Here is a 56,726-nt window from a genome sequence, read left to right as displayed (position 1 = left end):
AAAGATTGTGTCGCAATACCTAAGTAACTGGCTAAGTATTTTTGAGGGATTCTGTTAACTAAATCCGGAGTTTCTCTTTGCATGCGATAATAACGCACTTCAGCTGTTTCTGTCATGCTTTCTATAAGACGTTGTTCGATAAAATCCTGAGCTTCATTAAGCATTTTTCTGGTAAATAGGCGCCAGGAATCCAGTTTAATCAATTCGTTATACTCATCAAGGGTAATTTGCCAAATTACTGATCTTTCTATGGTTTGAGCATTGTCTTTTGTAGGCGTTTGGTTTATAAAACTCATTCGCGATGTCATGCAGTACGGAGCAGCAATAAAAAATTTGGTGATTTCTTGCTTGTTGTTGTTTACAAAATTACGCACCAAGCCTTCTTCTATAAAATAAAAATATTTACAAACTTCACCTTCAGTGACAATTGCTTCATTTTTTTTATAAACCACTCGCTTAAACATTGACTCAATAAGTTCCCAGTCTTCAGCAGGCATAGTCACATATTTTTCAATAAAGGATTTGATATTATTCATAGTGGGGTTGAGAGATGGGTTTGTAATTTGTTATAATTGAGGGTCTTGAGCGGGTGTAATTAAATTTAAATATAGAAATAAAAATTGAATCTAAGAATAATCACTGAGATTTTTCCTTTTTAAACACACCAATGATTTTACTAGAAATACTATAAACAAAATGATTGGTTTTGGCATAATGGAATGAGATAAAACAAACAACCAGTATAAAGGCCAGGGCTCCTAAAATAGCTTCTGTAGGTTCAAGCGATTTATTAAACCAACGTTTTAAACCATAACCGGTAAAGCTTCCGTATAGTATGATGAAATGAATGACATACATCGATAAGGTTTTCTCACCAATACGAGCAATAATAGATTGCTTTAAAAAGCGTTCCAGACTATAAAAAATTCCAAAAAGAATGAATACGTTTCCTAATCGAATGAATAAATAATTATAGTCGGCACTACGTTTAAGTAATTCAATATCGGTTAAAGTATGTAGTTTTAATAAAGCCCATGTGGAGTGGTACATAAGCAAGTATCCAACAACAAAAAATGTAATAATGGTGAATATTTTAAAGCGACTCCTGTGGGCATGTCTGAAAAATACTGTTGAAATAAATGCACCGAATGCCGAGTATCCGAACCAGGGTAAAATGGTAAATACAGAGCCGTTTATTTTGGTCATATAATTAGCAATGACTAACGGCAGGTTTTCAATAACCAGATTTCTGTAAAGAGGTTCAGAAACAAAACAAAGGCATCCTATAATAGCAAGAATGACTGAAAATAAATAACTGTATTGTTTAAATAGGACATGCAAACAAACCAGTATGATTAAAGATAAACCAATACATTGTAAAACATCAATAACTAAAAAGTAGGTGTTGAAATATCCGCTAAACCAACTTATTAAATTAATACGAAGACTATAACCAATTCCTAGTAGAAGCAGTCCACGAAAAAGGCCTTTTTTTATTCGGGGCTTATCATTTCCCTTTTCATTTGCTCGTAAAAGCAGGTAGGTAAATACCAGACCGGAAATCGTGAAAAAAGTAGGAGCTGTGATACCTCTAAAATAGGACCATATATTATAAGCTGTGTTGGTACTGTCTCTGTAAACCGGGTCCAAAAGCGTATCGATAAAATGACCTTGAAGCATCATTAAAATAGCAAATGCTCTAACGGCATCAATAAAATATAGACGATTAGCTTGCACTGGTATTTGTGATTTGGTTTCGATAAAGATAGCTTTTATTAATTAAATAGAAATAGGGAGCAAATGTATAGCAAAATATAATTATTTGTATGTTTTGGAAGCTTTTAATTAGAATAATGTATTTCATTTAATATATAAGCGTAAAAGGAACAAATATTAATTGCAATTTTCAATGTAAGTATTATATTAGCGGATGTGTGATTTTTTAAGAACTATATAATTTATTGTATTAAATCCTGCAGAATAACCAACTGTAATCTTAAAATGTTATGCATATAATCGTAATAAAATCATTTTTATTAATCTTATATCACCAAATAAACTAAATATAACAACATGTCAAAAAGCAAGGCTAAAGCTTATTGGAAGGAGAATTTAAAATACCTCTTCATCCTGTTAGCTATATGGTTTTTAGTGTCCTATGGGGCTGGAATTTTATTTAAAGATGCCCTTAATGAAATACGCTTGGGAGGCTTTAAATTAGGGTTCTGGTTCGCTCAGCAAGGCTCCATTTATGTATTTGTAATTCTTATTTTCGTTTATGTTCGCCTCATGAACAAACTTGATAAAAAGTATGGTTATGATGGTGAATAGTATCTTGTTGTTAGCGTCTATGGATGTGCAGACCTGGACGTATATTATTGTCGGACTTACTTTTACAATATATATCGGAATTGCTATTTGGACTCGTGCAGGCTCTACTAAAGATTTTTATGTTGCCGGTGGAGGGGTTTCCCCACTAGCCAATGGTATGGCTACTGCAGCAGACTGGATGAGTGCGGCCTCGTTTATTTCTATGGCTGGTATTATTTCTTTTGCAGGTTACGATGGGGCAGTTTACCTAATGGGGTGGACTGGAGGTTATGTGCTTCTGGCGTTATTATTAGCTCCTTATTTACGTAAATTCGGAAAGTTTACCGTACCAGATTTTATTGGCGATCGTTACTATTCAAATACGGCGCGATTGGTAGGCGTTATTTGTGCGTTATTAGTGTCGTTTACTTATGTCGCCGGGCAAATGCGTGGTGTCGGTTTAGTGTTTTCTCGATTCCTGGAAGTTGATATCAATACGGGGGTTATGATTGGGATGTTTATCGTTTTATTCTACGCTGTTCTTGGCGGAATGAAAGGGATCACCTATACGCAGGTGGCACAGTATTGCGTGCTTATTTTTGCGTTTATGGTACCGGCTATTTTTATATCTATTCAAATGACAGGGAATCCCATTCCGCAATTAGGTTTTGGAGGAACCTTAGCTGATGGTTCCGGAACGTATTTACTGGATAAATTAGATGGATTAAGCACCGAATTAGGTTTTTCTGAATATACCGAAGGTTCAAAATCTATGATCGATGTTTTTGCCATTACTTTGGCTCTAATGGTGGGGACAGCAGGTTTACCTCATGTTATTGTTCGTTTTTTTACAGTAAAGCGTGTTAGTGATGCCCGAAAATCAGCAGGATTAGCGTTATTACTAATTGCTATTTTGTACACCACAGCACCAGCGGTATCGGTATTTGCGAGAACAAATTTAATTGAAACCGTTTCAAACAAACCTTATGCAAGTGTGCCAGAATGGTTTAAAAAATGGGAGCTAACAGGATTGATAACGTTTACAGATAAAAATGAAGATGGCAATATTCAGTACCTAGCCAATAACGATAAAAATGAATTAGTAGTTGATAACGATATTATGGTGTTGGCCAACCCTGAAATTGCCAAGTTACCAAACTGGGTTATTGCTTTGGTTGCAGCCGGTTCGTTGGCAGCGGCATTATCGACTGCTGCCGGGTTGTTGTTAGTAATTTCAGCATCTGTATCTCACGATTTAATTAAGAAGATGGTCAACCCTAATATATCAGAGCAAGGTGAGTTGATAGCAGCTCGTTTATCGGCGATTGTAGCTGTTGGAATTGCTGCCTATTTCGGAATTCATCCACCAGGCTTTGTGGCAGCAACAGTGGCTTTGGCTTTTGGATTGGCAGCAGCATCATTTTTTCCGGCAATCATTCTTGGTATTTTCTATAAGCGTATGAATAAGGAGGGCGCTATTGCCGGAATGGTTGTGGGGATATCTTCTATGATTTTTTACATGCTGAAATTTAAATTCGGCTGGTTTGGCGGTGGCGGAAAGGACGACTGGTGGTTTGGCATTTCGCCGGAAGGTTTTGGAACCGTGGCTATGGCTTTAAATTTTGTGGTATCTATAATCATAATGAAATTTACACCGGCACCTCCCGAAGATGTTCAGGACATTGTAGAGAACATTAGAATACCAAGTGGGGCGGGAGAAGCAACACATTAAGAGGGAATCAGTTAATGTTTGTCTATAAATAGATGTTGTCTGTAGAAAAAAATAAGTTTAATCACATAAAATATATAATTTAGAGATTGCCTGAATTTTATAATGAGAGTTTAGGTTTTATTTAAAAATTGCAAAACAAAACATGAGTAATTATCACATAAAACATTTAGAAGAGTATTATCAAGTTTACAGAAAATCGATTAGAGAGCCAGAAAACTTCTGGGAAGAAGTTGCCGAAGAACATTTTATGTGGCGCAAGAAATGGGATAAGGTTTTAAGCTGGGATTTTTCAAAACCGGAAGTAAAATGGTTTGAAGGAGCTCAACTTAACATAACTGAAAACTGTATCGATCGTCACCTAACAACACGAGGAGATAAAACGGCGATTTTATTTGAACCTAATAGTCCTGATGAACCAGCAGAACATATCACCTATAATCAGCTTTATAAACGTGTAAACAAGTTTGCTAACGTATTAAAAGCCCAAGGAATTAAAAAAGGAGATCGTGTTTGCATCTATTTACCTATGATTCCTGAATTAGCTGTTTCTGTATTGGCTTGTGCCAGAATTGGAGCGATTCATTCTGTGGTATTTGCAGGATTTTCATCGACGGCTTTAGCAACCCGAATTAATGATAGTGATTGTAAAATGGTTATAACCAGTGATGGATCGTATCGAGGTGCTAAATCCATCGATTTAAAAGGTATCGTAGATGATGCTTTAGAAGATTGCCCGGGAGTGAAATCGGTTTTAGTGGCGAAGCGTATTCATTCTGAAATCAGTATGACTGAAGGACGTGATTTTTGGCTGCAACCACTTTTAGATGAAGCCTCAGACGAATGTCAGGCAGAAATCATGGATGCTGAAGATCCGTTGTTTATTTTGTATACATCGGGTTCTACAGGTAAACCAAAAGGGATGGTCCACACTACAGCGGGTTATATGGTCTATACGGCATATACATTCAAGAATGTGTTTCAATACAGAGAAGAAGATATTTATTGGTGTACAGCCGACGTGGGGTGGATTACCGGACATAGTTATATTGTTTACGGACCGTTAGCTAACGGTGCCACTTCAGTAATGTTTGAAGGGGTACCAAGTTACCCGGATTTTGGACGTTTTTGGGAAATTGTAGAAAAACATAAAGTCACGCAGTTTTACACGGCACCAACTGCTATTCGTGCGCTGGCAAAAGAGGGAGTTGGTCATTTAGAAAAATTCGATTTGTCGTCTGTAAAAGTGCTTGGAACAGTTGGTGAACCAATTAATGAGGAAGCATGGCACTGGTACGATGATAACGTAGGAAAGAAAAAAGCACCTATTGTCGATACCTGGTGGCAGACAGAAACCGGAGGTATTATGATTACACCAATTCCGTTTGTTACGCCAACTAAGCCAACGTATGCAACTTTACCTTTTATTGGTATTCAACCTGCATTAATGGATGAAAACGGACAAGAAATTAAAGGAAATCAGGTGGATGGTCGCTTGTGTATCAAATTCCCCTGGCCAAGTATGGCACGTACCATTTGGGGAAATCATCAGCGTTATAAGGAAACCTATTTTTCGGCTTACGATAATAAATACTTTACAGGTGACGGTGCTTTGCGTGATGAAGTAGGATATTATAGAATTACAGGTCGTGTAGATGATGTGATTATTGTATCAGGACATAACTTAGGAACGGCTCCTATTGAAGATGCCATTAATGAGCATCCAGCAGTATCAGAAAGTGCAATTGTTGGATTCCCGCATGATATTAAAGGAAATGCACTTTATGGTTATGTAACCTTGAAGGAATTTGGTGAAACCAGAGATCATACCAACCTGCGTAATGAGATTAATCAGTTAATTACTGAGCAAATCGGGCCTATTGCTAAGTTGGATAAAATTCAGTTTACAGCTGGGTTACCAAAAACGCGGTCTGGAAAAATCATGCGTCGTATCTTAAGGAAAATTGCAAGTAAAGACACTTCTAATTTAGGAGATACCAGTACGTTATTGAATCCTGAGGTGGTTCAGGATATTATTGATAATGCGTTATAGCAATTAGAAAATATTTGTAAATAAGGGCGGGTTCGATGAATTTTGAATCCGCTATTTTTATTTTATCGATTTAGTAAATACCCCCAGTTAAGGTGTTTTTTCTTATCTAAACGGCCTAAGATTTTTAAAAACACCAGTGCTGTTATGAGTGCATCTCCAGTAGCCGTGTGCCTGTCTACTGTTGGGACATTCAGTTCTTTGCACAAATAGTCTAAACTGTAAGGCTTAGTATTATCCTGATAAATAACATGAAGGGAGCGTTTGTACAAAACACCGGTATCGATAAATCGGTTTTTTAGTTTACCAAGTCCGTGCCTGTGTAGTATTTCGTTAATCATGCCTTTGTCAAAACCAGCGTGATGAGCTATCAGAATATCATCTTTTATATATTCTAAAAAGGCTTTTATAGCTTCAAGTTCTGATATTTTATCGACATTGTCCGAACGCATTAACTCATGAATAGCTACTGTTTCAGGCTTGAAAACGTCTTGTCTTAGGTAGAGTTCTAAAGCGTTATTTACATCTATCTTTTTTCCAACAAAAGAAACAGCACCAATTGATAATACACGATCTTCTTTCATATCGAAACCTGTAGTTTCGGTATCAAAAGCAATGAATCTGGTATTGGAAACAGAGGTGTCCTTTTTATTTTTAAAATGACTGAGGTATGTTTCCCAAAAGTCAGGATAGTTTTTCTTTCTTATAAATAAATTGAATAGCCCCATTACACAAAGTTTTTTAAATCGAACCTTAGTGTCAAGGTCTCCTGAATTTCATTAATAGGCTTAAAGCAACGGCGTAGTTTCAGCTGTTCTTCTTTTGTTAAAGTGCCTATTTCAATAAACTTTCCGGAGTTATTATGTAATAACCCTTGTTTGGTTTTAAACTTCGATAAAGCTTTAAAAGCGTAGGAACAGGATTCGTAAAGTTCTTTGTTGTTAGGTTCCAATTCAGCTAACTTTTCGTATCGCTCGTAAGTACTGTTTACGCCTTTTATTCTATTGCTAAGTGTTAGTAATCTGGCGGCATCAATAAGTGGCATTAAAGCACGACTTTTAATGTTGAATAGGTCTTTTTGGTCTCCATTTTTTTCAACCAAAAATTGTTTAAAGAAGCCCAAAGGTGATGGGTTTTTTAAAGCATCACGACCTAAAAATCTAAAGAAAAGCTGCGTTTTTTCTAAAGTTTCGTATATCGAATCTGATAGACGGCTGGTTAATGTTTCATCCCCATAAACCGGACTAAAATCGAAGAAAATAGAAGACAATAAAATAGCCTTTTCGTCGGGGTTTAATATCCAGTTAGTAAACTGATTTTTCCATTCGGTTAGCGATAAACACCATTCCGGATTTCGCGCCATCATATCGGCTTCACAGTATTCAAAACCAATTTTGTTAAGCGATTTGTTAACGTACTTGGCTAAATCTAAAAAGTAGCTTTTAGTTTCTTCGTATTTATCGGAAGGGACATCTTCGAAAATAATAGCGTTATCCTGATCGGTAAACAAGAGTTGTTCTTTTCTTCCTTGACTACCTAAAGCCATCCAGGCAAATTTAACAGGTGGTTTCGTGGGCATCTTTTTTAATGCAATTTGTACCGCACGATTGCTAACGGCATCATTTACCTGAGCCATTAATTTAATGATGTGTGATAAAGGAATGTTTTGTTCCAGATAACTCTTAATTAAAATCTCAGCTTTAAGTCGCGCCGTACGTAAGGTTTTGGTACGTTTCGCACGTTTTATTTCCTTTAAAATTACGGCAGGATTATTACCGAGGGTAACTAAAACATCATGATGCGTTAATACACCAATAAGCTTAGAGTTTACCGTACCGTCTTTTGTGATGCATAAATGACCAATACTGTGTTTAATCATTTGTAACTGTCCGTCAGCAACTGTAATATCTTTTTTACTGGTAATTACCGGAGAACTCATAATGTTGGTCACCTGAGTTTCGATAGGGAATCGGCCCGTTGCAATTTTGTTTTTAATATCGCTATTGGTAATGATTCCTACCGGATGATTTTCATCGTTAATCACAATAATACAGCCAATACGATGCTTGCTCATTGTAATCGCAGCTTCTTTAAGGCAGGAATTAACAGAACAGGTAATTGGGTTTTTAGAGAAATTAGCCGTTTGAAAATTCACCATATCCTGAGACGTATTGGGCAAATAATCGACAAATATTTTACCAGTTTCTTCTGCAGTATATGGGTCGTAGGTATTGGTTGCGAAAGCTGTAATTAAAAACTTTTGAACCTGAGCATTGTCCTGCGTTACCGACTGAAAAACATCAATCGGTATCGCATAAACAATAGATTCTTCGTTTGCAGTAGCGGTAAGTTTATAATTTTCTTTAGCAATAAGAGGTCTTAAACCAAACACATCGCCACCATCACTAATGTTAATAATTTCCTGAGTGTTATTATTTGTGGTGTGGAAAAGAGTAATGGCTCCGTTTCGAGTCATATAAAAATGCTCGTGAAACGAATCACCTTTTTTGAAAAGGCTATCGCCTTTGTCCAGATAAATTATGGAAACTTGTCCAGATATTTTTAATAAGTTATCCGGTTTAATACTATTAAACGGTGGATAGTTTTTAATAAAATCGTTAACGCGTTCTGCAATGGAATTTTTCAAAAGAAAAGGAAAATTTATTTAGTTAAGTTAGGGTTTTTCCGTGTCTATCTTAAAGATAATTGTCTAGATCATTTTAAAGTCCAGCAATAACTCACCTTCAATAGAAGCTTGTAAGTGGTCTCCTTTTTTAATTTCACCTGTTCCAGAAGCAGGTGTTCCTGTAAAAATTAAATCACCTGGTTCTAAAGTCATAAACTTAGATGTGAATGCAATAATATCACTAAAGTTGTAAATCATTAAACTGGTGTTTCCAACTTGTTTTTCTTCACCGTTAATTTTTAAATCGAAATTAATGTCGTCAAGTTTAGGGAAATTGGCAACGGGTTTAAAACCAGAAATAGGAGCAGCGCCATCAAATCCTTTTCCTAAGTCCCAAGGTCCTTTAGTTTCACGACAAGCGTTAAAAATATCTTTTGCGGTGTAGTCGATACCAACTCCTATTTCAGAGATATACGATGCAGCATCTTCTAAAGCAATGTCTTTACCTTTTTTACCAATTTTTATAACCAATTCAACTTCATAGTTTAACTGGTTTGTGAAACTAGGGTAAACTACATCGGCGTTATCTTTTACAAGGCTTGATTCTGGTTTAGAAAAAATAATCTGATTCCCAGTTTTAACAGCTGCAATTTCTTCTACAGAATTCACATAGTTTTTACCAATAGCTAGTATTTTCATTTTTAGTTTTTGTATTATAAGTTATGGTGTAAATTTAGTAAAATAAGTGTTGAAAAGCCCTTATTAATCTGCTAATAATTTGTTCAGAATGGGTTGTTGAAAGTATTTTTTTTGAAGCGTTTTTAAATGGTTAAAAGTTTTTCTAACTTTATGTAATACAATAAAAAAAAACAAAGTCAATGAAAATTTCGGACTTGCACGATACAGAGTACAATGCGTTTTATAGAACTTACATAGGAATGATTCCAAAAGACAGGACTTTGTTAGAAGGCTTTGAAAAGGGATTAGAGGAGATTGTGGCGTTTTTTAAAGCCATTCCTGAGGATAAGTTGAATTACGCTTATGCGGAAGATAAATGGAGTGTAAAGGATGTATTTCAGCATATTATAGACACCGAGCGCGTGTTTCAATACCGTTGTTTTTGTATAGCACGCCACGATAAAACCTTGTTGCCGGGTTATGATGAAAATCATTATGCCTTACCAGCTCAGGCGAGCGCAAAAACGCTTGATGCCTTGTTGGAAGAATTCACATCGGTACGACAAAGTTTTATAGTGTTACTAAAATCACTCAGTGTAGCGGATTTACAACAATTGGGAAATGCCAATAATTCTCCCATAACCGCACGAGCTGCCGCCTTTGTTGTGTTAGGACATGCCTTATGGCATATGGATGTGATTAAAAACCGATATCTTCAGTAAAGTATTAGTTTCTTGATAACGAATTTCTACGTCTAATAGAAAGGAAAACCAAAACAGACATTATACCGAAAACAGAAAATCCAATAAAAAGAGGAAGTACAGAAGTACTTATGAAATTTCCAATATAATTAGCGATAGGTACGGCTAAAACCGTTGAAATAAACCCATTAATAGCAGCGCCTATTCCTGCGATGTGACCAAGGGGTTGCATGGCTAAGGCTCTCAAGTTTCCGAATAGAAAACCAACCGCAAAAAACTGCATGGCAAAAAATCCGACCAGCACATAAACGCTTGGGTTTTTACCCGACCAGAATAACAGAACATATAGCAATGAAATAGCGGCATAAGCTATAGCAGAAGTAAATCCAATACGAAACATTCCATATTTAACTACTAAACGGCTATTGAAAAACGTAGCCAAACCAATAGAAATAGCAAGACTGGCGAAGATATACGGAAACATTTCTGCCAGATTATATTGTGTTTCAAAAATTTGTTGCGAGGTACTTAAATACACCATAAACGACCCTGTAATAAATCCGGAAACTAAAGTAAAAGCTACGGCGTCTTTGTGTTTAAAAAATTCAACAGCACCATTGATAAAAAGGTTTAATTTAAGTTTGATACGTTTTTCTTTAGGTAAGGTCTCAGGCTGGCGTTTATAAAGCCAGAACATAATACATATTCCAAATATAAGGTTGAAATAAAAGATAGATTTCCAGCTAAAAAAGTATGTTAAAAAAGTGCCCAAGGTAGGGGCAATAACAGGAACCAGAATGAAAAACATCACCACAATAGACATGATTTTAGCCATATAATTGCCACTGTAAGAATCGCGAATCATAGATAACGAAATGCTTCGTGGTGATGATAAGCCCACGCCTTGTAGTATGCGGCCAAGAATCATCATTTTAAAATTTTTGGTTGTTACGCAAATAATACTGGCAATAATAAATAGTGTAAAGCCAACATAAATTACAGGCTTGCGACCAAAGCTATCTGACAATGGTCCGAAAATAAGCTGACCGAAACCAATGCCTAAAAAAATCATGGTAATTAGCAACTGATTTTTGTGTGGGTCATCAACATTTAAAGAATGTCCAATTTCGGGTAAGGCGGGCAACAAGGCATCTATGGTTAAGGCGACGATAGACATTAACGAAGCCATTAAAGCCACAAATTCAAATTTGAAAGGTTGGTTGTTTTGCATTAAACAAAGGTATATCTATAAAATAAGTTAAAAATTAATTTAGGTTAATAAAGCTGATTTATATTGTTAAATTTGTATTGAAACCTACAGTAACCTATTGATGAATATAGAACCTCTACTAAATAGCATTAGTAAATACATAAGTTTAAACGATCAGGAAATTGAATATTTTAAGTCTAAAATCTTTATTAGAAAATATTTAAAAGGTCAATATATTGTTCAGCAGGGAGACGTGTGTAAGTATGAATGTTATGTGTTGTCGGGGTGTACAAAAACCTTCTATGTTGATCAGGAAGGACAGGAGCATATTATTATGTTTTCAATTGAAGACTGGTGGACTTCCGATATGGGAAGTTTTATTAGTCAGACACCTGCCGATTTTAATGTGCAGTGTTTAGAAAATTCTGAGCTCATCATGATTTCTCACGACGTGGTTGAAGATTTGTATCGAGAAATCCCGAAACTGGAGCGTTTTTTTAGAAAAATAGTGGAGCGTGCCTTTGTAGCTTCACAAAAACGCATCGTTAGAAACTTCAGTCTAACAGCTAAAGACCAATACCTGTATTTTAGAGAACAGTATCCGCTAATCGAGCAACGCATTCCGCAGTATATGATTGCTTCTTACCTGGGTATTACCAAAGAATTTTTAAGTAAAATTAAAAGTCAGCTTATCTTAGAGCAGTGATTCTTTGAGGAAAACCCCAGTGTTTTCAGGGGTTTTTGGTAATGTTAATCTAGTTTAACATCATTTGATAATCTACTTCATTTTTATTCCTGTAGATGTTTCTGAACTTTGTCTTGTTCAAAAAAAGGAAATATGCTTAGTTGCAAATTAATTGAAAAGATAAGTTCGGTAAACGATTTAATTCTACAAGGCAAAGCTCTCGAAGCCTTTGATGAATTTTATCATGACGATGTTGTTATGCAGGAAAATAACAACCCCGAATGCGTTGGGAAAGAATTGAATAGAAAAAGAGAAGAAGAATTTTTTAATGCCATTACAGAATTCAGGTCTGCTAAACCTTTAAAAGTAACGGTTGGAGAAAACATTACCATGGTAGAATGGCATTTTGATTATACTCATAAAGATTGGGGGATTAAAAATTATAATCAAATTGCTGTTCAGGAGTGGAAAGACGGAAAAATTATTAAAGAACGATTTTATTACGAATCATAAATCAAATCAAACATTAAATAAAAACAACAATGAAAAAGACAATTAAAAATTTAGCAGTAGTAGCTTTAGTAGCATTTACATCTTTTGCTTTCGCAAACAATGATGTTGAGAAAAAAGCGGTAAAAGTAGAGTCAAGCTCTGTGGTATGGAAAGGGTATAAAGTAACAGGATCTCACGAGGGAACTATTGCTTTACAATCTGGAACTTTATCTTTTGACGGAGATAAATTAGTAGGAGGAGAGTTTGTAATTGATATGGCAACTATTAATACTACAGATTTAGATGGTGAAATGAAAGGAAACTTAGACGGTCACTTAAAATCAGACGATTTCTTCGGTACTGAAAAATACCCAACCGCAAAATTAGTTTTCACTAAAGTAAAAGCTAAGGGTAAAAACTCTTATGCAGTAACAGGAGATTTAACTATTAAAGGAAAAACAGCTCCGGTAACCTTCGATATCTCTATCTACGGAAGCAAAGCAACAGCGTCTTTAAAAGTAGACAGAACTAAATACGATGTGCGTTACGGATCAGCTAGTTTCTTCGACGATTTAAAAGATAAAGCTATTTACGACGAGTTCGACTTAGTAACAGATTTACAGTTTTAATTAAAAAAGAATGCCTCGATGCGCATTGTGTCGGGGGATTTTTATCAGCTATACAGAGTGACTAATAGCAGAGGATTGGGTGTTCAGAGATGAACACCTTTTCTTTTTTATGAAAAAGCTATCTTTGCATCAAAATAAACAACATGTCTTTTAAAAAATTACTGGAACCTCTTAAGGAAAATTTAAAGCAAAACGAGATTGTAGAACCTAACAATCTGCAATCTAAAATTCTTTCAAAAATTAAAGGAGGAACAAGCATGTTGGTTATAGCGCCAGATAATGCAGGAAAAACAACCAGTATTGTAATAAGCGTTATTAATAAATTAAAGGCAGCTTTCGAAGATGCGCCACGCGCCTTAATTTTTGTAAAAGATAAGCAAGCCGCGTTAGACTTAGAAGCGCTTTTTAATACGTATAAGAAAGGAACCGATTTACGCGTGTATTGTGCTTACGACGAGCATGATCTTGAAACACAACGTGAAGATATTTACGTAGGCGTTGATGTAATTATCGGTACCCCAAAACGCATTAATAAACTCTTTTATTTGAATAGCATCAACTTAAAAAAACTACAAATGTTTATTGTTGAAGATGCTGATTTCGTGTTTAAAGGTAACTTAACTTCCGAAATAAATAGAACACCAGAAAGTATAGGAAGATGTCAGTATTTAGTGTTTACAGATCGCTACGATGCCCGTTTTGAGCGTTGGGAGGAAACCTTTATGTATAATGCCGAAACAGTGATTTTGAAGAAGTAGGAAGTTTTTAAGGCTGTTAAACCGAGATTGTATAATCCGAAATAATGAGCTTTATGTGTTGTTGGTAATTTGCATTTTTAATCTGCGTAGCCTTGATAATCAATTGTTTTCAAAGTGTCGTTTTCAAATATAAAAAGGAAGACAGAATTCCCTTCCAAATCTCCAATTTTTATAAAATCAGATTGCAATTCCGATTTTATAATATTTTTAAGTGTTCTTTTTTTTGCTCCAATTTTGATTGAGTCCAAAAACGCAAATTCAGAATTACCTATTTCTGCTTTACAAATCAATTCTCTTTTTAAGGATTTATAAGATTGTATTTTAGTTTTATCAAAAGTCAGTGTTTTAATTGTATCGGTTATTGTTTTGTTGTGAGTATTAATTATCGGTTTAATTTTTAAATTAAATTTTGGATTAAGAATTAATTCATTTAATTCAGATTCTAGTCTAGACCTTAAACTATCAATTTCAAAGTATTGTTCAGGGAGAGCAATTTCTTCAATCGGGATTTGGAGTTCAAGTTTTAATTTTGTTATTGGTTTTTGAGTAATTGATTCCGCTTTTTTAGTTTCTTTTTGACTACAAGAAACTAAAATAAGTAAGATTAAAATTAAAGTACTAAATTTTCTCATTAGGAATGTATTTACAATTTATACATTTTGATAAATATAAATAATATTCTTACAAAGCCCTAAATCCTAAAATGCGAATTCTTTTGGTGTGTTTTTATGGCATTTCTTGATAGAATGATACCAATAAACAGCGAGATAAAAGCACCTACCCAAATACCAGGCACAAAATTTATAAAAAGGAAAAAGTCGTAAGCCCCGTGAAATAGTATAGCCAATAGTAACCCTGCGATATTTAGGACTAAACGGTTTTTAGAAAATTTCGCTTTTCCCATATAGTAGCCCATCAAGATACCGAACGTCGCGTGTGCAGGCACAGCTGTAAACGCTCGAACTAAAGCGGTTTGTATACCACCATCCAAAACATATACGATATTTTCGGTAGCCGCAAATCCCATAGAAACCATCACTGCATAGACAATACCATCAAAAGGTTCGTTAAAATCGGCTTTGGTCTGGGCATAGTATTTTACAATAATGTATTTGCTGAATTCTTCGGTGAAGCCAACCACAAAAAAGGCTTTAATAAACTGTTGAAGAATACTGGTTTTATTGGGTAGAGGTAAAACAATATTAAATCCATAGTACATTATCGAAGTAATCACTATACTTACAATAGCCCCTAAGGCAAATGAAAGAAACAGGAGTTTTGGAGGTTCCTTTTCGTATTTATCTTTTGAATAAATGTAAAGTATGATGGCTAAAATAGGAGCTAGGGCAAATAATATTAAATTCATTTAATAGTGATTAATTGATTAGCAGGGGTGATTAAAATACTAAGCTTTGAGCGTGTCTTCTTGTCAAGAAACACATAAAATATATTAGTTATAAAATGACTTATTAAAACCGCAATCGCAGCTCCTGTTATTTGTAAAAAAGGAATTAGAGAATAGCATAGAATAATGTTTATGACGCACCCCAATAAAAATCTATACACGTTGTTTTTTAACCTATCGGTTATAATTAAATGTTTTTCGTATATCATGCCTATAAATATAAAAAGGGGGGCCCAACAAAAAATTTTCAAAGCAGGTTTAGCTTCGGAGTACCCATTTGAAAAATAAGTATCTATTATATAGTCTCCAAATAAAGAATAAAACAGACCGATAATTATTCCAAGTCCAGCGGCGTAAACCAGTAAATACTTTATTTTTTTTATGTAAATAGTAATGTTCGTATTAAAAGATTCGGCTAAAGATGGGAACAAGGCGTTAATTATTGCGAAACCAATATTCCAGGTTAAGTTAATTACTAAAAACTGGACACTTCCAAAAACGCCATTAGCATGATCTCCGTTAAAATGATTTAAAAACATTTCGTCTATAGAGATATATAACATAACTAATGTATTTGTAATAATTAATGGAAAACTCATGTTTAGTAACTGTTTTGCATATGGCAGGGAGAATGAGGTTTTTTGTATGTTGAATGCTTTTAAATGGTTTAAAATAAAAAAATAAAGTAGGCCTTGCAGAACAAAATCGAAAGTAAGAACTAAAGCAAAATACATAACGCTTAATTCGTTTTTAACACCGTAGTATTGAAGGCCTAAAACAATTAAAAGGCTGGTGATTTTAGTCGTAAAAATAACTTTAGTCCACTTTTTGGCAATTAAGAAATATTCAAATAAATCGGTTAATTTAAAGAGATAACTTAATGCGACAATGAGATACAACGTATTTAATTTCTCATCATTTGAAAAAATGATATATATCAGAATTCCTAAAAAGGTAATTAACCAACTAAAAAGGCGTAGGTAAAATGCCGTTATTAAAATAAAGGAAGTACGTTTTGGATTAAATATAATTTCTCGAATACATATTGATGATAAACCAAGAAAAAATACCGGTGTTAACATGCCTAAAACAGATTCCACAAATTTTAATTTTCCAACATCAACAGTTCCCAGTAAGTTAAAAACTTTAGGAATAATAAAAATACCTGTAATCATTTGAATGGCTTTTTCTAAAGTAAACCATTTTGTAGCTAAAAAATCTTTTTTGCTAAAAGCTGATGTCATGAATGAAATTTATTACCAAATATAGGAAAAGGAGGTCTGTGTTTTCAGATAAAAGTTTTATTATTACTTCAGAATTTAAATGTTTATATGAGTCCAGAATTTCTTCGAAGGTATTACGTTTTGCGAATTATTTCCAGCCCAGGATCGTTTGGAATTGAGAATAATGGTTATGTATCGTATAAAGCTTTACAAAAGGCCTTAAACAATAAACGCAATGAATTTTATGATAATGACTTGTATGAAAAATTAACCTGTAACACGCCAAAAACCATTAAGCGTGACATCGAAAAAATTAAGTCTATGTATCACGTTGAAATTGCTTTGAAACGCAATTACGGGTATTATATAGATGAATTTTGTTTAACTCCAGATCTCAAGGAATTATATGACAAAACAGAACTTTATTTGTTGAATCAATTGTCGCATACCTGGAAAGAGTATATTACTTCCGAACACACTTCTTTGAATGGAGCTATTGATTTTGTAGGCCTTATAAATGCGATTGAACTTAAACTTAAGGTGAATATTAAGTATAATGGTTGGTACGATGATAATAAATTTAAAACCGTAGAAGAAACAGTTTTACCACTTCATTTAAAGGAAATCAATAAAGCCTGGTATTTGGTAGCACAAAACGAGTCAATAGGTGTTTATTCGTTTTGTTTAGATGACCGTATAGAAAGGTTAAAAATTACTGAACGTAAAGCAGATTACACTTTAGAATTCAATGAACAGCATTATTTTAAGGATTCGATTGGTATTTTAAAGACGGGGGAGCAGCCAGAATGGATTCATATAAAAGTTGCTAACCATCATTTTAGATATTTGCAAACTAGAAAAATGCATCATTCTCAGGAGGTTGTTTGTTTTCCCAAAAAGCCGGAAACAGAAACCCTTGATTATGATAATCCTGATATATGGGGCGAAATAAAAATTTATGTTGAGCCCAATTATGAATTTTTAATGCATATTTTAAAATTTAATATTTGGGTTCAAGTTATTGGCCCCCAGAAAGTTGTTGACTACGTGAAAGAGCACGTAGAAAAAATAGCACTTTATTACAACTAAAAAATTTCAAACGGACACCTTTTGTCTGTTTCATCTCTAATTTTGGGTTATTAAGAATTTAAAACCCAAAATATAATATGGCAACCTACAAGTGTAAAAACTGCAATACCACTAAAAACGACACTTTAATTTCTCAATTATCGGTTTCATTAGCCTGTAAAGATGAAGCTGAAGATTCTACTATTTCTTTTCATGCCTGGGAGAAGGTATCAGAGGAGGATGTTTAATTACCGAAATGTACAGGTATTTAATTATTAGTTAAATTAATCTGCAAATATTGAATTACTTAATTCGATTATTATTGATTGCAGTGATTTAAAACAGTAAATAATCTAATCAATATATTAAAATGAAAAAAAATATTACAGTCGCTTATTTGTTAGCAATTTTTCCTTTAACAGGGTTACTTGGAGTTCATCAATTATACTTATTAAATTTTAAAAGATTTTTTATAAGATTAATAAGTTGGCTTACTGTTATAGGAGTTTTGATTTTTTGGATTTATGATTTAATCAATTTACCTAAAATGGTAAATCAGCATAATAAAACGAGAGAAAACCAAGTAAATGTCATAATTAATCTGCTTGATCAAGGAAAGTTGAAAGAAGCTTTAAAAATGTTTGTTAAAACCGGATATACTCAGGTTTATGTTAGAGAGATAATCAAAAGAGGAAAAGGAGATGTTATTGTAAAGCACTTTGCAGCAACAGAAAAGGATAAAAAAGACTTGGAAAGGTTAATTAGTAATGGAGATACCGAAAGTCTAGTTGTTTATCTTACTAGTTATTATGCAAAGAGTAAAATGACAGGTCTATTGGCTTCCTAAAACATTTTGTAAATGATTGCTATATATGTAATTGGAGTTATAGTTGGATTAGTAATCTTTATTTACATAGGTTACTATTTGTGGAAAATTTCGTTAGAGAAATATGATTATAACATATTTAATATAGGTGTTATTATAAGAGGTTTATTGGCTATAGGAAGTTTATGGTTTGCTATGCTTTTGTATGATGCTAAAGATGGTTCCTCAATGATATTGATGTTAGTTTCTACATTATTATGGTTATGGACTTTTTTGGCTACGGCTTTTAAAACAAATATTTTTATAGCTGTATTTTCACTATTATATCAGTTGTTTGCTGTTTTTTTGATTAAGTCTGCAATAAATAAAGTTTTAGAATAAGTAAAACAAATAGAGTTTAAACTTAATAAAGAATTTGATATAAATTAACTTAGGGTAGTTTTAATCAATCAAAAATGACTAAATAAATTCAAAATTAATTAAAGAAAATAATTATGAGTTGGGCGACAAAACAACAAAAAGGAGAAATGGCATTAATGGGAGTTGAAATGCTAACAGGAATGTTTAAAGATTTTGCTGAAGATTCAAAAAGCAGAAGAAATCAAGTTTTATCTGATAATGTAATCACAGTAGAAGAGTACGAAGCTCTTTACAAAGAAATGGAGGAGTATCGAAATCAGATAGAAAATTTATTACTAGATACTGAATTAGGTTGTAAATACATTAAAACTCAAGAAATTTTTTTAATGATTGTGAAGATAATCATGTATGATTTGGAATTCGATTATCAAGAAATACTAAGTAATTTTTCAAGCTTTATAGATAATGAAATGTTTATAGAGGGACATCAAAGGGCAATAGAGCAAAGGGATAATAGATTAGATAAAGAATATCAATTGGCTTTAAAAGATTATGAAACTGAATTAAAAGAATATGCAATAAAAATTGAAGAAAAAAAATCAAAAAACTTTTTTGGTAGACTTTTTTCTGAGGAGATACCAAAACCTATTAAACCTGAGAGAAGGCAGTAGTTATATTTTAGGAGAATGGATTTTAAAAAGAAGGGGAATAAGGAGTTTAATTTCTATTCCCTTTTAAATAAATTTTTATCCCCTCCAAAACCACCTCATAATAGGCTTTATTAGATGGTACAAAGTGGTTATCGATGCCTATATGATTTATCAGATATTGAAATTTATCTAGAGAAACCAGTTTTAAAGCTTCAACTTCTTCTTCCTGTGGGATTAAATTTTCTAATGGTTGTTTTAATTCACAAATGTAGGTGTGGTGGAATTCGTTATCGGTAATACCAGAATCATAACTTTGAAAGCATTTAAAGAAGCCAATTTTATGTAAGTCAGATTCGGTAATATTTAAACCTATTTCTTCTTTTGTTTCACGTAAAGCGGCCTGTTCAATAGATTCTCCGGCATCAATATGTCCAGCAACAGACACATCCCACATGAGTGGGCAGATACTTTTTTTTGCTGAGCGTTGTGATAAAAGTATCTCACCGGTTGTTGTATAAAACCAGATATGAACCGTATTGTGGAAAAGCCCTTTTTGGTGAATGACTGATTTTAGCTCAGAAACGCCGGTAGGAATGCCGTTAGCATCAACAATGTCTATATATTCGTCCATAATTGAGAAAAGAAAAGCCTCAATGAAGAGGCTTTGATTTTATTTAAAGTAGCTGAAGGTTTCGCCGTCTTTAATATTTAGTAAACTTTCGTAAATTAATTTAATAACGTTTTCAACATCGTCTCTGTGAACCATTTCTACAGTGGTGTGCATATAACGTAATGGTAACGAAATTAAAGCAGAAGCCACACCGCCATTACTGTAAGCAAAAGCATCGGTATCGGTTCCGGTAGCACGAGATAAAGCACTACGTTGGAAAGGAATGTCTTTAGCTTCAGCTGTATCGGTAATTAAATCACGTAATTTTTGTTGTACTGCAGGAGCGTATGCTATTACAGGACCTTTACCATATTCAATTTCACCCTGAACTTTCTTTTCAATCATAGGTGTTGTGGTATCGTGTGTTACGTCGGTTATAATTGCAGCATTTGGTTTAATGGTATCGGCAATCATTTCGGCACCGCGTAGTCCAATTTCTTCCTGTACAGCATTCACAATGTACAATCCGAAAGGTAGAGTTTTGTTGTTTTCTTTTAGTAAACGCGCTACTTCGGCAATCATAAAACCACCCATACGGTTATCTAAAGCACGACAAACAAATTTATCACCATTTAAAATATGGAATTCATCCGGATAGGTAATTACACAACCAACATGAACACCTAAAGCTTCAACTTCTTCTTTGGTTTTGCATCCACAGTCAATAAAAATATTGTCTGGTTTTGGTGTTTCTTCATTTCCGGATTTTCTGGTGTGAATGGCCGGCCATCCAAAAACGCCTTTTACAATACCGTTTTTAGTATGAATATTAACGACTTTACTTGGTGCTATCTGGTGGTCACTACCACCGTTACGAATGACGTAAATCATTCCGTTCTCAGAGATATAATTTACATACCACGAAATCTCATCGGCGTGACCTTCAATTACAACTTTATATTTTGCTTCTGGATTTATAACCCCTACAGCAGTTCCGTAAGTGTCTGTAATAAACTCATCAACATAGGGTTTAAGGTAATCCATCCATAATTTTTGACCTGTCCATTCGTACCCTGTTGGTGCTGCATTATTCAAATATTTTTCTAAGAAGTCGATAGACTTTTCGTTTAGAATACTCGTCTTTGTCATGTTTTAAAAGTTTTGCACTAAAATAAGAATATTAATAGAATTGAGGTGTTATCCAAACGGAATATATTAATAGTTTTTAAAGAAATTTCCCCAAAGGAAATATTAAAGAAACCTGCTTAAAAAAACGTTTTCAAAATGTAAATTAGTAATTTTGAAAAGCTAATTGCTCCAGAATTTTTATGAAGAATGTTTTAACATACTTAATTTGTTTTTTACCTGTTTTGGCATGGTCTCAAATCAATGAATTTGAACAGGATTCTACCGATGTTACCTATTTAATAATCGATGGTGATTCTATTCCGAAGAAATCCATTGATTTGGAGGAGGTTATTATATTAAATAAATTGAAATTTGATAATCGTGACGACCGTATCAGATATTTAATTCTTCGTCGTAAAACGTTAAAAGTGTATCCGTATGCAAAAATGGCTGCCGAGCGACTGGATTCTATGAATAAACGATTGGCATCCATAAAGCGAAACCGTGAGAAGAAACGATATACCAAACAGGTTCAAAAATACATTGAAGAAGAGTTTTCTGAAAAGCTGAAGAAATTCTCGCGTACCGAAGGACAAATTCTGGTAAAATTAATACATCGTCAAACAGGAACAACCGCCTTCGATTTGGTAAAAGAACTCCGTAGTGGCTGGCGAGCATTTTGGTATAATACTACAGCAAGCATGTTCGATATTTCATTAAAACGTGAGTTCGATCCGGAGAATGTAAAGGAAGATTATTTAATTGAAGATATTCTGTTGCGAAGTTTTCAAAGCGGACAATTAGAACGACAGGACTCTGCTGTAAAATATAATTTTTACGACTTAACCGATAAGTGGATCAATAATAAAACGCCTGAATAGTATGCGCGTTCAAACTGAATTTGAAGAAAAATTAAATGCAACCTCTCACGCAATAGGTGCTATTTTTGGAGTTGTAGCTTTGGTGATGCTCATTCTTTTTCAAACTAATAAAACAGCTTACAGTTTATTTTCGGTAATAGTTTATGGTTTGTCCATAATTGTTCTGTTTTCTGCTTCTACCTTGTATCATGCTGTAAAGCACGAGAAGAATAAGCATTATTTTAGAATTGTAGATCACATAGGTATTTATCTTTTAATTGCAGGAACCTATACGCCGGTTTTATTAATAACATTGACCAAAAGTCTGGGCTGGCCATTGTTTTGGATTGTCTGGGGAATTGCTGCATTTGGTGTGGTACTTAAAATCTTTTTTACAGGACGATTCAGTGTGTTTTCAACCTTGTTGTATTTGGTAATGGGGTGGCTTATTGTATTCGATTTTACAAATCTTAGTGAAGCGATGGCTAGTAATGGGATTTTACTATTGTTTGCAGGCGGATTAGCCTATACTGCAGGTATTATATTTTATGCTATTGAAAAAATACCATATAACCATGTCATCTGGCATTTGTTTGTTTTGGCTGGTGCCATTTGCCATTTTTTTATGATTTTCTTTTACGTAATTTAATATGATTGATATTCAGACTGCTTCGACCCAACAGGATTTTAAGACTATAGAGTCTTTAGCTGATATTATTTGGAGAGAGCATTATATTCCAATCGTTGGTAAGCCCCAAATAGATTACATGCTGGAAAAATTTCAATCGGCTGAAGCCATAAAGCAGCAGGCTTTAGAAGGTATGAAGTATTTTACTTTAGTCTATTCAGGAATACCTGTTGGGTATATTGCTATTAAACCTGAGGAAGGCGTTTTGTTTCTCAGTAAAATTTATGTTTTAAAAGATTACAGAGGTAAGGGAATCGCTAAAAGCGCCATGCAGTTTGTTGAGAATAAGGCAAAGGATTTCGATTTAAAGACTATTCGGTTAACGGTAAATATTAATAACGAAATAGCCATTAAAGCTTACGAGAAATTAGGTTTTATAAATGCAGGACCGATTGTTGCCGATATTGGCAACGGATTCATTATGGATGATTACTTAATGAAAAAGAAGGTAGACTAACCTTCAATAACATCTTTGTATTCTTCAAAAAAGGCTTCAAACAAGGTCATTTTCTCATTAAAAAACTCCATAACTTCCTGCCAGGTGTTTTTGTTATGAATGGATACTTTTTGTTCTAAAGGCACATAAATTCTGGAAATTTCCTTTTCATTATCTAAAAAGAACTGCTCGTCGTAAATAGCTTCAGGCAAGTACTCGTCCAGTAAAATTGATTTTAAAGCTTCCAGCTTTTCCCAGTATTTAATGCGGTATTCCAAATCGTCTTCTAGGTCAAGAGCTACCAGAGCTTTTTTGTTGTCGAAGTAAAATTTAAAGCTAAAACCTTTTAGTTTGGTGTTATAAAGTATCCATTTTCTAGGAAATGATTTCCCGAAACTGATCCAAAACTCTTGTTTTAATTTTCTTGATTCTTCTTTACTAAACACTTCTAAAATCGTCTTTTTGTTAGATTAAATAGGCAACAATAACACCTAAAATTATAGAGATAAATTTCGATAAGTTAAATTTATGTCCGTCTGAACTTTCAAATAAAATGGTGGTCGAAATATGAAAAAATACTCCAATTACAATAGCGTTAAATACTTGCGAATAATGCGCAACCGCTTCAGATGTTGTTGAAATTAAAGTTCCAAGTGGCGTCATTAAGGCAAACACTAGTAAGAAACCTGCAATTTGTATTTTTTTGTATTCCGATTGTAATAAAAACATGGTAATAATTGCGGCAACAGGTATTTTATGAATTAAAATACCGTAAACCATATCGTTGTGATCGTGGATGGCAAAACCTTCTAAAAAGCTATGTAAACACAAACTAATAAATAACGACCACGGGAATGTGGTGTCTTCCTTATGAATATGAACGTGTCCGTGTTCGGCTCCTTTAGAAAACAACTCTAAAATTAATTGCAGTAAAATACCCGAAACAATATAAACACCGGCCAGTTTTGAGTCTAAATGATGGTAAACTTCAGGCAACAATTCAAATAGGGTAAGGGCTAATAAAAAAGCACCACTAAATGATAATAATAGTTTGGTGTTAATTGATTTTTGTTTGCTGGTTAATTGAGCCAGAACAAAGCCGATAACAACTGCTAAAAAAGGAAATAAAAATTTATTCATTAAATGTATAACGCAATAAAGCGATTTATTTAAAGATCATAACTAAACGTTCAGACGTCTTAGGGCTAAATTTACGTAATTTATAATCACCAAAAACGTCAAGTAAAAATACACCGGCTTCTTCAAAAAGAGCTTCAAAATCAGCCAGAGTAAATGCTTTTACACGTTCCTGAAAATTATAATCTTCACCGTCAGCTGTAAAACTAATATCCTTAACAATATACCCGTCTTTAACATAGCGTTTCAAGTTAAACGTAATGCCTTCTACTGTTTTGGTTTCTTCAGGCACCAGATTGTCTATGATAAATTCACTGTTCATAAAATCGATAACTCCAAAGCCAAAATCGTTTAAATCTTCTTTAATCGCTTTAATAGTATTCAGGTTATCTTCGTCTTTATCAAAATACCCGAAACTGGTAAACAAATTAAAAACGGCATCAAACTTTTTACTAAATGGCTTACACATGTCGTGAACAGCAAAATGCAAGCTGTCATTTTCAAACTGTTTCGCAAAAGCAATGCTGTTTTCACTTAAATCGGCACCAGTAACATCGTAACCTAACGAGTTTAAATACACCGCATGACGTCCGCGTCCGCAAGCCAGGTCTAAAATGGAGCCGTCTTCCGGAAGGTTTAAATATTCAGTAAGCGTATCCATAAAATGCTGCGCTTCACTGTCGTCTCTGTCTTTGTATAAAATGTGGTAAAATGGTGTGTCAAACCACGAAGAAAACCATTGCGTTGTGTCTTTGCTCATAGATGTGTTGTGGGTTCCCCGAAAAAAGTTTCGGGTCAGGCTTTCCGTTATATCTTTTTAATAAGTTCACTCACGGTCACTTATAAAAAAGGATGTCACCTCAATCCTTAACCTAAATTCAGTTTATCATTAAATTCACGCAAAATTACGCTATTTTTGCATTCTATTAAAGAAGAACACACAGTAAGTCTGATAAAAAAATGGGAGAAAATTTTGAAATGGTAGCCAAAACCTTGTTTGGTTTTGAAGATTTGTTAGAAAAGGAACTAACACAACTTGGCGCGCAACACGTTAAAAAGGGTGTGCGAAGTGTGTCGTTTGTTGGTGATAAAGGCTTTATGTATAAGGCAAATCTGGGCTTACGTACCGCCATTAAAATTTTAAAACCTATTAAAAGTTTTACGGTAAACAGCGAGCAGGAATTGTACAACAAAATGTACGCGATGAACTGGGGCGAATATCTAAAGCCAACAGGAACTTTAGCAATAGATGCAACCATTCACTCCGATTTATTTAAACACTCGTTGTTTATTGCTCAAAAAGCAAAAGATGCTATCGTCGATAAATTTAGAGACACTACCGGACAACGCCCTAATGTAGATTTAAAATTTCCGGATTTAAAAGTTAACGTCCGCATCGATAGAAACCAGTGTACGATATCATTAGATTCTTCTGGAGATTCTTTACATAAACGTGGTTACAAATTAGCAACTAATATTGCGCCAATTAATGAAGTTCTGGCTGCCGGATTAATCATGTTATCGGGCTGGGATGGACAAAGCGATTTTATGGACCCTATGTGTGGTAGTGGTACGATGTTAATTGAAGCCGCTATGATTGCTTGTAATATTCCGCCAAACTTAATGCGTAAGGAATTTGCTTTCGAACGCTGGGAAGACTGGGATGTGGATTTGTTTGAAAAGATAGAAGAGTCCTTACTGAATAAAACACGAGATTTCCATTATACCATTACAGGTTACGATAAAGCACCAAGTGCAGTAAAAAAAGCTCAGGAAAATATTAAGAATGCCGAGCTTGATGATTTTATTACTGTAAAGCATGAAGATTTCTTTAAAACTCAAAAGGGAGGTGAACGAAAATTGCATATGGTGTTTAATCCGCCTTACGGAGAGCGTTTAAATATAGATTTACAAGAGTTTTACAAAAGCATTGGTGACACTTTAAAACAAAGCTACCCGAATACCGATGCCTGGTTTATAACGAGTAATTTAGATGCCTTAAAGTTTGTAGGCTTACGACCATCGCGTAAAATACAGTTATTTAATGCGAAATTAGATTCGCGTTTAGTGAAATACGAAATTTACGCTGGTAGTAAGAAAGGTAAGTATATGAAGTAATAGAAATAGAAAAAGCTCGGATAAATCATTTTATCCGAGCTTTTTATTTTACATCAACTCTAAATTATTCGATATGTTATCTCGTAGTTCAGATTTGGCATTTACGGCTTCAGCATAACTATTCCATTTGGCGATAACGTTGCTTATTTCACTTATAATAGTATCTGCTTTTTTAATATTCATACTTTTAGCTACGGTTAGTAAATCTTGTCTGTTAATGTCTTTACGTTTGCCATTGACGCTCAAAGCATGCTGGCTCACCCAGACACTTCCTGGTCTATAAGCAAAACAAATGTCGTAAGCAGGCGCCAGTTCCCAAACGTCGTTTTGTTTTAAACGGAAGGCAAAATTTTTAGTGTGGTCGTCGCAGTTTTTACCAATAACATTAAATACCATACGTCTGAACATTTGTTCGGCTTGCGGGTAAGGTAGTCTTAACATACGCATGGTTTGAAACAGCTGTTCGTAGCTGTAACTATGCATATCGTTAAAGTCGTAATGTTGTATAGCACACCAGGTTTGAATATGATGTTTGGTATCGTTGCCTTCACGATCAAATCGCTTGGTCATAAAATGAGCGCGGTTATTTTCTTCTAAAAGTAGAGATTCCATCATGTCAATACCACAATCTATAGCCATATTATAGTATGCCATTTCTATTCTTCCGTATCCCTGACTTTCTCCAAACTGAGCATCGCTAACACCATCAAGTTTAATCAACCAATGTTCAAAGCCTTTTGGAGCGTTGGTTTGTCCGGAACGAACCTGTCCTGTTTTTTTATTGTAAGCAATAATAGCTTTTGGTCTCGCACCACCGGCAGAAGTTCCGATTTTCAGAATGTCGAGCATAGCCTGACGTTCATCTTTATTGATGTTGGTTTCAAAGCCTTCTCGTTTAAGGAGCATGCGTTGTGCAATATCTACCAGGCTATCAATTTCTACTTCAAAAGTGTTTTTATTAGGTTTAAGTTGCGTGGGTTCAAATTCAAGAGCACCCATACCACGAGTACCAATAAAACACAATTGCTCCACAGGGTTCATGCTGTTTTCAGGTCGACCTTGCTGTGCTAACCAGCTATTGATAAGTTGATTTCCGTATTTATCAGGCAGTACATCAGCCAAAAGTCCTGGTAAGCCTTTAAATGTATCATATTCATTATGTCTTGATACGCGAAGTTCAGGAAACGAAAATATTTGTGTGCCAGATTGCGATGGCATTTTAATAGGAGATAGTTCTATGCCTGAAGATTTAAATTCAGGAGTATATTCAAAGCTGGCCAGACCTGTGTCGTCGTTCCATGAAACAGCACCAACTACCTGATTCCATATTTTTACAAAGGCTGTTTTTGTGCTTACCATTCGTTGTCGGTTTGGGGATTTGTATTTTTATTTCTGGCGCGTTGACGTTTTTGCTTTTCTAATTTAGCTAATTCCAACGGACTGATTTGGTGTTCAATTTTAAAGTTGCTGAAGACATGTAGTGCATCTAAAGCGCGTAAAATTTGAATTAAAGAAGTTAACGAAATGGCTTCGCCTTTCTCAATCTGACTAATGGTCCAGCGGTTTACGCCAGCGGCTTCAGCAATCTGAGCTTGTGTTTTATTTTGATTTAAGCGCTGATGCTTTATATAGCTTCCTATAGCTTCAACAATGGCTTGGTCGCTCATGGAAGTCCAATTTATGTTAGTATTTACCATAATTATTAATTTAAAGTCTAATTAATGTTGGTATTTTCTAACTCAAAAATAGTGATTTTAATTGAAATATGAAAGAATTAATATAGTAATGTTGGTAAAAGCCATCTTTAAAACTTAAAAATCCAGTTAATGTTAGTGAAAACCAACAAAACTGGATTTAAAATTTTGAGTAAAATTGAAATTATTCAGGTATCTGCTGACTTAAACAATGTAGTGTACCAAATCCCCAGATAAAATCGGTTGCCGAAATTCCTATAATCTCCCTGTCAGGGAAACAATCGGCTATAATATTTAATGCTATACGGTCTTTCGAATCATTAAAAGTTGGTACTAAAACCGCTTTATTAATAATTAAAAAGTTGGCATAGCTTGCCGGTAAACGAATGCCATCAAAATCTAATCGTTTAGGCATTGGTAAGGTTACAATATTCGGGTTTTTACCATTTTCTAACTTCGATTTCTGTAAGCGTTTTAAATTATCCTGAAGCGGCTTGTAATTTGCGTCTTCCGGATTATCTTCAACTACCGTAATAATAGTATCTTCATTAACAAAACGCGCCAAATCATCAACGTGGCCATGCGTGTCGTCACCTTCAACGCCATCACCTAACCAAATTACGTTGGTAACCCCAAGATATTCTTTAAAAACAGCTTCGTAATCTTCTTTTGTAAACCCTTCGTTTCTAACCTGAATAGTAGGGTGTAGCAAACATTCTTCGGTAGTTAACAAAGTGCCTTTGCCGTTAACATCTATAGCGCCGCCTTCAACAATTACAGGTTTTCCTTTGTAGGTGACTTGTTTAAGCGGAACATTTAAAAAACCAGCTACTTTTTCAGGAACGTGTTTGTCTAATTTAAAATTAGAATATTTTGCCCATCCGTTAAAATTGAAATTTAAAGCTAAGCGTTCAGCACCTTTTTTTACTATAATCGGTCCTGAATCGCGCATCCAGCTACGATTGGTTTTATGTACAATAAATGACACATGTTCCATGTTTACATGTGCCATGTCGAGCATACCGGTAACTTTTTCTTTGAGCTTATCGCTAGCAACAACCACGATAACACCTTCAACAGTAGCTACTTTTTTTATAAACTCGACAAAGGCCCATTGAATGGCTTCGTATTTTCCAGGCCAATCGTTTCCGTTATGCGGAAAACATAATAAAACAGCTTGTTGTTGTTCCCATTCAGCAGGGAAAATCCATTGTTCTGTATTCATTAATCGATGACTCTTTTAGTAATATCTCCGTATTTATCAATTCGGCGATCTCTTAAAAATGGCCAGTTCTGACGTACATTTTCCTGTAAACTTAAGTCTACCTCTGCCATTAAAATTTCTTCCTGATCTACCGATGCTTGAGCTAAAATTTCACCTTGAGGTCCGGCAATAAATGACGATCCCCAGAATTCAATTCCATTAGTGTCTGGTAAATATTTTTCTAAACCAATACGGTTTGCAGCAGCCACATAAACACCGTTAGCTACAGCGTGACCACGCATCACATTCATCCATGCGCCTTGTTGGTTTTCTCCAAATTCGGCCTTTTCCTGTGGATGCCAGCCAATAGCTGTTGGATAAAATAACACTTCGGCTCCTTGTAAGGCTGTTAAACGTGCAGCTTCAGGATACCACTGATCCCAGCAAATTAGTGTACCTATATTTCCTTTTTTAGTAGGGAAGGATTTGAATCCGATATCACCTGGTGTGAAGTAGAATTTTTCGTAGAAATGCGGATCATCCGGGATGTGCATTTTACGGTATAACCCGGCTTCAGAACCATCGCTATCAATAATATAAGCACTATTGTGATAAACACCTGCCATTCTTTTTTCGAAAAACGGCACAATAATAACAACACCAAGCTCTTTTGCTAAGGCGCTAAATGCGTTAAAAGATGTACTGTATAATGGTTCTGCTAACTCAAAATTAGATACATCTTCACTCTGACAAAAATAGTGGCTACTATAAAGTTCGGGTAACGAAATAACTTCTGCTCCTTGATTAGCAGCATCTTTTACCCACTGAATACATTTTTTTAAATTGTTTTCAGGTGTGTTATTCAGGTTTAACTGAACAACCGCAATCTTGTAAGTGTTTTTAGGCATTTTAAACTATGTAATTTTAAACAAAGATATGTATTTTTTAAAAGAAGAAGTTTAAATATTTCTTACGAATTTTATTTGTAAATCTTTACTTTAATTGTTTGAAATACAGGGTTTAGATGGTAGTTTGAAATAAAAATTCCCTTATGATTTAAGTAGAAATCATAAGGGATTAATCTTTATGTTGTAATAAATCGGTTACTTCTCCTTTTTATAGAGTGGAATTCGATATGATACTGTATAACCATAGCCAACACCTATGCCACTGCTGTCGTAGGTTTTATGAAATCCGGGAATATAAATGTTTTCAAAATTCCCGGGATCAGATTCTGCAACTAAGAATTTAAGTTGTGCGTTAAGCCCTAAATAAAGGTTGGTTAAAACTTCAACTTTTATTCCTAAAATAATTTCACTCCAGAATGCCGTTAATCCGTCATAGGTTCTGGCTTCTGTAGATGAAAAATTGTTCCAGTATTGCGTGGTGTTGTAAACTGTATAATTGTTTAAATCGTGACTAAAGGTACTTCCTCCAACACGAAATCCGAAGTAAATCATATTGTCCATATCCAACCAGTTTACGTACATGTTATAATCAACCCCGCCTTTAATGTAGCCACCTTTTGTATTTACATCAAGATAGTCGTTAACTGTCTTTTTTTCTTCGTATCCCAGTTCTCCCGCGATATATAACTTGCGTTTAATACGGTAATCGGCCGAAATTTCAAATCCGCTGTAATCATCATCGATGGTAGAACGAATCAATTTACCCAAGTCGCCACCAACACGTAAACCATATTTAAGTTTCACTTTTACCGAATCGTTAGCAACACTTGTAATACTGTCGTTTTGAGCATTTGAAGAGAAACAAAACAACAGTAAGCACGCGATACTACTAATGATATAAATTGAAATGCGTTGTTGTTTCATCTTCTACAGATTGGTTATCGGTTAATGGTTGTCTGGCTTTAATCCAGTTATCGCTATCGTCTTCTATAGTTAGCGTTACGTTTTTAAAAATGGTTTTGTAACCACAGGCACGCGACACATAAACTTCTTCACGACTATAGTTAATAGTAATCATATCGGAGTTACCTTCAACGTAATCATCCGAAGTGTTATCTGGCGTACCATTATTATTTACAGCGTAATCTTTATGTAGGACGAATTGCGTGGTATTGGCATAGGTTTTTAAAGGAAGAGACAAGGTGTTGGTTGAGCTACCAACAGCAATAGCCGGAAGTACCGGGTTGCCTTCATCATCAATACCATACAATACCAAATTGAAAACATTTTTCTTGCTTTCCTGATTGTTTACATCGTAAAAATCGATAATTAAATTTGGTGTTGTAGGTGTGCCATCGGGACAAATATCGTCGCGTTCGCAACTGATGTTTATGCCTATGAAAAGCGCTATAACAACTAAAGAAATAAATTTTAAGTATTTCATTCTTAATTTTAAATAGGTAGCTGAAATTTTGTTTCAGACTGGCAATTTAGGGATTTAAAAATAATTAACGCTTTTCTAATAACACAACATTTTCTACGTGAAATGTTTGCGGGAACATATCGACAGCTTGTGTTTTAACCACTTTGTACATATCATCCATTAGTGCTAAATCTCTGGCTTGTGTTGCACTATTGCAGCTTACGTAAACTACCCGTTTAGGAGCTATATTTAATATTTGCTGAACCACATCTTTATGCATCCCGTCACGAGGCGGATCGGTAATAATAATATCCGGAACACCATGTGTATTAATGAAATGCTGATTGAAAACGTTTTTCATATCTCCTACAAAAAACTCGCAATTGGTGATATTATTGCGTTCGGCATTTTCTTTAGCTGCTAAAATGGCATCAGGTACGGCTTCAACACCAACCACTTTTTTTGCTTTTCTTGAAACGAATTGCGCAATGGTTCCTGTTCCTGTATATAAATCGTAAACTAGCTCGTCACCGGTTAATCCGGCAAAATCTCTGGTTATTTTATAAAGTTCGAAGGCTTGTTCGGAATTAGTCTGATAAAACGACTTGGCATTAATTTTGAACTTTAAGCCTTCCATTTCCTCAAAAATATGATCTTCACCTTTATAGCAAATAATCTCCTGGTCGTAAATGGTATCGTTAGCTTTTCCGTTTATAACGTAAAGTAAAGACGTTACTGCAGGGAATGTTTCAGCAATAAAATCTAATAGTAATTCGCGCTTTTCTTTGTCCTCCTGAAAGAATTGAATCAACACCATGATATCTCCGGTAGTTGATGTACGAATCATCATGGTACGTAACAATCCGGTTTGGTTACGGGTGTTAAAAAACTCTAAGCCGTTTTCAATAGCAAAAGCTTTTACCAAATTTCTAATGTCGTTCGAAGGGTCTTGTTGTAAATGACATTTCTTGACGTCAAGAATTTTATCCCACATACCTGGAATATGAAACCCTAAGGCATTTCTATCCCCTAAATCTTCTCCAGACTGGACTTCTTCTAAAGTCAACCAACGGCTATCGCTAAAAGAGAATTCCATTTTATTACGGTAGAAATATTGTTTCGCCGAACCTAAAATAGGAGTAACCTCCGGAAGTTCAATATGTCCTAAACGCGTTAGGTTGTTAGTCACTTCTTTTTGTTTGTAATATAACTGATGTTCGTAAGCCATATCCTGCCACTTACAACCACCACAAACGCCAAAATGCTCACAAGCTGGCTTGGTACGCTTATCTGATAATTTATGAAATACCGTAGCTTTACCTTCGTAATAGGCCTTACGGGCTTTAAACGTTTGCACATCAACAACATCGCCAGGAACGGCATTAGGTAAAAAAATAACCTTTCCATCTGGTGCTTTGGCAATCGTTTTACCCTTAGCTCCAGCATCTACAACTTCTACGTTTGTAAATATTTGTTTTCTCTTTTTTCTAGACATGCTGCAAAAATAATAATAGCCGGAAATAAAAATTGGTTTATTTTCATTTAGTTTAACAGAAACTGTGTTTTTAAGATAAAAACTGATTGTTAATTAAAGATTTTCTGAAACAAGTTATATTTATTAATTTGCGAGCCCTAGGGATGATTTCTCTCCCACGCTGAATTTTCGAACACTTCGAAAGGATAAAGGTACAGTAGGAATGGTTATTTTATCAATTTAAATTATATTAAAATGGCTGTTTTAAAAGAATTAACATCGCAGCAAGCAATCGATTTAGAAAACAAGTATGGCGCTCATAATTATCACCCGTTACCAGTGGTGTTAAGTAAAGGAGAGGGTGTACATGTATGGGACGTTGAAGGTAAACAGTATTACGATTTTTTATCTGCGTACTCGGCCGTTAATCAAGGGCATTGTCACCCGAAAATCATCAATGCTATGGTTGAGCAAGCCAAAGTGCTGACTTTAACTTCCAGAGCGTTTTATAATGATATGCTGGGTAAATATGAAAAGTTTGCCAGCGAGTATTTTGGTTTCGATAAGTTATTACCAATGAATACGGGAGCTGAAGCTGTAGAGACTGCTTTGAAAATCTGTAGAAAATGGGCTTATGAAGTAAAAGGGATTGACGAGAATGAAGCTGAATTAATTGTGTGTGAAAACAATTTTCATGGGAGAACAACTACTATTATTTCATTCTCTAACGATCCTGTTGCTCGTGAAAACTTCGGACCATACACGAAAGGGTTTATTAAAATTGAATACGACAATTTAGAAGCTTTAGAAGAAGCATTAAAAAATAATAGAAATGTTGCAGGTTTTTTAGTTGAGCCTATTCAAGGAGAAGCCGGAGTTTATGTGCCAAGTGAGGGATATTTAGCAAAAGCAAAAGCGTTGTGTGAACAATATAATGTTTTGTTTATTGCAGACGAAGTACAAACAGGAATCGCCCGTACTGGAAAGTTATTAGCGGTAAATCATGAACATGTAACACCAGATATTTTAATTTTAGGTAAAGCAATAAGTGGTGGCGTATACCCTGTAAGCGCTGTTTTGGCTAATGATAATGTTATGAATGTCATTAAGCCAGGGAATCATGGGAGTACGTTTGGAGGAAATCCTGTAGCAGCAGCAGTGGCAATTGCCGCCTTAGAAGTGGTTAAAGAGGAGAATCTAGCAGAAAAAGCTGAGGCACTCGGGCAATTATTCAGAAGTGAATTGAATAAGTATATTGAAACCAGCACTATCGCTAAGTTAGTGAGGGGTAAAGGCTTGTTAAATGCAGTTGTAATCAATGATAGTGAAGATAGTGATACGGCATGGAATATCTGTCTGGCTTTACGTGATAATGGTTTGTTAGCTAAACCAACCCACGGAAATATTATTCGTTTTGCACCACCATTGGTAATGACCAAAGAGCAATTGTTAGATTGCGTAAATATCATTACTAAAACGCTAAAGCATTTTGAAAAGTAATATCTTAAATGATAAAAAAAAGCGACCATTTAGGTCGCTTTTTTTATTAATGGAACTTTAAATTATTGTCCCATAAATTCTTGCATGCGTTCTTGAAGCAATTCCTGATCTCCCATAGCATCCCAGCCAAGCGTCATAATTACCCATACCATCATTAACAAATAAATTGCACTTAATACGATACCTACTATAGCTAATATTTTACCGGTTTTTACATTAGAATACCCAGTATAAAGTTCTGTGTTTTCTAAATAAAGTTTAGTGGCTTTACTAGCTAAAATTAAGGCTATAATACCAACAACGAGACCTACAAGACCATAGCAGCAACATGTAAGTATTGATACAATTCCTAAAACTAAAATAAGAGTTGAATTGGGTAGTTTTTGTTGTTCCATTTGATATGATGTTAAATTGAAAATGTTTTTATAAAAAAGCTTGTGATAATAATTACAGCATTAATAATAGCTAAAATTAAAATGATTCTGTTAGCAGATTTAAAGTTCTTAAACAAATTAAAAGCAATTACCGAAAACATAAGAACCAGGGTGTAAATAGCCGGATACATTTTAAACGCAGCAATAAATTCGCCATGAAGCAATAGTGAAAATGCACGTTGCATACCACAGCCCATACATTCCATACCGAATAATTCTTTATTCAGACAGGGCAACATGTATTCTTCTAAACCTTGCATTTTTAAATGAATTGTATTCAAATTTATAAAAATAAAAGGTTTAAAAGCTTTATTTCGGGTTGTTTATCAGAATTTTTTTGCTAAACACTTGATTACCATTAGAAGTGATTTTTACTATATAAACTCCATTGGATAATGCTTTAGTTGAGTAGGTATAACTTGAATTTATATTATTAATTACTGAATTTATAACCTGTTTTCCTGAAACATCGAATAATTGAAACAGACTAATATCTATGTTGTTAGGGTTTTTAATTTTTAATTGAGCAATAGTGTTGTTTTGAAAAACATCAAGTGTTTTAAATATTTCTGAATTAAGGTCTAAGGTGTTTTTACTGAATGCAATTTCAAATCTATCGGTGTAATTACCTTTTTCAATATTAATATTAAAATCCTGTTGTTTTAAGTCAATATAAGTATTTGTTAGTTTGTCATGAATATATATTGGCGTATTGTCTTCAATATTTTGAATGTCTGTTGCACGAATTCTTAAAGGCATATTATTTGCGACTTTTATACCTAAAGGAATTGTCATGGTATCATCATAATTTAAAGCTTGTGCTAAAAAAGCTAAATCTTCAGTTTTCCAGTAGGCGTCAGATTTTAAACTTCCACCAATGCTTGTTGTTGTCTCTAATCCGTAATCAAATCCTTGTGTAGCAGAATGATGGAAGGTTTCAACCAGCTGGCGTGTATATTGATTATTAAAATCGATATTTAATCTAAAACGCTTATAATCATTTGGGATTTTTGAAAATTCAGAGATTACTTCCGCTCTTTGTTTCGTATTTGTGGTTTTAAAGAATTTGGTAGAATCTGCAACGGTGTTTTCTTTTTTAAACGCACGATGACTGTTTTTTGCTTTAACATAGCCTGAAACGGTTCCTTTAACCATAAAGCCTTGTCCAATGGGTATATACCTTACATGAGCAAGTGATTTTGTGGATACATAATTACTAGAACTATTTAGTGTCCCATCTCCGTTGAATGTATTAAATGTAGCCGGCGTATAAGTTATGAGTTTACCATCTGAACTTATAGTGTAATGTGCATAACCTCCTTGGTATTCTTTTAAGTAATGCGTGTCTATATTAGGGTTTTGCTCCCAGAACCTTAATGTCCCGTCGATAGTATTTTTGTTTTCTGAATCGTGTATATAGGCAACGGCGTCAAGTGCGGAAGGGTATGGATTTCCTACCAAAGTGTATTTGTCTGGTTTAACTTTAACACTAATGGTCCCTGTATTTGGCTTTCCTCTAAAATCGTATTGTTGTGCACTACCAGAACCCGATGTACCTTTCATGGTAAAACCTTCTCCAGGGTTAACAACGATAGTCCCCTGAACGTGAGACCAACCGTAATAATCATCTTTAGCAATATAGCGCCAAATCCAGTAAGGTTCTATGTTTAGCGGATTGGAGGTTCCGTTATAGTTTGACTTGTGTACATATGTAGCAGGCACAGATTCGGTTAGACTAACTACATCATTTAGTAATGAAATTCCGAATTTGTTGTTGTCACTGCTATTGGTTGTTTCCCCTATGGGAGAACACCAATAATTATATTCATAAGCATCAACATTACCTTCTTGATAAAGGCTTAATTCACCTTCTCCTGAATTTCTTTCGTTTTCATCACCTTGAATGATTTGAGCTTCGTCTCTTAGGTAGATTTTACTTTCAGTTTCATTAAGGTTTATATTCTTAGTAACGAAAATTACTTCATCTTTAGCGAAAACGTAGTAGTCATTTCTAACCGAAAGTTGAGCATATGTCAAATTACAAAACATTAACAAAAAATAGGTGTAATTTTTAATCATGATAATGAGGGCCTTGACATTGTGTTGTAGCAAATATATTATTTTTTATATTTTTTTCAGCATTTAATCGATGAAATTTACTTTTAAGCGTGAATTTGATGGTGTTTTAAAATTCTAAAATATTAAGAGTGCTTCAAAATTTTAATTTAATTTTGCAAAAAAATAAAGAGTTAATCTAACTCTTTAAGAATGAAAGCTTAATCAAGACTTACTTAAAAAAATGAAATACATAAATTATATACTGATTGTTTTAGGAGCTGTAGTGGCTATATATTCGAAAGCAGGGGAAGAACAAAATCAGTATATTTTAATTGCTGGTATTATAATTTTAATGGCTGGAATATATAGGATTTCAAAAACGATACCTAGTAAAAACAGTGAAGAAAATATGTTTGAAGACAATGAAAATTAAAAACTATGTCGTTTAAGGTAGGTGATAAAGTATTGGTTTTAGACGAGGATATGTCTGGGGTGGTTCAGCAGGTGATGGGAGATACAGTTTCCATAGAAACTGAAGATGGCTTTTTGTTAAGTTTTCAGGCTTACGAGCTGGTTAAAACCCAGTCCAACAAAACCATAAAAGAAACATTATCTTCTTCATTAGGTATTGGTCAGGCCATTCAGGAAAAGGAACAATCGAAAAAGCGGACGCAGCAGCCTAAGAAACGCGCTAAAGATCGCTACGAACCAACCATGGAAGTCGATTTACATATACATCAATTAGTGAAGTCCTCGAGAGGGATGACTAATTATGATATGTTGACTTTGCAATTAGATACGGCTCGCCGGCAACTGGAATTCGCTATTAATAAACGTATTCAGAAAATTGTATTTATTCACGGCGTAGGTGAAGGCGTTTTAAAAACTGAGCTAGAATACCTTTTCGGTCGCTATAGTAATGTTAAATTTTATGATGCCAATTATCAGAAATACGGACTAGGGGCTACCGAGGTTTATATTTACCAGAACACGACTGATTATTAGTTGAATACAGGTGATAAGGTCTCCGTTTTTAAGCTACTGCTAATTTCAGAATCATCTAAAGTACCGAATTCTAAAACATCAAAAGAAATCACGCTTAAATCAATATCAAATACCGTTAATGTAACGCGGTATTCTTTGGTAATGTTGTGTGCTCTGTATGATGTTGCAGCTACAGATGTGCTTACTTCCGCATTTAAATAATCGGCACCAGCGTCAGGATTTGTAATGTCGTTTGCAGGGTTGTTATCCTGAGATTCGTTTTCTTCATCACGGGTATTAACACCATCACCATCATCATCAGCATCTAAATAATCAGGAATACCGTCGCCGTCAGTATCTTGTGCATCCTCTAAATTATCATCACCATTCGGGTCTGGATTCTCATCAATGGTTCTAATGTTATCACCATCGTCATCCAAGTCTAAATAATTTGGAATACCATCGTTATCGGTATCATCATCAGTTAAATCACCATTACCATTTATATCCTCAAGAATAGCAGGAATTCCATCGTTATCATCTTCAGTTAAAACCGTTCTAATGGTCACAGAGCCACTGGTAGCTTCGTAGTCTTCGGTTATTTTAACGTCGCTGTTAGGAATGTCGTTGCAAAACAAATCGCTTGGCAAAGATGAATTGCTATACATTCTGTAATTGAACGTATTTGTTGAAGATAAGCTAAATGTTTCTTCGTAAATATTGTTGTCTCCTAGTGTTAAAATCTCACTAAGGCTACTTAATTCAGAAATTCTTACCGACAAAGACTCTGAAGGGGCATTTTTTGTTTTATAGAATACTAAGCCATTAGTCCCGGTGCAAACCGAAAATTCGTCTTCAAAGTCGAATTCCACATCCAGAACATCTCCATCATCACAAGCCGAATAGGTTAATAAACTCAGGGTAGTTAAAGCAAAAAATATCTTACGCATTCTATTTGGGTTTTAAGGCAAAAATAAACGAATTGTATTTTATAACGTAGCATATTGTCAATAATTTTATTCTAAGTAATTTTGTGATGAAAAATACAATTATGCAACAGGTTTATTTTGATAATGCAGCAACAACGCCAATGAGAAGCGAGGTTGTAGAAGCGATTTCTGAAGTGATGAGAACAAATTATGGAAATGCATCGTCTTCACATAGTTTTGGTCGTTCGGCTAAAGTACTTGTAGAGAAAGCAAGAAAAACTATAGCCGGTTATTTAAATTGTTCTGCAGGTGAAATTGTATTTACTTCTGGAGGAACTGAAGCTGATAATCTAATTTTAAGATCAGCCGTTCGTGATTTAAAGGTGAAACATATTGTGACATCTAAAATTGAACATCATGCTATTTTGCATACAGTTCAGGCCTTAGAAAAAGAATATGGCATTCAAGTCAGTTATGTTAATCTCGATGCAAATGGTGATGTAGATTATCTGCATTTGGAAACTTTATTAGATACTGAAGAAAAGACCCTTGTTAGTTTGATGCATATAAATAATGAGATTGGTAATATTACAGATATTAAACGAATTTCTGATTTATGTAAAACATATGAGGCTCTATTTCATAGTGATGCGGTTCAATCCGTTGGTCATTATTCTCTTAATTTAGAGGATGTAAAAGTTGATTTTTTAGCAGCATCAGCTCATAAATTTCATGGACCTAAAGGAATAGGATTTGTATATGTAAGAAGAGATTCCGGTTTAAAGCCTTCAATTACTGGAGGAGAGCAGGAGCGAGGCTTACGTGCCGGAACTGAGAGTATACATAATATTGTAGGTATGGAAACCGCTTTTAAATTGGTATGTGATAATCTCGATACCGAGCAGAATTATTTAAAGGAGTTGAAAACGTATTTTATTGAAAAAGCTTCAGTTGTTATCCCAGATGTTTCCTTTAATGGACAATCAGGTAGTTTAAATCAAAGCACGAATACCATATTAAATTTACGTTTGCCAAACTCGAAGGTGGATGCGTCTATGATTTTGTTTCAACTGGATTTAAAAGGTATTGCCTGTTCTCGCGGAAGTGCCTGCCAAAGCGGAAGTAGTCAAAAATCGCATGTGCTTTCTGAGATTTTAAATTCTGAAGATTTACAAAAGCCATCGCTTCGTTTTTCGTTTAGTATTTTTAACACTAAAGAAGAAGTAGATTATGTTATAGGTGTTTTAAAGCACTCGTAAGTTGTTGTAAGAAAGATAATTCTTTCTTTATTTGTGTATTTTGACAGTTTTTCTTGTATTTTATCGAATAAATGTTATTTTTACGTTCCCTAAGTTTTAATTAATTCGATTACAAAATGTTAAAAATTGTCCCTATAGCGCTAACAGCGTTTTGTCTCTCATTTAGTTTAAATGCTCAAATAGGTATTGGTACGACTAGTCCAGACGAATCTTCAATTTTAGATATCTCTTCTGAATCTCAAGGTATGTTAACGCCCAGAATGACTACTGTTCAAAGGGTAGCTATATCTAATCCTGCAAAGGGTTTATTAGTGTTTGATACTAATGAAAATGCATTTTATAATTTCGACGGAACAAATTGGGTAAGACTTATTACAGAAAGTAGTATTAGTGATTATACAGGTTGGGCTGACTATTCCGATGGAGTATATACCGAAGCAAGTCCTTTAAGTTTAACAGCAAATAACAAAATAACATTACCTAATCATGCCAACACTATCAGAGATAGTCAAAAACCAATTGATGTGACTGAATTTTACAATTCTACAAATTCTACTATTACTGGGAGAAATGGAGACGGAATTAATATTGTAATAGAATTTAAGGTTAAACCAACGGTTAACCAAACTACAAAAATTACGGTGTCTGTTGATATAGGTGGAGGTATTGGAGAATTGTATAAAAGAGATTTTATTACTTCAAAAGGTGTTGGAGTTCAACATTATTATTTAAGTTCGTTTAATGCTTATACTTTAGATACATGGGAAGCTAATGGAGGAACTGTAAAAATAGTATCTGATTATGCTTCAGATATTTATGATATTCGATACATAATAACCAGAACTCATAAGGCGAGATAAGTTTTGTGATTTAAAGTTTTTTATTTTAAAACTTCATAGTTGTTCTCACATTAAATACTCTTGGTGTTAAATAATTAGGAATACCATATTGTCTTTTAGTATATACATCTCGTACCCAAGTGTTGGTGATGGAATTTTGCACATCGAACATGTTGTAAATTTCGAAACCAAAAGACAGTGCTTTAAATGGTTTTTTCCAGCCACTGTTAAATTGTTTATTTGCATCAACTAAAACAAACTGTAAGCCTAAATCGGCACGTTTATAATCCGGTAATCGGTTTTGGTATTCGTAAACATCGGCATAGCTCGGGGACCCACCTGGTAATCCTGTATTATATACTAAATTTAAATACACTTTTAAATTAGGGACGTTTGGTACATAATCCTGAAATAAAGCAGCAAATTTCAAACGTTGATCGGTGGGTCTGGCAATATAACCACGTTCATCGATATTCTCTTCAGTCTTTAAATATCCAAAGCTGAACCAAGATTCTGTTCCGGGCACAAATTCACCATTTAAACGCATATCCAGTCCATAAGCATAAGCTTTGGCATTGTTTGAAGCACGGTAGCGAATGCGAACGTTTTCAAGGGTATAGGTGTTAACGTCATTCAGATTTTTATAGTAAGCTTCGGAAGTTAGTTTAAACGGGCGATCCCACATTTTAAAACTGTAATCATTTCCTAATACAATATGATACGATTGTTGAGCTTTAACGTTAGGTTGAACCACGCCGTTGGCATCACGAAGTTCTCTGTAAAAAGGAGGCTGGTAATATAATCCAGTAGCCACTCTAAACAGCATATCTTTTTTCCAGTCTGGTTTTATTGCAAATTGAGCTCTTGGGCTAAAAACAGTTTGGTTAGTTTTTTCAATACCCATACCGTTAACCGACCAGTTATGGGCTCTTACTCCAGCATTGTACCAAACATCGCTGGACCCAATAGTGCTACGTTTACTCCATTGTAAATAGGCTTGTATACGGTCTATTTGTGTTTTATTTACGCTTCTTACATTCTGAAAAGCCTCCAATGGTCCTGAATACGCAACATAAGGTTGTTCGTTTGGTGATGTTTTTGGCGGACGAATAGAAAACCCTGCCGAATCGATAACTTCCCATTCAATTAATCGGTCGCGAATATCTTCATGGGTATATTTTACAGACCATTCAAATCTATTGTTATTAATCTTATAATCCCCTTTGTGCTCAAAATTACTTATTAAGGCATCTAAATCGTTTCGTCCGTGATTTAGCTGACTTCCAATACCGCGGCTATACTCAACTTCACCAAGATTTTCACCACCTATATCCGTATTTACTTCACCTAATCTGTACTGTGCTAAGATATCAAAATACTCTTCTTCCGTGGTATGATAGGTTGAGGCTAATAAATTTAAATTCAAATTATCGTTAGCGAAATAGGTGCCTTTAAAAGCGCCGAAAAAGGTACGATACTGATCTTTTTCCTGTCCTTCGTAAAACACCAAAAGTGCTATTGGGTTGCTAAATGTACCGAAGTTCGTTTGGCGTGTTTCGGGTTGATAGTTGTATTTGTTTATGGAAGCATTTCCTAAAAAGCTTAAATGAAATTTATTTGAGAATTTATAAGTTAAATAGGTTTGAATATCAGCAAACGAAGGCTGATAATTCGTTTCTGTTTCTTTTTCATCTACCAACAAGCTGTTGTCGCGATAACGTATACCAGCGATACCTGTAAACTTTGAATCTTTACTAATGTTTTCAACGGATATGCTTCCGCCTAATAAACTTAAATCTGTATTAACTTCAAATTGATAAGGTGTTTTGTAAGTGATATCTAAAACCGATGATAATTTGTCTCCGTATTTAGCTTGAAATCCACCGGCTGAGAAATCGACGTTTTGTACTAAATCTGTATTCACGAAACTTAATCCTTCCTGTTGCCCGGAACGAATTAAAAAAGGTCTGTAAACTTCAATACCATTTACATAAACAAGATTTTCGTCGTAATTACCACCTCGTACGGAATACTGTGTACTCAGTTCATTATTATTGCTAACCCCCGGAAGGGTTAAAAGCAGGTTCTCGACACCGGCGTTTGCTCCCGGGATTTTTCGAATCGTTTCCGGTTTTAAAGTGATGATACCTTCAACCTCTCTTTGACTTGTATTATTGATAATTATCGTTGCAATTTGCTCGGTTGCTGTATTCATTACCGGGTTGAATTCAAGTATTTCACCATTTTTAAGATGAAATTTGCTTGCTACCTTTTTATAAGACAGGTGAGTGAATTCAACCGATATATCTTGATTCGCCGGTATATTAAAAATGTAGAATCCATTATTATTGGTGGTGGTTCCGCTGGTATTCCATTTAATATTTACGTTAGGAATAGGAGTATTGTTATCGTCTAAAATGATTCCTTTTATTGTTGCTGTTTGAGATATACCAGAAATTGATACAACAAAAAACAGAAGGGTAATAACGTAAAATTTGCTTTTCAAAGGTAATTTAGTTTTTTCTATAGAATACAGACTCAAATGTAGAACTATTTCCAACATTATCGGTAACTATAAGTTTGAAATTATTTTTAGTTTCCGTTGAAACATGATCGTTAAAATCGAAAGTTAGTGTTTTGTTTTTATATTCATATTCCATTAAAATCCACTTACCATTTATAGTTGCTCTGTAATTTGAAATTCCAGACCCGGAATCATCAATTTTTAACTTTAAAAAGCGATAGTTGCTTATCCATTGTTCGTTTTTAAAATTAACAGCAGTAATGGTTGGGTTTGTGGTATCTGCCGTTAAGGTATAAGAGCCCAGATATTTAGTATTAGCAATTAAAGTATCTCCAACCCTTTTTGTTTCGGTATATACAGGGTAGTTGTTTTTTCTTCCGACCAATCTGGAAATAAATAACTTGTTTTTATCTGCATCATTGAAATGACTAACATTAAAATTAATGTTGAAATTATTCTTAGTCGGAATAATATCTTTATGTAAAGTTAGTGTATCGTTTTTTACATTAAAATCGATATAGAAATTTTCGTAAAATGTATTGGGGTAAAAGTGAACGGCTACGTTTCCAGCTTTTAAATTAGTGCTTTGGTTGGCGTATATATAATAAGGTGTTTTTTCTTCGGTTTTTACAGAAGAGGTTTTGTTGCCTTTAATATTTACTGTAACCCAGGCTTCATTATTTTCAAAATCTAAAATTAGAATTTTATAGATAGAGTTTGTGCTGTCGGCAATAATTAAATTTCCGTTGTTTAACTCCGGGCTATATAAACTTAAGTTATTGTTTTGATTGAATAATTTTTGAACACGATGTTTGGTTTCTGTGTAATGTTCATAATCGATAAGCTGATTAATGTTTCGCGACTCATCAAAAGAAAACGATTGGAAATTGATTTCAAAATTCTGATTACCGTTTAAAAACGATTGAATCTGATAAACACCATTAGAGTTAGCTGCTAAATTTTGTCTGTCGTTGGTTTCGACCCCAATCCCAATAGTTCCGTAGGCTTCAATGTTTTCGGTAGTATAATCACCTGAAGCCAGAGGTATTAATCTAAGTTTTTGTTTTTTATTTGAATTATTTACCGTTGAAGAATCGTTTAACGGATAGGCGTAAACAGACTTAACAGTTGGTTTTGTGGTGTCTGCGACATCAATTCCAAAAAGCATGGGGTTTAATGTATGTTCTTCTTTGTTTCTAATTTCAAAATGCAGGTGTGGTCCGCCAGAACCACCAGTATTTCCACTGTAAGCCACATGCTCTCCTTTTAACACTTTTATTTCGTCGGCGGTAGGGAATAATTCAATTTCATAAGATTCTGCTTCGTATTGATGCTTTTTTACATAAGTTTCAATCTCTGGAGCAAACTTTTGTAAATGTGCGTAAACTGTTGTGTATCCGTTAGGGTGAGTAATATAAAGTGCTTTGCCATAGCCATAATGAGAAATTTTAATACGACTAATAAAACCATCGGCAGCAGAGATAACTCTCAACCCTTCTCGCTGCTGTGTTTTTATATCTAAACCGGAATGAAAGTGGTTTGATCGCAATTCAGCAAAGGTTCCAGAAAGAATTAATGGCACCTCTAAAGGATTGCCAAAATAATCCTGAGGGTAATTATTCTGAGCCTGAGTAATTAAAGAAAAAGTTGTAAGTAGAAATAGGACTAATCGCATAAAAAAGTAGTTGTTGCTAAGTTATAAATTTGGTGTTACACTGCAAAAATAAAAGAAAAATCAAGCCATCACATTGATTTAGAGTATTAACGAGAAATTTCAAATTTTATTAAAAAACAATTGTTATTTATACTAAGGTATGTTAACTTTGTGTAATAAGTATTGAAATTTGCAAATGGGTAATATTGAAGATATTGTAGATTCTTTAGAAAGCAAAATTAGCAAAGTATTACATAGATTAGAGCTTTTAAAGCTTGAAAACTCGAAGCTAAAGGAAGAACTGGTAGCTTCAAGACAAGAGATTTCGGCCCAAAAAGAGCATATTGCAAACTGGGAAGAGAAATATGAAGCTCTTAGAATGGCAAATACAATACTTGGCAGTGACGAAAGTAAAAGAGAAACTAAGCTTAAAATAAATGCTTTAATTAGAGATATAGATCATTGTATTGCTCAGCTCTCAGATTAAACATAAAACAAATCAATGTCAGACAAGCTTAAAATAAAGCTATCTATAGCAAATAGGGTATATCCTTTAAATATTGACCCAAGTCAGGAAGAAGGATTGCGTAAAGCAGCTAAGAATATCGAGGCAATGATTAAGCAATTTGAGCAAAGTTATTCTGTTCGAGATAAGCAGGATGTATTAGCGATGTGTGCGTTACAGTTTGCGGCTCAGGTGGAGCAGAAGTCTATTGATAAGGAGCATGTAAACGAACATGTTGAAGATAAATTAAATGCGTTAAACGATTTACTTCAATCTTATTTAGTCTCTTAGCGTTCTTTAAAATAAGTTAAAAATACTGCCTGCATTAGTGATTTTTTTTGATAAACTCAACGTTAATTCTTTAAAAAGGGTGAGTTTAAGTTGTTAAAGCATGCTGCCTTGAGCAGACCCTTGATCAGCTTGTTAACCCTAAACTTGTTTTTAAGGAGTTTATACAAAACTTTATACTGGTGTGGGCTTTTTTATATGTTTAAATCAACTAAAATCAATAATGGATAACTCAATTATATTAATTGCAGGAGGGGGAGTCATAGGGATAGCAATAGGTTTTGTTATTGCTAAGGTATTAGAAAAAAACAATGCATCTAAACTGGTAAAGGAAGCCAAGAAAAGTGCCGGTTTAATTATTAAAGAAGCTAATAGCGAAGGCGAAGCGATAAAAAAAGATAAAATTCTTCAGGCTAAAGAGAAATTTATCGAGCTTAAGTCTGAGCATGAAAAGGTGATTTTATCTCGTGATAAAAAAATGGCGGAAGCCGAGAAACGTACACGTGATAAAGAATCTCAGGTGTCTAGTGAATTAGCTAAAAACAAAAAACTTAACGAAAGTTTAGACGCTAAATTAAAGGATTACGATCACAGATTAGATGTTTTAGATAAAAAACAGGAAGAAATAGATCGCTTACACAAAAGCCAGGTAGAACAACTGGAAGTCATTTCAAGTTTATCGGCTGAAGAAGCTAAAGCACAGTTGGTGGAGTCTTTAAAAGGTGAAGCGAGAAACGATGCGATGGCTTATATTCAAAATGCTTTAGAGGAAGCTAAATTAACGGCTGAGCAGGAAGCTAAGAAAGTCATCATCAACACAATTCAGCGTATTGGTACAGAAGAGGCGGTTGACAACTGTGTATCTGTATTCAACATTGAATCAGACGATGTTAAAGGACGTATTATTGGTCGTGAAGGTCGTAATATTAGAGCTATTGAAGCAGCTACAGGAGTTGAAATTATTGTTGATGATACACCAGAAGCTATTATTCTTTCATGTTTTGATGCGGTACGTCGTGAGGTGGCACGTTTATCATTGCACAAATTGGTAACGGATGGGCGTATTCACCCAGCTCGTATTGAAGAAGTGGTTCAAAAAACACAGAAACAAATCGAGCAGGAAATTATCGAAGTTGGTAAACGTACAGTTATCGATTTAGGAATTCACAACTTACATCCGGAATTAATTAAGATGGTTGGTAGAATGAAATACCGTTCGTCTTACGGACAAAACCTGTTACAACACTCGCGTGAAGTTGCTAAACTTTGTGGGGTTATGGCTGCCGAACTTGGTTTAAATCCAAAATTAGCGAAACGCGCCGGTTTATTACATGATATAGGAAAAGTGCCGGATGCTGAAGCAGATATGGAAACGCCTCACGCTATTTTAGGTATGCAGTGGGCTGAGAAGTTCGGAGAGAAAGAAGATGTGTGTAACGCGATTGGAGCACACCACGACGAGATAGAAATGAAGTCTTTATTAGCGCCAATTATTCAGGTTTGTGATGCTATCTCAGGAGCAAGACCAGGGGCAAGACGTCAGGTGTTAGATAGCTATATTCAACGTCTTAAAGATCTTGAAGATATTGCTTTCGGATTTAACGGTGTTAAGAAAGCTTATGCTATTCAAGCGGGTAGAGAGTTACGTGTTATTGTTGAAAGTGAAAAAGTAGATGATCAAAAAGCTGCTGATTTATCATTCAACATATCTCAAAAAGTTCAAACGGATATGACCTATCCTGGTCAAGTTAAAGTAACGGTTATTAGAGAAACCAGAGCGGTAAATATTGCGAAGTAATTATCGTTTTAATAGATATTAAAAAAAGCCTCAACACATGTTGAGGCTTTTTTATTTTCTGGGATGATACATTTCTACCACTTTAGTTAAATGGCTTTTATCTAAATGCACATAGATTTCGGTGGTTGTAATGCTTTCGTGACCTAGCATGAGTTGAATGGAACGTAAGTCTGCGTTATTTTGTAAAAGATGTGTAGCAAACGAATGTCTGAAGGTATGTGGCGAAATACTTTTCTTTAGTCCAATTTTTTCGGCTAACTGTTTGATGATGGTAAAAATCATAGCGCGCGTTAATTGTTTGCCACGACGATTTAAAAACAAGGTGTCTTCATGTCCGGGTTGAATAAGGAGATGATTTCTAATTTCACTACGGTAAATATTGATGTATTTTTGAGTGACTTCAACAATTGGGACAAAACGTTGTTTATCACCTTTTCCTGTTACTTTAATAAAACCTTCATCAAAGAATAAGTCAGAAAGTTTTAAATTGATGAGTTCGCTAACTCGTAAACCACAGCCGTAAAGGGTTTCTAAAATGGCCCGGTTACGTTCGCCTTCAGGTTTACTTAAATCTATGGCGCCAATAAGTTTGTCTATTTCTTCTTCAGATAAGGTATCAGGAAGTTTTCGTCCTATTTTTGGAGACTCAATAAGATCTAACGGATTGGTTTCACGGTAATCTTCAAAAACTAGATAATTAAAAAAACTACGTAAACCGGAAATGATTCGAGACTGTGATCTGGCATTGACTAGCTTTGCCGTTTCATAAATAAACTGCTGAATACTTTCCGTTTTTATATCTATAGGAGAAATAGCATCATTATGAGCTTCTAAATACTTTATAAGTTTTCTAATGTCAAGAGAATAATTATCGATAGAGTTTTGAGATAGCCCTCGTTCTATTTTTAAATATAACTGATAATCTTTTAAAGCGTTTTCCCATTTCATGAAGGTAAAAGTAAGGTATTTCTATTTTAAACAAATTGAAGCATGTAAAAATTGTTTTTAATAAAATAAAAAAGCCGGAAGAATACTTCCGACTTTTTTATCTATTCAGAAAGATTAGAATCTCTACTAAATGGTTATTGATTTAATTTTGGTTGATTGTTGGTAATAATTATGAAATTATATTAGAATCTACCAGTAATCATGTTAATTAAATCGATAATCCACCAAACACCTAATCCCATCGCTGTAACAATGAATACAATGTTCCAAAGGATTGGTTTTCCGTAGTACCATCTGTGTCCTGCAGCCCATCCTAAGAAGAACCATAATAAAATACCAATCACTAAATTATCACCTACAGCAGAAGCTATTGGTGTTAAAACTTCAGTGGTTGTCGAACTGCCAGCTAATTCTGTAACTGTTCTTTTTACAGGAAAAGATGCGTAACTAGTAGCGTATGAAACTAAAGTCACTAATAATGTAAGTAAAAATTTAATTTTCATAATTAATCATTTTTATGTTTGTTGATACAATTTAAAAAAAAATCCTGTATCTATCTAATAAACACTTAGTTATTTTCTTTCATAATATATTCTTCTTTTCTTACTTGCTTATTAATTGCGGGAAGGGTTGCGTTTATAAAGGTTTTTTATATTTCTTAAATTGATTTTTTTTGAAAATGCATTTAATAAAGAAACAATACCCATTTATTTCTTTTAAGAGTTAGCTGTCTTGTAGACCTATAATAACAACAAAAAAAATACTTTATTAACGAAGAAACGTAGGGGCTTGATTTCGAAAGTAAAAACAAGAATAATGTCAGTAAAAATTTAGTTTTAAAAATTAATTATTTTATGTTTGTTAATGTAACCTGTCAAAAAAATTAATATGTTAAGAAACCGCCTTTTATTTTTTATGGTATTAGTTTATCCAATATTTATTAGTGCTCAGGAAGCCTATGAATATATCGGATTTGTTAGAATTAATGATACGGTTAATATTGCTTATAAAGTTTCTTTAACCGAGCAAAAAGGAGAGGTGAAGGGTTATTCGTTAACAGGTATGGGCGGAGAGCATGAAACCCGATCAACTATTCGTGGCGAATATTATGAGGATAAAAAGCAATTAAATTTTAGAGAAACGGGAATTGTTTATACCAAGTCTCCTGTAAATCAGAATGATTTTTGTTTTATAAATACAACAATAGAAAATTTTTCTTTTAAAAAGGACAATAAGATTAAAGCTGATTTTATTGGTTTGTTTCCAGACAATACGAAATGTATTGATGGAGAAATTATGTTGAGCCCTTTAGAAAAAATGGAAGCCAAGTTTGATAAAGTGATGACTAAAATAAATAAGTCGAAGCGTGTGTCAGATAGTATTAAGGAGAAATTGAGCTCTATGAAAATGATGGATTCCCTTAATATGAACATACTTCGTAAAGATCAAACTTTAAGTGTGTTTTCAAAATCCAAGAATGTCTCTTTAATTATTTACGATGGTGGAAAAGAGGATGGCGACAAAATAACCATTTCAGTAAACGGTAAAACCTTGATTTCAAATTTTGAAGCAACTAATAAGTCAAAACAAATTAATCTTGATTTAGCCGAAGGAAAAACGTCTATTGTAATTAATGCTGTTAACGAAGGAAGCATAGCTCCTAATACTGTTATTGTGGAGTTGAAAGATGGAGACAATACCATAAAAGCCATGTCTAATTTAAAGAAAGGTGAGAAGACACAAATAGATTTTTTAAAAATTAAATAAGTACGACATAAACTTAAATGAAAAAGCTAATAATTATTAATGGTCCGAATTTAAACCTATTAGGAAAACGCGAACCAGCCATTTACGGCAGTTTAACGTTTACCGAGTTTTTCGATACCATTAAAGAGAAATTTGAAGGCGTAACCTTAGAATATTATCAATCAAATGTTGAAGGTGAAATTATTAATAAATTACACGAGGTAGGATTTAGTTACGACGGTGTCATTTTAAACGCCGGAGCATATACACATACATCAATAGGTATTGGCGATGCGATTAAAGGCATTGAAACACCGGTGGTAGAAGTGCATATTTCTAATACGTTTGGGCGTGAGGAGTTCAGGCATCAATCGTATATTTCTCCTAATGCCAAAGGGGTTATTTTAGGCTTTGGTTTGCAAAGTTATGAACTAGCTATACAGAGTTTTATTTAGAAAGTTTAGACGTTTTAGATTTCTAGATTATTAGACTAATCACATAAATTAAAATAAAAAAGGTTCCAGTAAAACACTGGAACCTTTTTTGTATCTAAAAACCTAATTTTCTGACTTGTCTAAAAAGCCCGAAATTAGATATGAATTACTTCATCGTAAGCAGCAGCAACAGCTTCCATTACCGCTTCACTCATAGTTGGGTGAGGGTGAACTGCTTTTAATACTTCATGACCTGTAGTTTCTAATTTTCTGGCAACAACAGCTTCAGCAATCATATCGGTAACACCAGCACCAATCATATGGCAACCTAACCATTCACCGTATTTAGCATCGAAAATAACTTTTACAAATCCGTCTTTATTTCCGCCAGCACTTGCTTTTCCTGAAGCTGAGAATGGGAACTTACCGATTTTAACCTCGTATCCTTTTTCTTTAGCTTGTTTTTCAGTTAAACCAACGCTTGCAATTTCAGGAGTAGCGTAAGTACACCCAGGAATATTTCCGTAGTCTAAAGCTTCAACGTGTTGTCCAGCAATTTTTTCAACACATAAAATACCTTCAGCAGAAGCTACGTGTGCTAAAGCCTGACCAGGAGTAACGTCTCCGATTGCGTAGTAACCTGGAATGTTAGTTTGGTAGAAACTGTTTACTAATATTTTATCGCGGTCTACAACAATACCAACATCTTCTAATCCGATGTTTTCAATGTTTGTTTTTATACCTACAGCGCTTAAGATGATATCTGCTTCTAAAACTTCTTCTCCTTTTGCCGTTTTTACAGTAGCTTTAACACCATCACCAGAAGTATCAACTTTAGTTACTTCAGCAGAGGTCATAATATTAATTCCGCTTTTCTTGAATGAACGCTCTAATTGTTTAGATACATCTTCGTCTTCAACAGGAACAATGTTTGGTAAGTACTCAACAATGGTTACTTCTGTTCCCATAGAATTGTAGAAGTATGCAAACTCCACACCGATAGCTCCCGAACCAACAACAATCATTTTCTTTGGTTGTTCAGGTAAAGTCATTGCTTCTCTGTATCCAATTACTTTCTTACCGTCTTGTGGTAAACTTGGTAATTCGCGAGAACGTGCTCCGGTTGCAATAATAATATGGTCTGCGCTATATTCAGTTCCGTCTACGTCAACCTTTTTACCTGGTTTAAGTGTTCCGTAACCGTTAATAACATCAATTTTATTCTTTTTCATTAAGAACTGAACACCTTTGCTCATGCCTTCCGCAACACCACGGCTACGTTTTACAACGGCATCAAAATCGTGTTCTGCTTCCTTAACTTTTAGTCCGTAATCTTCAGCATGCTTAAGATACTCAAATACTTGGGCAGATTTTAGTAACGCTTTGGTTGGAATACATCCCCAATTTAAACATACACCACCAAGGTTTTCTTTTTCAACAATGGCAGTTTTAAAACCTAACTGCGATGCTCTAATAGCCGTTACATAACCACCAGGACCACTTCCAAGAACAATAATATCGTATTTACTCATGAGATTTTTTTAATCGTTATTTTTCCGGCTACGAATTTACGAAACCTTATTCATATAAAGAATTTAGAACCCATTAAATTTGTATCTTTTATTACCTTTGTTAGTAAGATTTACTATATGAACATACCCAGAACAAGTTTTCCCCGAGTTGTAATTATAGGCGGTGGTTTTGCAGGCGTATCACTGGCAAAAAAGTTATCAAAGCAGGAAGTACAGGTGGTTTTGTTGGATAAGCATAATTACCACACGTTTCAACCATTACTATATCAGGTATCTACCGGCGGACTTGAACCCGATTCTATTGCTTATCCTATTCGTAAAATTCTAAAAGACTTCCCTAATTTTCATTTTAGACTGGCAAATGTTGAAGAAATAAATACAGAAGCTAAAAAAGTAATCACCGATATCGGAACTTTAAAATTCGATTATTTGGTGGTCGCTTCAGGTTCTAAAACCAATTATTTTGGAAATACTGAAATAGAAAAGAACAGTATGGCGATGAAAACCATACCACAATCTTTAAATTTAAGGAGTTTAATTCTTGAAAATTTTGAAGATGCTTTATTGACTTCAGATTTAAATGAACGCAATGCCCTTATGAATTTCGTAATTGTGGGCGGCGGACCAACAGGAGTAGAGTTGGCGGGTGCATTGGCGGAAATTAAGAAAGGGATTCTTCCTAAAGATTATCCCGATTTAGATACACGTATGGCTCAAATTCACATCATTCAATCTGGCGATTGTGTGTTAAAAGGGATGAGTGATAAGGCATCAGCTAAAGCAGAAGACTTTTTAGAAAAACTTGGTGTGCATATCTGGAAAAATGTACGTGTAACCAATTACGACGGGAAATCGGTAACAACAAATTCCGATTTAACTTTTGAGACTGCGACTTTAATCTGGGCAGCAGGTGTGAAGGGAGCAACCATAAAAGGTTTGGATGCTTCTGAATTTATAACCAGAGGAAACCGAATTTTGGTTAATGAGTTTAATCAGGTAAAGGGATTCAATCATATTTTTGCAGTAGGAGATGTAGCCTTTATGGAAACTGAAGAGTACCCTGAAGGATTCCCAATGATGGCGCAGCCGGCTATTCAGCAAGGAAAACAATTGGGTGAAAATATGTTGAGGCTAATTGAAGGGAAACCTATGAAGCCTTTTGAGTATAAAGATAAAGGAGCTATGGCAACTATTGGTAGAAATAAAGCTGTGGTCGATTTGCCAAGGTTTAAATTTCAAGGAGTTTTAGCATGGTATGTTTGGATGTTTGTGCACTTGTTTTTTCTAATAGGATTTAGAAACCGAATGGTTGTTTTTGTTAACTGGGTTTATAACTACATACGTTTTGATCGAGAAGCCAGATTAATTATCACACCATTTAAAAGGACTCTAAAGTCAAAATTCTAGTTTCTGTTTTTTCTTATTTCATTGGTAGGAAATGAAATATAGTCGTGTAATCTGTTTATTATCAGTTATTTTGAGTAAATTTAAAGAGATTAATTAACCAAAAATTTATTCAAAATGAAAAAACTCGCTATTATCTGCATGATGGTACCCTCACTCATCATGTACTCTCAGACAAAAAAAAACGGAACTATTTACATTGAACATCCTGCCATTAAAGTTGTAGAAGACATGACTAAGGCTTTTGTTGAAGGCGATACTGTTAAAGTTGCCAGTTATTTAGCAGACGATTTTAAAGCCTATAATGGTATGAATACCGACCCCGATAACGAAGGCGTCGATAAAAGCCGATATCTGAAACAAGTGGCCTTCTGGAAAAATAACACATCATATTTAAGTATTGAACGAGCTAAGGGAGCCTATCCTGATGCTTTAGAGTATAAAGAATCGGGGTTGTGGGTGCAAACCTGGGATTTTTTAAAAGGTGTTCACGACAAAACGGGGGTGAAATTAAATATGCAACTCCACAGGTTATTTGTTATAAATGATGATAACAAAATTAAGATGGTGATTACCTATGACGATGGTACTGTGTTTGATGCTATCGGTCAGGCACGAGACGTAAGAACAAATGGTACAATTTATAATGAGCACGAATACATAAATAAAGTACGTCGTATGGTAAGTGCGCTTGAAAATGCCGATGTAGAAAAAGGCTTTAGTTACTTCACCGAAAATGCAAAATTTTCGAATTTAGATATGGCTGATGGCGAAACTCATACTTTAGCCGAAGAGAAAGAAGGCTTTACAAAAATGCTGGAAGACTGGACTATTGATGCTATTGATGTGGTGGGTTATCCAGATTATTTAGAGTACGAAATTTGGGGAGGCAAAGTCGTGCAATCCTGGTGGAAAGTTAGAATGACGCGTAAAAAAGACGACAAGAAATTTGTGCTACCAATGATGTTGACTCATAATTTTAATGATGACGGCATGATTGTTAGAGAAATAGGGTATTACACCATGAAAGCTTTAATGGATTAAAAAAGATTACCAGAATGAAAAAGCCTTCAAAATTTAATTTTGAAGGCTGTTTTTATAAATCATCGGTAAAATGCTTTCTTGATTTTTCCTGATTAAATTTTTTAGTATTATATGTTGAAGATTGGCCTTTCGGAATTGATAAAGATTCCCAGTCTTCACCTTTTAATAATTTTCCTAAAAATACAATTTGGCCAGTATGGTAAGAGTAATGTGCTAATTGCCGATTGATGGCCTCTAAAACTGTATGTCCTTCATTTCTAATGTAAATAATAGTTTCTAAATCTGGAGTTGTTAGTGGTGTAATCGCTTTAAATAAACAATGCCAGCCACTTTCCCAGGATGCGATCATGTCTTCTTTTGAGGTGTAAGAAGCAATAAATTCATCTTCTCGATTGCGCCACGATTTCTCGCCGTCTACGGCTAAAAAATTAGTCCAGCGGCTTAACATATTGCCAACCATATGTTTGGCAATAATCGAAATACTATTGGAGTCCTCACTACTTTGCCAGGAAATTTCATCAAAAGTCAGCTGATTAAAGGTTTTGTCTCCCAAATTTTTGTAGTATTCAAACTGCTTAATAATACTGGTTAAATAACTTTCCATAGGTTAAAATTAGGGTTTTATTTCTTCTCAGGAATAAATTTTAATGCCACACCATTAATACAATGGCGTTTTCCTGTGGTATTTCTCGGGCCGTCGTTAAACACATGACCTAAATGACCCCCACATTTAGCACAATGTTCTTCTGTTCCATATATAGAATGCGAGTCGTTAGAGTAAGCAACATTGCCTTTTATTTCCTGATCGAAACTTGGCCATCCCGTTCCTGAATCAAATTTATTGGCGCTCTTAAAAAGCGGGGTATTGCAGGCTTTACAAACATAAGTCCCTTTTTCGTAGTTTTTATTTAAGGGGCTTGAAAAGGCAGGCTCTGTTCCAGACTTGCGCATCACATGGTATTCCCGTTCAGTTAATAGTTGTTTCCATTCAGTATCTGTTTTAGAAACTTCATAGCTGATTTTGCTTTCTTTTTGAGCGTTGCCGTTACAGCTGAATAAAACTATAGATAAGGTAAGAAGCAATATATTTTTCATGAGTTCATGTGTTTTTACAGAAAATCAGTCGAAGGAGATAATTAAAAATAACAGAAGTCTTGTGTATAATTTTTATTTGTTTAAGTGACTTCTAAAAATTGAAAGCGTCTAAAAAGAGAAAGGTACAATTTTTGTACTTTTATACCATATTTAATCCAAATTACGATGAAACTGAAAAAAACACTTATAGCTACAGGAGTAGCCGCGATTGTACTTTCGTGTGCTACAAATCCATTTTCAGGAAAGAAAACGATGGCGTTTGTTTCTAACGATCAATTATTTCCAACGTCTTTTGCACAATACAATCAATTCTTATCAGAGAACAAAGTTGTTACCGGTACAGCCGATGCTAATATGGTAACACGAGTAGGACAAAAGATTGCAAAAGCAGCCGAACGTTATTTAGATGCAAACGGATATCAGGGATATTTAAATGATTATAAATGGGAGTATAATTTAGTAAATGACGAAACAGTTAACGCCTGGTGTATGCCTGGAGGTAAAATTGTAGTGTATACTGGGATTTTACCGGTAACTAAATCTGAAGCAGGTTTGGCGGCAGTAGTAGGACATGAGGTAGCACACGCACTGGCAAACCATGGTCAGCAGCGTATGAGTGCAGCTTATGTTCAGCAAGGTGTGGCATTGGCAGGAAATGTAGCCTTATCTGG

The 56,726-nt window shown here is 34.5% G+C and carries 62 protein-coding genes and 1 other RNA gene (2 of these 63 running past the window's edge); 31 read left to right on the top strand and 32 right to left on the bottom strand.

The window, feature by feature from the left end; all coding sequences use genetic code 11:
* Positions 1-536, bottom strand: partial view of a Crp/Fnr family transcriptional regulator gene (locus R1X58_RS14980; protein WP_240573174.1) — the 5' portion only. Its footprint begins 40 nt before the window's first position; only the first 536 of its 576 coding nucleotides appear in the window; the start codon lies at positions 534-536; its stop codon lies off the left edge, out of view.
* A gap of 100 nt (positions 537-636) precedes the next feature.
* Positions 637-1,737 (bottom strand): heparan-alpha-glucosaminide N-acetyltransferase domain-containing protein, encoded by a 1,101-nt coding sequence (locus R1X58_RS14975; protein WP_240573173.1) that lies wholly within the window; start codon positions 1,735-1,737, stop codon positions 637-639.
* Positions 1,738-2,073: 336 nt separating this feature from the next.
* On the opposite strand from R1X58_RS14975, the gene R1X58_RS14970 reads away from it, so the two are divergent.
* From R1X58_RS14970 to acs, 3 genes are all read left to right on the top strand, one after another.
* Positions 2,074-2,331, top strand: coding sequence for a DUF4212 domain-containing protein (locus tag R1X58_RS14970; protein ID WP_240573172.1), 258 nt, complete (start codon positions 2,074-2,076; stop codon positions 2,329-2,331).
* A gap of 19 nt (positions 2,332-2,350) precedes the next feature.
* On the top strand, positions 2,351-4,042 hold the full coding sequence (locus tag R1X58_RS14965) for a sodium:solute symporter family protein (RefSeq protein ID WP_240573466.1): 1,692 nt from the start codon (positions 2,351-2,353) through the stop codon (positions 4,040-4,042).
* Between the two features lie 142 nt (positions 4,043-4,184).
* A complete protein-coding gene (gene acs / locus R1X58_RS14960; protein ID WP_240573171.1) occupies positions 4,185-6,092 on the top strand; it encodes an acetate--CoA ligase in 1,908 nt (635 codons plus the stop codon).
* Positions 6,093-6,154: 62 nt separating this feature from the next.
* Here acs and R1X58_RS14955 read toward each other — a convergent pair whose 3' ends face one another.
* The 3 genes from R1X58_RS14955 to R1X58_RS14945 all read right to left on the bottom strand — a co-directional run bounded on the left by R1X58_RS14955 (position 6,155) and on the right by R1X58_RS14945 (position 9,414).
* On the bottom strand, positions 6,155-6,817 hold the full coding sequence (locus R1X58_RS14955) for a 3'-5' exonuclease (protein WP_240573170.1): 663 nt from the start codon (positions 6,815-6,817) through the stop codon (positions 6,155-6,157).
* Positions 6,817-8,736, bottom strand: coding sequence for a DUF294 nucleotidyltransferase-like domain-containing protein (locus R1X58_RS14950; RefSeq protein WP_240573169.1), 1,920 nt, complete (start codon positions 8,734-8,736; stop codon positions 6,817-6,819). The genes R1X58_RS14955 and R1X58_RS14950 overlap by 1 nt, the downstream gene beginning before the upstream one ends.
* A gap of 63 nt (positions 8,737-8,799) precedes the next feature.
* Positions 8,800-9,414: a fumarylacetoacetate hydrolase family protein gene (locus R1X58_RS14945; RefSeq protein ID WP_240573168.1), complete on the bottom strand. Its 615-nt coding sequence runs from the start codon at positions 9,412-9,414 to the stop codon at positions 8,800-8,802.
* Between the two features lie 179 nt (positions 9,415-9,593).
* On the opposite strand from R1X58_RS14945, the gene R1X58_RS14940 reads away from it, so the two are divergent.
* Positions 9,594-10,115: a DinB family protein gene (locus R1X58_RS14940; protein WP_240573167.1), complete on the top strand. Its 522-nt coding sequence runs from the start codon at positions 9,594-9,596 to the stop codon at positions 10,113-10,115.
* Between the two features lie 4 nt (positions 10,116-10,119).
* Here R1X58_RS14940 and R1X58_RS14935 read toward each other — a convergent pair whose 3' ends face one another.
* Positions 10,120-11,325 carry a multidrug effflux MFS transporter gene (locus R1X58_RS14935; protein ID WP_240573166.1) on the bottom strand — a complete coding sequence of 402 codons (1,206 nt, stop codon included), beginning with the start codon at positions 11,323-11,325 and terminating at the stop codon, positions 10,120-10,122.
* Between the two features lie 100 nt (positions 11,326-11,425).
* Between R1X58_RS14935 and R1X58_RS14930 the strand changes: the two genes are divergently transcribed.
* The 4 genes from R1X58_RS14930 (at position 11,426) to R1X58_RS14915 (ending at position 13,868) form a co-directional block, all read left to right on the top strand.
* Complete coding sequence (locus R1X58_RS14930) at positions 11,426-12,010, top strand: Crp/Fnr family transcriptional regulator (protein ID WP_240573165.1); 585 nt, start codon at positions 11,426-11,428, stop codon at positions 12,008-12,010.
* 132 nt (positions 12,011-12,142) lie between these two features.
* Positions 12,143-12,502: a nuclear transport factor 2 family protein gene (locus R1X58_RS14925; protein WP_188222224.1), complete on the top strand. Its 360-nt coding sequence runs from the start codon at positions 12,143-12,145 to the stop codon at positions 12,500-12,502.
* A 29-nt stretch (positions 12,503-12,531) separates the two neighbouring features.
* Positions 12,532-13,110: a YceI family protein gene (locus tag R1X58_RS14920; RefSeq protein ID WP_240573164.1), complete on the top strand. Its 579-nt coding sequence runs from the start codon at positions 12,532-12,534 to the stop codon at positions 13,108-13,110.
* Positions 13,111-13,253: 143 nt separating this feature from the next.
* Complete coding sequence (locus R1X58_RS14915; RefSeq protein ID WP_240573163.1) at positions 13,254-13,868, top strand: DEAD/DEAH box helicase; 615 nt, start codon at positions 13,254-13,256, stop codon at positions 13,866-13,868.
* A 77-nt stretch (positions 13,869-13,945) separates the two neighbouring features.
* Here R1X58_RS14915 and R1X58_RS14910 read toward each other — a convergent pair whose 3' ends face one another.
* Genes R1X58_RS14910 through R1X58_RS14900 form a run of 3 tightly spaced genes read right to left on the bottom strand, consistent with a single transcriptional unit; the run spans position 13,946 to position 16,517 of the window.
* Complete coding sequence (locus R1X58_RS14910; protein WP_240573162.1) at positions 13,946-14,500, bottom strand: hypothetical protein; 555 nt, start codon at positions 14,498-14,500, stop codon at positions 13,946-13,948.
* Positions 14,501-14,559: 59 nt separating this feature from the next.
* The gene (locus R1X58_RS14905; RefSeq protein WP_240573161.1) at positions 14,560-15,234 is read right to left on the bottom strand and encodes a PrsW family intramembrane metalloprotease; all 675 of its coding nucleotides are present in this window, start codon (positions 15,232-15,234) and stop codon (positions 14,560-14,562) included.
* Positions 15,231-16,517 (bottom strand): flippase, encoded by a 1,287-nt coding sequence (locus tag R1X58_RS14900; RefSeq protein WP_240573160.1) that lies wholly within the window; start codon positions 16,515-16,517, stop codon positions 15,231-15,233. The genes R1X58_RS14905 and R1X58_RS14900 overlap by 4 nt, the downstream gene beginning before the upstream one ends.
* An 87-nt stretch (positions 16,518-16,604) precedes the next feature.
* Between R1X58_RS14900 and R1X58_RS14895 the strand changes: the two genes are divergently transcribed.
* The 5 genes from R1X58_RS14895 to R1X58_RS14875 all read left to right on the top strand — a co-directional run bounded on the left by R1X58_RS14895 (position 16,605) and on the right by R1X58_RS14875 (position 19,421).
* A complete protein-coding gene (locus tag R1X58_RS14895) occupies positions 16,605-17,585 on the top strand; it encodes a helix-turn-helix transcriptional regulator (protein ID WP_240573159.1) in 981 nt (326 codons plus the stop codon).
* 77 nt (positions 17,586-17,662) lie between these two features.
* A complete protein-coding gene (locus R1X58_RS14890; protein WP_240573158.1) occupies positions 17,663-17,812 on the top strand; it encodes a hypothetical protein in 150 nt (49 codons plus the stop codon).
* Between the two features lie 122 nt (positions 17,813-17,934).
* Complete coding sequence (locus R1X58_RS14885) at positions 17,935-18,411, top strand: NINE protein (RefSeq protein WP_240573157.1); 477 nt, start codon at positions 17,935-17,937, stop codon at positions 18,409-18,411.
* A 12-nt stretch (positions 18,412-18,423) separates the two neighbouring features.
* Positions 18,424-18,771, top strand: a complete 348-nt coding sequence (locus tag R1X58_RS14880; RefSeq protein ID WP_240573156.1) for a hypothetical protein — start codon at positions 18,424-18,426, stop codon at positions 18,769-18,771.
* Positions 18,772-18,884: 113 nt separating this feature from the next.
* Complete coding sequence (locus R1X58_RS14875) at positions 18,885-19,421, top strand: hypothetical protein (protein WP_240573155.1); 537 nt, start codon at positions 18,885-18,887, stop codon at positions 19,419-19,421.
* 46 nt (positions 19,422-19,467) lie between these two features.
* Here the strand turns inward: R1X58_RS14875 and R1X58_RS14870 are convergent, their stop codons facing one another.
* Both R1X58_RS14870 and R1X58_RS14865 read right to left on the bottom strand, forming a co-directional pair.
* Entirely contained in the window at positions 19,468-20,031 is a 564-nt protein-coding gene (locus R1X58_RS14870; protein ID WP_240573154.1) for an NUDIX hydrolase, read from the bottom strand.
* A 39-nt stretch (positions 20,032-20,070) separates the two neighbouring features.
* The gene (locus R1X58_RS14865) at positions 20,071-21,159 is read right to left on the bottom strand and encodes a M42 family metallopeptidase (RefSeq protein WP_240573153.1); all 1,089 of its coding nucleotides are present in this window, start codon (positions 21,157-21,159) and stop codon (positions 20,071-20,073) included.
* A gap of 179 nt (positions 21,160-21,338) precedes the next feature.
* Between R1X58_RS14865 and R1X58_RS14860 the strand changes: the two genes are divergently transcribed.
* The 3 genes from R1X58_RS14860 to R1X58_RS14850 are packed head-to-tail and all read left to right on the top strand — an operon-like array spanning position 21,339 to position 23,143.
* Positions 21,339-22,019 (top strand): DUF4294 domain-containing protein, encoded by a 681-nt coding sequence (locus R1X58_RS14860; protein ID WP_240573152.1) that lies wholly within the window; start codon positions 21,339-21,341, stop codon positions 22,017-22,019.
* Position 22,020: 1 nt separating this feature from the next.
* A complete protein-coding gene (gene trhA / locus R1X58_RS14855; protein ID WP_240573151.1) occupies positions 22,021-22,647 on the top strand; it encodes a PAQR family membrane homeostasis protein TrhA in 627 nt (208 codons plus the stop codon).
* Between the two features lies 1 nt (position 22,648).
* Positions 22,649-23,143, top strand: a complete 495-nt coding sequence (locus R1X58_RS14850; RefSeq protein WP_240573149.1) for a GNAT family N-acetyltransferase — start codon at positions 22,649-22,651, stop codon at positions 23,141-23,143.
* Here the strand turns inward: R1X58_RS14850 and R1X58_RS14845 are convergent.
* From R1X58_RS14845 to R1X58_RS14835, 3 genes are read right to left on the bottom strand one after another with little or no spacing between them, the layout of a single operon-like run.
* Complete coding sequence (locus tag R1X58_RS14845) at positions 23,140-23,568, bottom strand: DUF4268 domain-containing protein (RefSeq protein ID WP_240573147.1); 429 nt, start codon at positions 23,566-23,568, stop codon at positions 23,140-23,142. The two genes, R1X58_RS14850 and R1X58_RS14845, sit on opposite strands and share 4 nt — an antisense overlap.
* 19 nt (positions 23,569-23,587) lie before the next feature.
* Positions 23,588-24,262, bottom strand: a complete 675-nt coding sequence (locus tag R1X58_RS14840) for a ZIP family metal transporter (protein ID WP_240573146.1) — start codon at positions 24,260-24,262, stop codon at positions 23,588-23,590.
* A gap of 25 nt (positions 24,263-24,287) precedes the next feature.
* Positions 24,288-25,019 (bottom strand): class I SAM-dependent methyltransferase, encoded by a 732-nt coding sequence (locus R1X58_RS14835; protein ID WP_240573145.1) that lies wholly within the window; start codon positions 25,017-25,019, stop codon positions 24,288-24,290.
* A gap of 200 nt (positions 25,020-25,219) precedes the next feature.
* On the opposite strand from R1X58_RS14835, the gene R1X58_RS14830 reads away from it, so the two are divergent.
* Positions 25,220-26,377, top strand: coding sequence for a THUMP domain-containing class I SAM-dependent RNA methyltransferase (locus R1X58_RS14830; RefSeq protein ID WP_240573143.1), 1,158 nt, complete (start codon positions 25,220-25,222; stop codon positions 26,375-26,377).
* A 48-nt stretch (positions 26,378-26,425) separates the two neighbouring features.
* Here the strand turns inward: R1X58_RS14830 and R1X58_RS14825 are convergent, their stop codons facing one another.
* From R1X58_RS14825 to rlmD, 7 genes are all read right to left on the bottom strand, one after another.
* Positions 26,426-27,736 (bottom strand): type II toxin-antitoxin system HipA family toxin, encoded by a 1,311-nt coding sequence (locus R1X58_RS14825; protein ID WP_240573141.1) that lies wholly within the window; start codon positions 27,734-27,736, stop codon positions 26,426-26,428.
* Positions 27,730-28,074, bottom strand: coding sequence for a helix-turn-helix domain-containing protein (locus R1X58_RS14820; protein WP_240573139.1), 345 nt, complete (start codon positions 28,072-28,074; stop codon positions 27,730-27,732). Before R1X58_RS14820 ends, R1X58_RS14825 begins: the two co-directional genes overlap by 7 nt.
* 181 nt (positions 28,075-28,255) lie before the next feature.
* Complete coding sequence (locus tag R1X58_RS14815; RefSeq protein ID WP_240573137.1) at positions 28,256-29,296, bottom strand: agmatine deiminase family protein; 1,041 nt, start codon at positions 29,294-29,296, stop codon at positions 28,256-28,258.
* A complete protein-coding gene (locus R1X58_RS14810) occupies positions 29,296-30,183 on the bottom strand; it encodes a carbon-nitrogen hydrolase (protein ID WP_240573136.1) in 888 nt (295 codons plus the stop codon). The genes R1X58_RS14815 and R1X58_RS14810 overlap by 1 nt, the downstream gene beginning before the upstream one ends.
* 195 nt (positions 30,184-30,378) lie before the next feature.
* Positions 30,379-31,107: a DUF6048 family protein gene (locus tag R1X58_RS14805; protein WP_240573134.1), complete on the bottom strand. Its 729-nt coding sequence runs from the start codon at positions 31,105-31,107 to the stop codon at positions 30,379-30,381.
* Positions 31,073-31,627, bottom strand: a complete 555-nt coding sequence (locus R1X58_RS14800; RefSeq protein WP_240573133.1) for a DUF6452 family protein — start codon at positions 31,625-31,627, stop codon at positions 31,073-31,075. Before R1X58_RS14800 ends, R1X58_RS14805 begins: the two co-directional genes overlap by 35 nt.
* 64 nt (positions 31,628-31,691) lie before the next feature.
* Complete coding sequence (gene rlmD, locus R1X58_RS14795) at positions 31,692-33,101, bottom strand: 23S rRNA (uracil(1939)-C(5))-methyltransferase RlmD (RefSeq protein WP_240573131.1); 1,410 nt, start codon at positions 33,099-33,101, stop codon at positions 31,692-31,694.
* A gap of 234 nt (positions 33,102-33,335) precedes the next feature.
* Between rlmD and rocD the strand changes: the two genes are divergently transcribed.
* Entirely contained in the window at positions 33,336-34,580 is a 1,245-nt protein-coding gene (gene rocD, locus R1X58_RS14790) for an ornithine--oxo-acid transaminase (protein ID WP_240573129.1), read from the top strand.
* 62 nt (positions 34,581-34,642) lie between these two features.
* Here rocD and R1X58_RS14785 read toward each other — a convergent pair whose 3' ends face one another.
* Genes R1X58_RS14785 through R1X58_RS14775 form a run of 3 tightly spaced genes read right to left on the bottom strand, consistent with a single transcriptional unit; the run spans position 34,643 to position 37,051 of the window.
* Complete coding sequence (locus R1X58_RS14785) at positions 34,643-34,975, bottom strand: CCC motif membrane protein (RefSeq protein WP_240573128.1); 333 nt, start codon at positions 34,973-34,975, stop codon at positions 34,643-34,645.
* Between the two features lie 11 nt (positions 34,976-34,986).
* Positions 34,987-35,295 (bottom strand): DUF2752 domain-containing protein, encoded by a 309-nt coding sequence (locus R1X58_RS14780; RefSeq protein ID WP_306468589.1) that lies wholly within the window; start codon positions 35,293-35,295, stop codon positions 34,987-34,989.
* 28 nt (positions 35,296-35,323) lie between these two features.
* Positions 35,324-37,051 (bottom strand): T9SS type A sorting domain-containing protein, encoded by a 1,728-nt coding sequence (locus tag R1X58_RS14775; RefSeq protein WP_240573126.1) that lies wholly within the window; start codon positions 37,049-37,051, stop codon positions 35,324-35,326.
* A gap of 262 nt (positions 37,052-37,313) precedes the next feature.
* On the opposite strand from R1X58_RS14775, the gene R1X58_RS14770 reads away from it, so the two are divergent.
* Positions 37,314-37,505, top strand: a complete 192-nt coding sequence (locus tag R1X58_RS14770; RefSeq protein WP_240573124.1) for a hypothetical protein — start codon at positions 37,314-37,316, stop codon at positions 37,503-37,505.
* A gap of 5 nt (positions 37,506-37,510) precedes the next feature.
* Positions 37,511-38,077 carry a Smr/MutS family protein gene (locus R1X58_RS14765; RefSeq protein WP_240573122.1) on the top strand — a complete coding sequence of 189 codons (567 nt, stop codon included), beginning with the start codon at positions 37,511-37,513 and terminating at the stop codon, positions 38,075-38,077.
* Here the strand turns inward: R1X58_RS14765 and R1X58_RS14760 are convergent.
* A complete protein-coding gene (locus tag R1X58_RS14760) occupies positions 38,074-39,006 on the bottom strand; it encodes a hypothetical protein (protein ID WP_240573121.1) in 933 nt (310 codons plus the stop codon). The two genes, R1X58_RS14765 and R1X58_RS14760, sit on opposite strands and share 4 nt — an antisense overlap.
* A 101-nt stretch (positions 39,007-39,107) precedes the next feature.
* Here R1X58_RS14760 and R1X58_RS14755 point away from each other — a divergent pair, with 101 nt between their 5' ends.
* Positions 39,108-40,244 carry a cysteine desulfurase family protein gene (locus tag R1X58_RS14755; protein ID WP_240573464.1) on the top strand — a complete coding sequence of 379 codons (1,137 nt, stop codon included), beginning with the start codon at positions 39,108-39,110 and terminating at the stop codon, positions 40,242-40,244.
* Positions 40,245-40,360: 116 nt separating this feature from the next.
* Positions 40,361-41,104: a hypothetical protein gene (locus R1X58_RS14750; protein ID WP_240573119.1), complete on the top strand. Its 744-nt coding sequence runs from the start codon at positions 40,361-40,363 to the stop codon at positions 41,102-41,104.
* A gap of 25 nt (positions 41,105-41,129) precedes the next feature.
* Here the strand turns inward: R1X58_RS14750 and R1X58_RS14745 are convergent, their stop codons facing one another.
* Positions 41,130-43,646 (bottom strand): TonB-dependent receptor plug domain-containing protein, encoded by a 2,517-nt coding sequence (locus tag R1X58_RS14745; protein WP_240573117.1) that lies wholly within the window; start codon positions 43,644-43,646, stop codon positions 41,130-41,132.
* Entirely contained in the window at positions 43,597-45,282 is a 1,686-nt protein-coding gene (locus R1X58_RS14740; protein ID WP_240573116.1) for a M23 family metallopeptidase, read from the bottom strand. Before R1X58_RS14740 ends, R1X58_RS14745 begins: the two co-directional genes overlap by 50 nt.
* Before the next feature lie 175 nt (positions 45,283-45,457).
* Between R1X58_RS14740 and R1X58_RS14735 the strand changes: the two genes are divergently transcribed.
* The 4 genes from R1X58_RS14735 (at position 45,458) to rny (ending at position 47,852) form a co-directional block, all read left to right on the top strand.
* Positions 45,458-45,748, top strand: a complete 291-nt coding sequence (locus tag R1X58_RS14735) for a hypothetical protein (RefSeq protein ID WP_240573114.1) — start codon at positions 45,458-45,460, stop codon at positions 45,746-45,748.
* Positions 45,749-45,763: 15 nt separating this feature from the next.
* Complete coding sequence (locus R1X58_RS14730; protein WP_240573112.1) at positions 45,764-46,057, top strand: cell division protein ZapA; 294 nt, start codon at positions 45,764-45,766, stop codon at positions 46,055-46,057.
* A 54-nt stretch (positions 46,058-46,111) separates the two neighbouring features.
* Positions 46,112-46,218, top strand: a non-coding RNA gene (gene ssrS, locus R1X58_RS14725) — 6S RNA.
* Between the two features lie 59 nt (positions 46,219-46,277).
* Positions 46,278-47,852 (top strand): ribonuclease Y, encoded by a 1,575-nt coding sequence (gene rny, locus R1X58_RS14720; protein ID WP_240573111.1) that lies wholly within the window; start codon positions 46,278-46,280, stop codon positions 47,850-47,852.
* A 51-nt stretch (positions 47,853-47,903) separates the two neighbouring features.
* Here rny and xerD read toward each other — a convergent pair whose 3' ends face one another.
* Both xerD and R1X58_RS14710 read right to left on the bottom strand, forming a co-directional pair.
* Positions 47,904-48,800, bottom strand: coding sequence for a site-specific tyrosine recombinase XerD (gene xerD / locus R1X58_RS14715; RefSeq protein WP_240573109.1), 897 nt, complete (start codon positions 48,798-48,800; stop codon positions 47,904-47,906).
* 182 nt (positions 48,801-48,982) lie between these two features.
* Positions 48,983-49,303, bottom strand: coding sequence for a TM2 domain-containing protein (locus R1X58_RS14710; protein WP_240573108.1), 321 nt, complete (start codon positions 49,301-49,303; stop codon positions 48,983-48,985).
* 412 nt (positions 49,304-49,715) lie between these two features.
* Here R1X58_RS14710 and R1X58_RS14705 point away from each other — a divergent pair, with 412 nt between their 5' ends.
* Positions 49,716-50,567, top strand: coding sequence for a hypothetical protein (locus R1X58_RS14705; RefSeq protein ID WP_258228526.1), 852 nt, complete (start codon positions 49,716-49,718; stop codon positions 50,565-50,567).
* 17 nt (positions 50,568-50,584) lie between these two features.
* Complete coding sequence (gene aroQ / locus R1X58_RS14700) at positions 50,585-51,001, top strand: type II 3-dehydroquinate dehydratase (RefSeq protein ID WP_240573104.1); 417 nt, start codon at positions 50,585-50,587, stop codon at positions 50,999-51,001.
* A 134-nt stretch (positions 51,002-51,135) separates the two neighbouring features.
* Here aroQ and lpdA read toward each other — a convergent pair whose 3' ends face one another.
* The gene (gene lpdA, locus R1X58_RS14695) at positions 51,136-52,512 is read right to left on the bottom strand and encodes a dihydrolipoyl dehydrogenase (protein ID WP_240573102.1); all 1,377 of its coding nucleotides are present in this window, start codon (positions 52,510-52,512) and stop codon (positions 51,136-51,138) included.
* A gap of 117 nt (positions 52,513-52,629) precedes the next feature.
* Here lpdA and R1X58_RS14690 point away from each other — a divergent pair, with 117 nt between their 5' ends.
* Both R1X58_RS14690 and R1X58_RS14685 read left to right on the top strand, forming a co-directional pair.
* Positions 52,630-53,919 (top strand): NAD(P)/FAD-dependent oxidoreductase, encoded by a 1,290-nt coding sequence (locus R1X58_RS14690; protein ID WP_240573100.1) that lies wholly within the window; start codon positions 52,630-52,632, stop codon positions 53,917-53,919.
* 114 nt (positions 53,920-54,033) lie between these two features.
* Complete coding sequence (locus R1X58_RS14685) at positions 54,034-54,960, top strand: nuclear transport factor 2 family protein (protein ID WP_240573099.1); 927 nt, start codon at positions 54,034-54,036, stop codon at positions 54,958-54,960.
* Positions 54,961-55,012: 52 nt separating this feature from the next.
* On the opposite strand, the gene R1X58_RS14680 is transcribed toward R1X58_RS14685, so the two are convergent.
* The gene (locus tag R1X58_RS14680) at positions 55,013-55,564 is read right to left on the bottom strand and encodes a DUF1572 family protein (protein WP_240573098.1); all 552 of its coding nucleotides are present in this window, start codon (positions 55,562-55,564) and stop codon (positions 55,013-55,015) included.
* 17 nt (positions 55,565-55,581) lie between these two features.
* On the bottom strand, positions 55,582-56,055 hold the full coding sequence (msrB, locus tag R1X58_RS14675) for a peptide-methionine (R)-S-oxide reductase MsrB (protein WP_240573097.1): 474 nt from the start codon (positions 56,053-56,055) through the stop codon (positions 55,582-55,584).
* Between the two features lie 165 nt (positions 56,056-56,220).
* Here msrB and R1X58_RS14670 point away from each other — a divergent pair, with 165 nt between their 5' ends.
* Positions 56,221-56,726 carry the 5' portion of a M48 family metallopeptidase gene (locus tag R1X58_RS14670; protein ID WP_240573095.1) on the top strand. It continues 310 nt past the right edge of the window, so only the first 506 of its 816 coding nucleotides appear in the window; it begins with the start codon at positions 56,221-56,223; its stop codon lies off the right edge, out of view.

Source organism: Aestuariibaculum lutulentum (assembly GCF_032926325.1).
GTDB classification, from domain to species: Bacteria; Bacteroidota; Bacteroidia; order Flavobacteriales; family Flavobacteriaceae; genus Aestuariibaculum; species Aestuariibaculum lutulentum.
Note: the sequence above shows the minus strand (reverse complement) of the source record. Positions and strands in the feature narration are given on the sequence as shown.

Bases quoted from the DNA above. Each gene is read 5' to 3' on its own strand.
- R1X58_RS14750 (WP_240573119.1), top strand. From the start codon at position 40,361: ATGTTAAAAATTGTCCCTATAGCGCTAACAGCGTTTTGTCTCTCATTT.
- R1X58_RS14875 (WP_240573155.1), top strand. From the start codon at position 18,885: ATGAGTTGGGCGACAAAACAACAAAAAGGAGAAATGGCATTAATGGGA.
- R1X58_RS14935 (WP_240573166.1), bottom strand. From the start codon at position 11,325: ATGCAAAACAACCAACCTTTCAAATTTGAATTTGTGGCTTTAATGGCT.
- R1X58_RS14815 (WP_240573137.1), bottom strand. From the start codon at position 29,296: ATGAATACAGAACAATGGATTTTCCCTGCTGAATGGGAACAACAACAA.
- R1X58_RS14870 (WP_240573154.1), bottom strand. From the start codon at position 20,031: ATGGACGAATATATAGACATTGTTGATGCTAACGGCATTCCTACCGGC.
- R1X58_RS14710 (WP_240573108.1), bottom strand. From the start codon at position 49,303: ATGAAAATTAAATTTTTACTTACATTATTAGTGACTTTAGTTTCATAC.
- R1X58_RS14945 (WP_240573168.1), bottom strand. From the start codon at position 9,414: ATGAAAATACTAGCTATTGGTAAAAACTATGTGAATTCTGTAGAAGAA.
- R1X58_RS14810 (WP_240573136.1), bottom strand. From the start codon at position 30,183: ATGCCTAAAAACACTTACAAGATTGCGGTTGTTCAGTTAAACCTGAAT.
- R1X58_RS14805 (WP_240573134.1), bottom strand. From the start codon at position 31,107: ATGAAACAACAACGCATTTCAATTTATATCATTAGTAGTATCGCGTGC.
- R1X58_RS14685 (WP_240573099.1), top strand. From the start codon at position 54,034: ATGAAAAAACTCGCTATTATCTGCATGATGGTACCCTCACTCATCATG.
- R1X58_RS14785 (WP_240573128.1), bottom strand. From the start codon at position 34,975: ATGGAACAACAAAAACTACCCAATTCAACTCTTATTTTAGTTTTAGGA.
- R1X58_RS14895 (WP_240573159.1), top strand. From the start codon at position 16,605: ATGAGTCCAGAATTTCTTCGAAGGTATTACGTTTTGCGAATTATTTCC.
- R1X58_RS14705 (WP_258228526.1), top strand. From the start codon at position 49,716: ATGGTATTAGTTTATCCAATATTTATTAGTGCTCAGGAAGCCTATGAA.
- R1X58_RS14900 (WP_240573160.1), bottom strand. From the start codon at position 16,517: ATGACATCAGCTTTTAGCAAAAAAGATTTTTTAGCTACAAAATGGTTT.
- R1X58_RS14730 (WP_240573112.1), top strand. From the start codon at position 45,764: ATGTCAGACAAGCTTAAAATAAAGCTATCTATAGCAAATAGGGTATAT.
- msrB (WP_240573097.1), bottom strand. From the start codon at position 56,055: ATGAAAAATATATTGCTTCTTACCTTATCTATAGTTTTATTCAGCTGT.
- R1X58_RS14740 (WP_240573116.1), bottom strand. From the start codon at position 45,282: ATGCGATTAGTCCTATTTCTACTTACAACTTTTTCTTTAATTACTCAG.
- R1X58_RS14830 (WP_240573143.1), top strand. From the start codon at position 25,220: ATGGGAGAAAATTTTGAAATGGTAGCCAAAACCTTGTTTGGTTTTGAA.
- R1X58_RS14880 (WP_240573156.1), top strand. From the start codon at position 18,424: ATGATTGCTATATATGTAATTGGAGTTATAGTTGGATTAGTAATCTTT.
- R1X58_RS14800 (WP_240573133.1), bottom strand. From the start codon at position 31,627: ATGAAATACTTAAAATTTATTTCTTTAGTTGTTATAGCGCTTTTCATA.
- R1X58_RS14850 (WP_240573149.1), top strand. From the start codon at position 22,649: ATGATTGATATTCAGACTGCTTCGACCCAACAGGATTTTAAGACTATA.
- R1X58_RS14760 (WP_240573121.1), bottom strand. From the start codon at position 39,006: ATGCGTAAGATATTTTTTGCTTTAACTACCCTGAGTTTATTAACCTAT.
- R1X58_RS14920 (WP_240573164.1), top strand. From the start codon at position 12,532: ATGAAAAAGACAATTAAAAATTTAGCAGTAGTAGCTTTAGTAGCATTT.
- R1X58_RS14825 (WP_240573141.1), bottom strand. From the start codon at position 27,736: ATGGTAAGCACAAAAACAGCCTTTGTAAAAATATGGAATCAGGTAGTT.
- R1X58_RS14745 (WP_240573117.1), bottom strand. From the start codon at position 43,646: ATGTTGGAAATAGTTCTACATTTGAGTCTGTATTCTATAGAAAAAACT.
- R1X58_RS14755 (WP_240573464.1), top strand. From the start codon at position 39,108: ATGCAACAGGTTTATTTTGATAATGCAGCAACAACGCCAATGAGAAGC.
- xerD (WP_240573109.1), bottom strand. From the start codon at position 48,800: ATGAAATGGGAAAACGCTTTAAAAGATTATCAGTTATATTTAAAAATA.
- R1X58_RS14680 (WP_240573098.1), bottom strand. From the start codon at position 55,564: ATGGAAAGTTATTTAACCAGTATTATTAAGCAGTTTGAATACTACAAA.
- R1X58_RS14965 (WP_240573466.1), top strand. From the start codon at position 2,351: ATGGATGTGCAGACCTGGACGTATATTATTGTCGGACTTACTTTTACA.
- R1X58_RS14905 (WP_240573161.1), bottom strand. From the start codon at position 15,234: ATGAATTTAATATTATTTGCCCTAGCTCCTATTTTAGCCATCATACTT.
- R1X58_RS14840 (WP_240573146.1), bottom strand. From the start codon at position 24,262: ATGAATAAATTTTTATTTCCTTTTTTAGCAGTTGTTATCGGCTTTGTT.
- R1X58_RS14765 (WP_240573122.1), top strand. From the start codon at position 37,511: ATGTCGTTTAAGGTAGGTGATAAAGTATTGGTTTTAGACGAGGATATG.
- rny (WP_240573111.1), top strand. From the start codon at position 46,278: ATGGATAACTCAATTATATTAATTGCAGGAGGGGGAGTCATAGGGATA.
- R1X58_RS14890 (WP_240573158.1), top strand. From the start codon at position 17,663: ATGGCAACCTACAAGTGTAAAAACTGCAATACCACTAAAAACGACACT.
- trhA (WP_240573151.1), top strand. From the start codon at position 22,021: ATGCGCGTTCAAACTGAATTTGAAGAAAAATTAAATGCAACCTCTCAC.
- R1X58_RS14925 (WP_188222224.1), top strand. From the start codon at position 12,143: ATGCTTAGTTGCAAATTAATTGAAAAGATAAGTTCGGTAAACGATTTA.
- R1X58_RS14930 (WP_240573165.1), top strand. From the start codon at position 11,426: ATGAATATAGAACCTCTACTAAATAGCATTAGTAAATACATAAGTTTA.
- R1X58_RS14865 (WP_240573153.1), bottom strand. From the start codon at position 21,159: ATGACAAAGACGAGTATTCTAAACGAAAAGTCTATCGACTTCTTAGAA.
- aroQ (WP_240573104.1), top strand. From the start codon at position 50,585: ATGAAAAAGCTAATAATTATTAATGGTCCGAATTTAAACCTATTAGGA.
- lpdA (WP_240573102.1), bottom strand. From the start codon at position 52,512: ATGAGTAAATACGATATTATTGTTCTTGGAAGTGGTCCTGGTGGTTAT.
- rocD (WP_240573129.1), top strand. From the start codon at position 33,336: ATGGCTGTTTTAAAAGAATTAACATCGCAGCAAGCAATCGATTTAGAA.
- R1X58_RS14835 (WP_240573145.1), bottom strand. From the start codon at position 25,019: ATGAGCAAAGACACAACGCAATGGTTTTCTTCGTGGTTTGACACACCA.
- R1X58_RS14770 (WP_240573124.1), top strand. From the start codon at position 37,314: ATGAAATACATAAATTATATACTGATTGTTTTAGGAGCTGTAGTGGCT.
- R1X58_RS14910 (WP_240573162.1), bottom strand. From the start codon at position 14,500: ATGAGAAAATTTAGTACTTTAATTTTAATCTTACTTATTTTAGTTTCT.
- R1X58_RS14970 (WP_240573172.1), top strand. From the start codon at position 2,074: ATGTCAAAAAGCAAGGCTAAAGCTTATTGGAAGGAGAATTTAAAATAC.
- R1X58_RS14955 (WP_240573170.1), bottom strand. From the start codon at position 6,817: ATGGGGCTATTCAATTTATTTATAAGAAAGAAAAACTATCCTGACTTT.
- R1X58_RS14820 (WP_240573139.1), bottom strand. From the start codon at position 28,074: ATGGTAAATACTAACATAAATTGGACTTCCATGAGCGACCAAGCCATT.
- R1X58_RS14860 (WP_240573152.1), top strand. From the start codon at position 21,339: ATGAAGAATGTTTTAACATACTTAATTTGTTTTTTACCTGTTTTGGCA.
- R1X58_RS14690 (WP_240573100.1), top strand. From the start codon at position 52,630: ATGAACATACCCAGAACAAGTTTTCCCCGAGTTGTAATTATAGGCGGT.
- acs (WP_240573171.1), top strand. From the start codon at position 4,185: ATGAGTAATTATCACATAAAACATTTAGAAGAGTATTATCAAGTTTAC.
- R1X58_RS14915 (WP_240573163.1), top strand. From the start codon at position 13,254: ATGTCTTTTAAAAAATTACTGGAACCTCTTAAGGAAAATTTAAAGCAA.
- R1X58_RS14940 (WP_240573167.1), top strand. From the start codon at position 9,594: ATGAAAATTTCGGACTTGCACGATACAGAGTACAATGCGTTTTATAGA.
- rlmD (WP_240573131.1), bottom strand. From the start codon at position 33,101: ATGTCTAGAAAAAAGAGAAAACAAATATTTACAAACGTAGAAGTTGTA.
- R1X58_RS14735 (WP_240573114.1), top strand. From the start codon at position 45,458: ATGGGTAATATTGAAGATATTGTAGATTCTTTAGAAAGCAAAATTAGC.
- R1X58_RS14885 (WP_240573157.1), top strand. From the start codon at position 17,935: ATGAAAAAAAATATTACAGTCGCTTATTTGTTAGCAATTTTTCCTTTA.